Annotated in this window: 50 protein-coding genes (1 of these 50 running past the window's edge); 19 read left to right on the forward strand and 31 right to left on the reverse strand. The window is 73.0% G+C overall.

Going from position 1 to position 56870, the window contains the following annotated elements:
• The 3 genes from ABT232_RS30170 to ABT232_RS30180 form a co-directional block, all read right to left on the reverse strand.
• Positions 1 to 913, reverse strand: a 913-nt coding sequence (locus tag ABT232_RS30170; protein WP_351845623.1) for a phytoene/squalene synthase family protein, incomplete at its 3' end; no start/stop codon positions are given.
• The gene (locus tag ABT232_RS30175) at positions 910 to 2451 is read right to left on the reverse strand and encodes a phytoene desaturase (protein ID WP_351845625.1); all 1542 of its coding nucleotides are present in this window, start codon (positions 2449 to 2451) and stop codon (positions 910 to 912) included. The genes ABT232_RS30175 and ABT232_RS30170, both read right to left, overlap by 4 nt.
• Entirely contained in the window at positions 2448 to 3761 is a 1314-nt protein-coding gene (locus ABT232_RS30180; RefSeq protein WP_351845627.1) for a polyprenyl synthetase family protein, read from the reverse strand. The genes ABT232_RS30175 and ABT232_RS30180 overlap by 4 nt, the downstream gene beginning before the upstream one ends.
• Before the next feature lie 163 nt (positions 3762 to 3924).
• On the opposite strand from ABT232_RS30180, the gene ABT232_RS30185 reads away from it, so the two are divergent.
• From ABT232_RS30185 to ABT232_RS30200, 4 genes are all read left to right on the forward strand, one after another.
• Positions 3925 to 5112, forward strand: coding sequence for a lycopene cyclase family protein (locus ABT232_RS30185; RefSeq protein WP_351845629.1), 1188 nt, complete (start codon positions 3925 to 3927; stop codon positions 5110 to 5112).
• 53 nt (positions 5113 to 5165) lie between these two features.
• The gene (locus ABT232_RS30190) at positions 5166 to 5945 is read left to right on the forward strand and encodes a class I SAM-dependent methyltransferase (protein WP_351845631.1); all 780 of its coding nucleotides are present in this window, start codon (positions 5166 to 5168) and stop codon (positions 5943 to 5945) included.
• The gene (locus ABT232_RS30195) at positions 5942 to 7516 is read left to right on the forward strand and encodes an FAD-dependent oxidoreductase (protein WP_351845633.1); all 1575 of its coding nucleotides are present in this window, start codon (positions 5942 to 5944) and stop codon (positions 7514 to 7516) included. The genes ABT232_RS30190 and ABT232_RS30195 overlap by 4 nt, the downstream gene beginning before the upstream one ends.
• A gap of 89 nt (positions 7517 to 7605) precedes the next feature.
• On the forward strand, positions 7606 to 8493 hold the full coding sequence (locus ABT232_RS30200) for an oxygenase MpaB family protein (protein ID WP_351845635.1): 888 nt from the start codon (positions 7606 to 7608) through the stop codon (positions 8491 to 8493).
• Between the two features lie 17 nt (positions 8494 to 8510).
• On the opposite strand, the gene ABT232_RS30205 is transcribed toward ABT232_RS30200, so the two are convergent.
• Positions 8511 to 9515 carry an NADP-dependent oxidoreductase gene (locus ABT232_RS30205; RefSeq protein ID WP_351845637.1) on the reverse strand — a complete coding sequence of 335 codons (1005 nt, stop codon included), beginning with the start codon at positions 9513 to 9515 and terminating at the stop codon, positions 8511 to 8513.
• Between the two features lie 37 nt (positions 9516 to 9552).
• On the reverse strand, positions 9553 to 10272 hold the full coding sequence (locus ABT232_RS30210) for an SDR family oxidoreductase (protein WP_351845639.1): 720 nt from the start codon (positions 10270 to 10272) through the stop codon (positions 9553 to 9555).
• A 113-nt stretch (positions 10273 to 10385) separates the two neighbouring features.
• On the opposite strand from ABT232_RS30210, the gene ABT232_RS30215 reads away from it, so the two are divergent.
• Positions 10386 to 10946 (forward strand): TetR/AcrR family transcriptional regulator, encoded by a 561-nt coding sequence (locus ABT232_RS30215; protein ID WP_351845641.1) that lies wholly within the window; start codon positions 10386 to 10388, stop codon positions 10944 to 10946.
• Here ABT232_RS30215 and ABT232_RS30220 read toward each other — a convergent pair whose 3' ends face one another.
• From ABT232_RS30220 to ABT232_RS30230, 3 genes are read right to left on the reverse strand one after another with little or no spacing between them, the layout of a single operon-like run.
• The gene (locus ABT232_RS30220; protein ID WP_351845643.1) at positions 10947 to 11297 is read right to left on the reverse strand and encodes an STAS domain-containing protein; all 351 of its coding nucleotides are present in this window, start codon (positions 11295 to 11297) and stop codon (positions 10947 to 10949) included.
• Complete coding sequence (locus tag ABT232_RS30225) at positions 11294 to 12433, reverse strand: cobalamin B12-binding domain-containing protein (RefSeq protein ID WP_351845645.1); 1140 nt, start codon at positions 12431 to 12433, stop codon at positions 11294 to 11296. Before ABT232_RS30225 ends, ABT232_RS30220 begins: the two co-directional genes overlap by 4 nt.
• On the reverse strand, positions 12430 to 14184 hold the full coding sequence (locus tag ABT232_RS30230; RefSeq protein ID WP_450871599.1) for a PP2C family protein-serine/threonine phosphatase: 1755 nt from the start codon (positions 14182 to 14184) through the stop codon (positions 12430 to 12432). Before ABT232_RS30230 ends, ABT232_RS30225 begins: the two co-directional genes overlap by 4 nt.
• 193 nt (positions 14185 to 14377) lie before the next feature.
• Between ABT232_RS30230 and ABT232_RS30235 the strand changes: the two genes are divergently transcribed.
• Positions 14378 to 15637 (forward strand): NAD(P)/FAD-dependent oxidoreductase, encoded by a 1260-nt coding sequence (locus ABT232_RS30235; protein WP_351845649.1) that lies wholly within the window; start codon positions 14378 to 14380, stop codon positions 15635 to 15637.
• Positions 15638 to 15761: 124 nt separating this feature from the next.
• Here the strand turns inward: ABT232_RS30235 and ABT232_RS30240 are convergent, their stop codons facing one another.
• From ABT232_RS30240 to ABT232_RS30250, 3 genes are all read right to left on the reverse strand, one after another.
• Entirely contained in the window at positions 15762 to 16952 is a 1191-nt protein-coding gene (locus ABT232_RS30240; RefSeq protein ID WP_351845651.1) for a MerR family transcriptional regulator, read from the reverse strand.
• Between the two features lie 93 nt (positions 16953 to 17045).
• The gene (locus tag ABT232_RS30245) at positions 17046 to 17678 is read right to left on the reverse strand and encodes a sigma-70 family RNA polymerase sigma factor (protein ID WP_351845653.1); all 633 of its coding nucleotides are present in this window, start codon (positions 17676 to 17678) and stop codon (positions 17046 to 17048) included.
• Between the two features lie 153 nt (positions 17679 to 17831).
• Positions 17832 to 19898, reverse strand: a complete 2067-nt coding sequence (locus tag ABT232_RS30250) for a SpoIIE family protein phosphatase (protein ID WP_351845655.1) — start codon at positions 19896 to 19898, stop codon at positions 17832 to 17834.
• A 401-nt stretch (positions 19899 to 20299) separates the two neighbouring features.
• Here ABT232_RS30250 and ABT232_RS30255 point away from each other — a divergent pair, with 401 nt between their 5' ends.
• Positions 20300 to 22765, forward strand: coding sequence for a SpoIIE family protein phosphatase (locus ABT232_RS30255; protein WP_351845657.1), 2466 nt, complete (start codon positions 20300 to 20302; stop codon positions 22763 to 22765).
• Positions 22766 to 22780: 15 nt separating this feature from the next.
• Here the strand turns inward: ABT232_RS30255 and ABT232_RS30260 are convergent, their stop codons facing one another.
• The 13 genes from ABT232_RS30260 to ABT232_RS30320 form a co-directional block, all read right to left on the reverse strand.
• The gene (locus ABT232_RS30260; RefSeq protein ID WP_351845659.1) at positions 22781 to 23941 is read right to left on the reverse strand and encodes a HupE/UreJ family protein; all 1161 of its coding nucleotides are present in this window, start codon (positions 23939 to 23941) and stop codon (positions 22781 to 22783) included.
• A 222-nt stretch (positions 23942 to 24163) separates the two neighbouring features.
• Positions 24164 to 28177 carry a metallophosphoesterase gene (locus ABT232_RS30265; RefSeq protein ID WP_351845661.1) on the reverse strand — a complete coding sequence of 1338 codons (4014 nt, stop codon included), beginning with the start codon at positions 28175 to 28177 and terminating at the stop codon, positions 24164 to 24166.
• A 279-nt stretch (positions 28178 to 28456) separates the two neighbouring features.
• On the reverse strand, positions 28457 to 28630 hold the full coding sequence (locus ABT232_RS30270) for a CsbD family protein (RefSeq protein WP_351845663.1): 174 nt from the start codon (positions 28628 to 28630) through the stop codon (positions 28457 to 28459).
• 137 nt (positions 28631 to 28767) lie between these two features.
• Positions 28768 to 29127 (reverse strand): gas vesicle protein K, encoded by a 360-nt coding sequence (locus tag ABT232_RS30275; RefSeq protein WP_351845744.1) that lies wholly within the window; start codon positions 29125 to 29127, stop codon positions 28768 to 28770.
• A 115-nt stretch (positions 29128 to 29242) separates the two neighbouring features.
• On the reverse strand, positions 29243 to 29503 hold the full coding sequence (locus tag ABT232_RS30280) for a gas vesicle protein (RefSeq protein WP_351845665.1): 261 nt from the start codon (positions 29501 to 29503) through the stop codon (positions 29243 to 29245).
• Between the two features lie 13 nt (positions 29504 to 29516).
• Entirely contained in the window at positions 29517 to 30338 is an 822-nt protein-coding gene (locus ABT232_RS30285) for a GvpL/GvpF family gas vesicle protein (RefSeq protein ID WP_351845667.1), read from the reverse strand.
• 4 nt (positions 30339 to 30342) lie between these two features.
• The gene (gene gvpJ, locus ABT232_RS30290; RefSeq protein ID WP_450871600.1) at positions 30343 to 30831 is read right to left on the reverse strand and encodes a gas vesicle protein GvpJ; all 489 of its coding nucleotides are present in this window, start codon (positions 30829 to 30831) and stop codon (positions 30343 to 30345) included.
• Positions 30832 to 30879: 48 nt separating this feature from the next.
• The gene (locus ABT232_RS30295; protein WP_351845669.1) at positions 30880 to 32139 is read right to left on the reverse strand and encodes an SRPBCC family protein; all 1260 of its coding nucleotides are present in this window, start codon (positions 32137 to 32139) and stop codon (positions 30880 to 30882) included.
• Entirely contained in the window at positions 32132 to 32824 is a 693-nt protein-coding gene (locus ABT232_RS30300) for an ABC transporter substrate-binding protein (protein WP_351845671.1), read from the reverse strand. The genes ABT232_RS30295 and ABT232_RS30300 overlap by 8 nt, the downstream gene beginning before the upstream one ends.
• A gap of 64 nt (positions 32825 to 32888) precedes the next feature.
• Positions 32889 to 33152 carry a gas vesicle protein GvpG gene (locus ABT232_RS30305; protein ID WP_351845673.1) on the reverse strand — a complete coding sequence of 88 codons (264 nt, stop codon included), beginning with the start codon at positions 33150 to 33152 and terminating at the stop codon, positions 32889 to 32891.
• Positions 33153 to 33189: 37 nt separating this feature from the next.
• Positions 33190 to 33900: a GvpL/GvpF family gas vesicle protein gene (locus ABT232_RS30310; protein ID WP_351845675.1), complete on the reverse strand. Its 711-nt coding sequence runs from the start codon at positions 33898 to 33900 to the stop codon at positions 33190 to 33192.
• A 2-nt stretch (positions 33901 to 33902) separates the two neighbouring features.
• Positions 33903 to 34346 (reverse strand): gas vesicle protein GvpJ, encoded by a 444-nt coding sequence (gvpJ, locus tag ABT232_RS30315; protein WP_450871608.1) that lies wholly within the window; start codon positions 34344 to 34346, stop codon positions 33903 to 33905.
• A 64-nt stretch (positions 34347 to 34410) separates the two neighbouring features.
• Complete coding sequence (locus tag ABT232_RS30320; RefSeq protein WP_351845677.1) at positions 34411 to 34653, reverse strand: gas vesicle protein GvpO; 243 nt, start codon at positions 34651 to 34653, stop codon at positions 34411 to 34413.
• Positions 34654 to 35090: 437 nt separating this feature from the next.
• Here ABT232_RS30320 and ABT232_RS30325 point away from each other — a divergent pair, with 437 nt between their 5' ends.
• Positions 35091 to 36518, forward strand: coding sequence for a tetratricopeptide repeat protein (locus ABT232_RS30325; RefSeq protein WP_351845679.1), 1428 nt, complete (start codon positions 35091 to 35093; stop codon positions 36516 to 36518).
• Positions 36519 to 36549: 31 nt separating this feature from the next.
• Here ABT232_RS30325 and ABT232_RS30330 read toward each other — a convergent pair whose 3' ends face one another.
• Positions 36550 to 37548 carry an urea transporter gene (locus ABT232_RS30330; RefSeq protein ID WP_351845681.1) on the reverse strand — a complete coding sequence of 333 codons (999 nt, stop codon included), beginning with the start codon at positions 37546 to 37548 and terminating at the stop codon, positions 36550 to 36552.
• Positions 37549 to 37797: 249 nt separating this feature from the next.
• Here ABT232_RS30330 and ABT232_RS30335 point away from each other — a divergent pair, with 249 nt between their 5' ends.
• The 4 genes from ABT232_RS30335 to ABT232_RS30350 all read left to right on the forward strand — a co-directional run bounded on the left by ABT232_RS30335 (position 37798) and on the right by ABT232_RS30350 (position 41575).
• Positions 37798 to 38010, forward strand: coding sequence for a hypothetical protein (locus ABT232_RS30335; RefSeq protein ID WP_351845683.1), 213 nt, complete (start codon positions 37798 to 37800; stop codon positions 38008 to 38010).
• 204 nt (positions 38011 to 38214) lie between these two features.
• On the forward strand, positions 38215 to 39534 hold the full coding sequence (locus ABT232_RS30340; RefSeq protein ID WP_351845685.1) for an MAB_1171c family putative transporter: 1320 nt from the start codon (positions 38215 to 38217) through the stop codon (positions 39532 to 39534).
• Positions 39531 to 40142: a toxin gene (locus tag ABT232_RS30345; RefSeq protein WP_351845687.1), complete on the forward strand. Its 612-nt coding sequence runs from the start codon at positions 39531 to 39533 to the stop codon at positions 40140 to 40142. Before ABT232_RS30340 ends, ABT232_RS30345 begins: the two co-directional genes overlap by 4 nt.
• The gene (locus ABT232_RS30350; RefSeq protein WP_351845689.1) at positions 40139 to 41575 is read left to right on the forward strand and encodes an NAD(P)/FAD-dependent oxidoreductase; all 1437 of its coding nucleotides are present in this window, start codon (positions 40139 to 40141) and stop codon (positions 41573 to 41575) included. The genes ABT232_RS30345 and ABT232_RS30350 overlap by 4 nt, the downstream gene beginning before the upstream one ends.
• Before the next feature lie 470 nt (positions 41576 to 42045).
• Here ABT232_RS30350 and ABT232_RS30355 read toward each other — a convergent pair whose 3' ends face one another.
• Complete coding sequence (locus ABT232_RS30355; RefSeq protein WP_351845691.1) at positions 42046 to 42810, reverse strand: hypothetical protein; 765 nt, start codon at positions 42808 to 42810, stop codon at positions 42046 to 42048.
• A 314-nt stretch (positions 42811 to 43124) separates the two neighbouring features.
• Entirely contained in the window at positions 43125 to 43991 is an 867-nt protein-coding gene (locus ABT232_RS30360) for an SCO4651 family lipoprotein (RefSeq protein ID WP_351845693.1), read from the reverse strand.
• Between the two features lie 327 nt (positions 43992 to 44318).
• Here ABT232_RS30360 and ABT232_RS30365 point away from each other — a divergent pair, with 327 nt between their 5' ends.
• The gene (locus ABT232_RS30365; RefSeq protein WP_351845695.1) at positions 44319 to 45197 is read left to right on the forward strand and encodes an ANTAR domain-containing protein; all 879 of its coding nucleotides are present in this window, start codon (positions 44319 to 44321) and stop codon (positions 45195 to 45197) included.
• Between the two features lie 97 nt (positions 45198 to 45294).
• Complete coding sequence (locus ABT232_RS30370; RefSeq protein WP_351845697.1) at positions 45295 to 45537, forward strand: DUF6411 family protein; 243 nt, start codon at positions 45295 to 45297, stop codon at positions 45535 to 45537.
• A 168-nt stretch (positions 45538 to 45705) separates the two neighbouring features.
• Here the strand turns inward: ABT232_RS30370 and ABT232_RS30375 are convergent, their stop codons facing one another.
• The gene (locus ABT232_RS30375; RefSeq protein ID WP_351845750.1) at positions 45706 to 46290 is read right to left on the reverse strand and encodes a TetR family transcriptional regulator; all 585 of its coding nucleotides are present in this window, start codon (positions 46288 to 46290) and stop codon (positions 45706 to 45708) included.
• A 204-nt stretch (positions 46291 to 46494) separates the two neighbouring features.
• Here ABT232_RS30375 and ABT232_RS30380 point away from each other — a divergent pair, with 204 nt between their 5' ends.
• Together ABT232_RS30380 and ABT232_RS30385 are read left to right on the forward strand one after the other, a co-directional pair.
• Entirely contained in the window at positions 46495 to 49176 is a 2682-nt protein-coding gene (locus ABT232_RS30380; RefSeq protein ID WP_351845699.1) for a beta-glucosidase family protein, read from the forward strand.
• 126 nt (positions 49177 to 49302) lie between these two features.
• Positions 49303 to 51195 carry an RICIN domain-containing protein gene (locus ABT232_RS30385; protein ID WP_351845700.1) on the forward strand — a complete coding sequence of 631 codons (1893 nt, stop codon included), beginning with the start codon at positions 49303 to 49305 and terminating at the stop codon, positions 51193 to 51195.
• Here the strand turns inward: ABT232_RS30385 and ABT232_RS30390 are convergent.
• Positions 51166 to 51912: an N-acyl homoserine lactonase family protein gene (locus ABT232_RS30390; protein ID WP_351845702.1), complete on the reverse strand. Its 747-nt coding sequence runs from the start codon at positions 51910 to 51912 to the stop codon at positions 51166 to 51168. The two genes, ABT232_RS30385 and ABT232_RS30390, sit on opposite strands and share 30 nt — an antisense overlap.
• 98 nt (positions 51913 to 52010) lie before the next feature.
• On the opposite strand from ABT232_RS30390, the gene ABT232_RS30395 reads away from it, so the two are divergent.
• On the forward strand, positions 52011 to 52556 hold the full coding sequence (locus ABT232_RS30395) for a hypothetical protein (RefSeq protein WP_351845704.1): 546 nt from the start codon (positions 52011 to 52013) through the stop codon (positions 52554 to 52556).
• On the opposite strand, the gene ABT232_RS30400 is transcribed toward ABT232_RS30395, so the two are convergent.
• Both ABT232_RS30400 and ABT232_RS30405 read right to left on the reverse strand, forming a co-directional pair.
• The gene (locus ABT232_RS30400) at positions 52531 to 53793 is read right to left on the reverse strand and encodes an arginine deiminase (RefSeq protein ID WP_351845706.1); all 1263 of its coding nucleotides are present in this window, start codon (positions 53791 to 53793) and stop codon (positions 52531 to 52533) included. The genes ABT232_RS30395 and ABT232_RS30400 overlap by 26 nt on opposite strands.
• A gap of 36 nt (positions 53794 to 53829) precedes the next feature.
• Complete coding sequence (locus ABT232_RS30405) at positions 53830 to 55287, reverse strand: basic amino acid/polyamine antiporter (RefSeq protein ID WP_351845708.1); 1458 nt, start codon at positions 55285 to 55287, stop codon at positions 53830 to 53832.
• Positions 55288 to 55606: 319 nt separating this feature from the next.
• Here ABT232_RS30405 and ABT232_RS30410 point away from each other — a divergent pair, with 319 nt between their 5' ends.
• Entirely contained in the window at positions 55607 to 56251 is a 645-nt protein-coding gene (locus ABT232_RS30410; protein ID WP_351845710.1) for a hypothetical protein, read from the forward strand.
• A 144-nt stretch (positions 56252 to 56395) separates the two neighbouring features.
• Positions 56396 to 56870: the 5' portion of a carboxylate-amine ligase gene (locus ABT232_RS30415; protein WP_351845712.1), read on the forward strand. It continues 650 nt past the right edge of the window; only the first 475 of its 1125 coding nucleotides appear in the window; its start codon is at positions 56396 to 56398; its stop codon lies beyond the right edge, outside the window.

Here is a 56870-nt window from a genome sequence, read left to right on the forward strand (position 1 = left end):
CGACCACCCGGGTGAGCCCGTCGGCGGCGACCACCGCGCGGCGTCGGCGCGGGACGACCGCACGGCGGTGCAGCACCGCGTACCCGTCCCGGGCGACGGCGTCCAGGATGCCGCCGTACAGCACGTACGCGGTGCGGATGCACGGGCGTGCCACGGGATCGAGCAGGGCGAGCCCGGGGGCCGCCTCCCGGTAGACGCCGCGGGTCAGCGCCTCGAACTCGCGCAGCGCGGCGGTGATCCGCGGGTCGCGGCGGCCGGTGTCCCGGCTCCACCGCAGCCGGCCCCGGTCGACACCGTGCCCGGCGAGCAGGTCGGCGGGCAGGTAGATCCGCCCGCGGTCGAGGTCCTCGCCGACGTCCCGCAGGAAGTTGGTCAGCTGGAAGGCGACCCCCAGGGCCGCCGCGTGCGGCGCGGCCTCCTCGGCCGGGACCACCGTGCCCAGCACCGGCAGCATCTGGAGCCCGATCACCGCGGCGGAACCGTGCATGTACGCCCGCAGGTCGGCATAGGTCGGATAGTCGGTGACCACCAGGTCGGAGCTCATCGCGGCCATGAAGTCGGTGAAGTGGGCGTGCTCGATGCCGTAGCGGCGTGCCGTGTCGGCGACCGCCATGACCACCGGCTCCGCGCTGTGCCCGTCCCGCAGGCCCTTCTCCAGGCTCCGCCGCAGCTCCGCCAGCTCGGCGACGCGCCGCTCGGCGACCACGCCCGGATCGAGCGAGTCGACGATGTCGTCGGCCCAGCGCGCGAAGCCGTACAGGGCGTGCACGGCGGGCCTGCGCTCGACCGGCAGCAGCCGGGTGGCGAGGAAGTAGGTCTTGCCGTGCCGCGCGTTCAGGGTGCGGCAGTGGTGGTACGCCGCGCGCAGCGCCGGGTCGCCGATTCCCGCCGCGTCGAGTTCGCGGTCGGTCATGAGGAGGTCTCCTTCGTGGTGGCCGACGAGGTGCGCGTACGAGCGGGCGTCCGCCCCGGGACGCCGGTGATCCGTGCCGCGGCCAGCTTCCCCGACACCAGGACCGTCGGCACGCCGACGCCCGGTGTGGTGCCGCACCCGGCGAGGACGGCGTTCTCGGTGCCCCGCACCAGGTTGCGGGGCCGGAACGGACCGGTCTGGGCGAAGGTGTGGGACGCGGAGAACGGGGTGCCCGCGGCGTGCCCCTCGGCCTGCCAGTCGGCCGGGGTGACCAGGCACTCCTCCTCGATGGCGGCCTCGATGCCGTCCAGACCGCGCCGCTCCAGCTCGCGCAGCAGGGAGGCCCGGTAGCGCGGCGCCAGCTCCGTCCAGGCGGTGGCGCGCGGGCCGATGTCGGTGTTGGGGCAGGGGGCGAGGATGTAGTGCAGATGGCGGCCCGGCGGAGCGAGGCCGGGGTCGGTGGCGGTGGGCCGGGTGATGAGCAGCGAGGGGTCGCTCATCAGCCGGCCGGTGCGGGTGAGTTCGTCGAAGGTGCCGCGCCAGGCCGCGCCGAAGGACAGCGTGTGGTGGGCGAGGTGCGGCCAGGTGCGGTCCGTGCCCGCGTGCAGCACGACCGCGGACGGCGAGTGCCGCAGCCGCAGCGGCCTGTGGGGCCGCCGCCCGAGGAGCCGGTAGGCGACGGGCAGGTCGGGGGTGAGGACGACCGCGTCGCACGGGATGTGGTCCTGGTCGGTGACGACGGCGGTGATCCGGCCGCCGGACCGCTCCAGCCGGGTGACCCGCTGCCCGAACCGCAGCTCGCCGCCCGCGTCGGCGGCGGCGTCCGCCATGGCCTGCGGCAGGGCGTGCATGCCGCCGCGCGGGAAGTACACGCCGGCCACCGTGTCCATGTAGGCGATGACGGCGTACGCGGCGAGGGCGCGGGCCGGCGGGACCCCGGCGTACAGCGCCTGGAAGGAGAAGACGCGGCGCAGCCGTTCGTCCCGCAGGAAGCGGCCGATGCGGGCGTCCAGCCGGCCGAAGCCGCCGAGTGCGGCCAGCCGGGCGAGGTCCGCGTTCAGCAGGTTCAGCGGCGAGTCGAAGTTGGCGTCGATGAAACGGCCCATCTGGGCCCGGTAGAGCCGCTCCAGCCAGTCCCGCAACCGCCGGTAGCCCGCCGCCTCCCGCGCCCCGGCGAAACGCTCCACCTCGGCGGCCATCGCCTCGGCCCCGGTGTGCACGTCGAGGGTGCTGCCGTCCGCGAAGCAGGCCCGGTAGGCCGGGTGCAGGGGGATCAGCTCGACCCTCTTGTGGAGGCTGTCGCCGACGGCCGCGAAGGCCTCGTCGGCGAGGTCGGGCATGGTCAGCACGGTCGGCCCGGTGTCGGTGCGGTAGCCGGCGAGGTCGCGGCGCCCGGCCCGGCCTCCGGGCAGCGGCTCGCGCTCGACGACGGTGACCCGCCGTCCGGCACCCAGCAGATGCAGGGCGGCCGAGAGCCCGGCGAGCCCGGCTCCCACGACGACGACATGGTCGGTGCGTCCGGGCAGGGTTCGGGTCATCGCGCGGTCTCCGGTGCGCCGGCGGCCGTCAGAGACATCGCCTGGGCCGGATGAGGGGCGGGGTGCGGCCGGGAGCGGGGGCCGTCGGGCGGTGCCGCGTCGGCCGCCGTGCCCAGCAGCCGGCGCAGGCGGCCGCCGGCCTCCGGGTCGAGGCGGGCGGAGTCGAGATGGCGCAGCCCCTGCGTGACCAGCCGGCCGATCCTGGCCTCGACCGCGGCCCGGGCGCCCGTGGCGACCAGCACCTCCCGCACCTCGTCGAGGCCGTCCGGAGTCAGGTCGGCGTCTCCGAGCGAGCGTTCGAGCACGGCGAGGGCGCGGTGGTCGGCGGCCGCCTCGGCCCGCGCCCGCGCGAGAGCGACCAGACAGGTCGGCTTGCCCTCGCGGATGTCCCCGCCGTGCGGTTTGCCGGTCTGCCGGGGATCGCCGAAGACGTCGTTCAGGTCGTCCCGCAGCTGGAAGGCCAGGCCGACGCGGCGGCCGGCCGAGCACAGCGCCCGCAGGTTCGCGTCGTCCGCGCCCGCCAGCACGGCGCCCAGCGCGAGCGGCCGCTCGACCGAGTACAGGGCGCTCTTCAGACAGGCGGCGCGCAGCGCCCGCGGCAGCGAGTGAGCCGCCGTCAGCTGGCCCTGCACGTCCAGGTACTGACCGGCCACCATCTCCGTGCGCATGTCGCTCCACAGACGGCGCACCACGAGCGCGGTCCGAGGGGGCAGCGGGGTCTCCGCCACCAGGTCGTCGGCCCACGCCAGCGCGAGATCCCCGGCCAGCACGCCGGCCGCCTCCGCGAACCGGCCGATCCGCGCGGGCCGCGCCGAACCGGCGTACTGGGCATGGACGTCGGTGTGCAGCGCGGGCCGGCCGCGGCGCAGCTCCGCGCCGTCCATCACGTCGTCGTGCACCAGGGCACAGGTCTGGAGCAGTTCGAGTGCCGCGCCGATCCGCAGTGCCGCCGTGCCGTCGCCGCCGCAGGCGCGCAGCGACCACCAGACCAGCTGCGCACGGGTGCGCCGGCCGCCCGCCCGGGTGAACCGGGCGACCCGCCCGGCCAGGTCCGCCGCGAACAGCGAGTCCACGGCGCGGGCGCGGGCGAGCCGGTCGGACAGCACGTCGTCGAGGACCCGGCCGACCGCGGCGGGCACGTCCGCGTCGACGGCGCGTGCGTCGTCGACTCCCGGCGGGAGCACGGCCGTACCGTCCCGCGCGGTCCCACCGTCCGGCGGCACCCGGGCGGGTGAACCCGACAGGTGGACCAGCCGGGGCACGGGCGGTGGCGCGTCCGCAGGGTGATCCTTCGCCTGTGTGGGGCGCATCCCGGTTCCTCTCGTCGTGACGTGGGTCGCTCCTTCACCCAGCTCCTTCGGCACACGGACCCGATACGGATGCGGCAGGACCCGTGTCCTGCATCCGCCGGGGCCCGCGGGCCGGAAGAGCGGGGTGGAACGGACACCAGGACTCGGGATGGAGGGAGCCGCCGTGCTTCGAACGGACGTGGCCGTCGTGGGAGCGGGAGCAGCCGGGCTGTCCCTGGCCCATCGACTGGCCGGGGACGTTCCCGGCATGCGCACACCCTCCGTGGTCCTGGTGGACGCGCCGCCCGGACCGCTCCGACCGCCGCCCCGGACATGGTGCTTCTGGGAGTCGGGCCGCGGGCGGTTCGACGCGGCGATGACGGCCGATTGGCGGCATCTGCGGGTACGCCCTCCGGTGGGCGCCCCGATCGAGGGGGACATCGCCCCGCTGCGCTACAAGATGATCCGCTCGGGCGACTTCGAGTACCTGGTGGCGCGGGACCTCGCCCGCAGTGCGAACGTGCGGCGCCTGGAGGCGACCGTCGAGACGGTGGAGGACGTCCAGGGCGGTGCCCGGGTCCGGCTGCGGGACTCCGGTGGCGCACCGAGCGTCCTGAACGCCCGCTGGGTGTTCGACTCCCGGCCCCTCGGCAGTCTTCCGGCCGCCCGCACCACCCTGCTCCAGCACTTCCACGGCTGGTTCGTCCGCACCGCCCGCCCGGCCTTCGACCACGGCACCGTCGAACTGATGGACTTCCGCACCCCGCAGCCCGCCGACGGCCTGTCCTTCGGCTACGTCCTCCCCGTCGGCTCCCGCGAGGCACTGGTGGAGTACACCGAGTTCTCGCCCAAGGTCCTGACGGCCAGCGGCTACGAGTCGGCGGTGCGCCAGTATGCCGACGAGGTGCTGCGCCTCGGCGACACCGAGATCCTCGCCACCGAGACCGGCGTCATCCCCATGACGGACGCCCCGATGCCGAGCCGGGTCGGGACGTCGGTGTTCCGCATCGGTGCCGCCGGCGGCGCCACCCGGCCCTCCACCGGCTACACCTTCGCCGGGCTGCAACGCCAGACCCGGGCCGTCGCCAGGGCCCTGCGCCAAGGCCGCCGCCCCGTCCCGCCGGCCGCCCACTCCGGCCGCTCGCGCGCCATGGACGCGGTGCTGCTCCGCGCCCTGGACAGCGGCCGGGTCGACGGACCCGCCCTGTTCTGCGGCCTGTTCGCGCAGGTGCCGATGCGGCGCCTGCTCGGCTTCCTCGACGGCCGCACCCGGCTCCTCGAAGACCTCTCCATCGGCCTGCGCACCCCCGTCCGCCCGATGCTCCGCACCGCCGTGGAACTCCCCGGCCTGCCCCGCCGCCCCTTCGACTGACCCACCACGTCCCGACCGGCCCCCGCCCCGTTCCTTCTGCTCCTGGAGACCGCATGACCCTGCTGCGCGACGAGGACCTCGCCGCCGCGTTCGACCGCGCGTCCCGCGGTTACGACACCCTCGTGGCCGCCAACCCCGGCTACCACGCGCACCTGCGGCGCTCGGTGCGGCGGCTCGGACTGCCCGGCCGCGGGGAGGGACTGCGCCTGCTGGACCTCGGCTGCGGCACCGGCGCCTCAACCGCCGCGCTCCGCTCGGTCCTGCCGGGCGCCGACATCACGGCGGTGGACGCCTCCGCGGGGATGCTGGGACGGGCCGCCGCCAAGCCCTGGGCGCGCGGCGTGACCTTCGTGCACAGCCCGGCCGAACGCCTGGCGCAGGCCGGGGTCGGGGGACCGTTCGACGCGGTCTTCGCCGCCTACCTGCTGCGCAATGTGGCCGACCCCGACGCCGTACTCGCCACGGTGCGCGACCTGTTGCTGCCCGGTGGCCGGCTCGGCGTGCACGAGTACACGCTCAGCGGCCGCCGCGTCCACCGTGCGGTGTGGACCCTGGTGTGCCGGGGGATCGTGCAGCCGGCGGCGACGGCTCTCGGGGACGGCGAGCTGTACCGCCATCTGTGGCACAGCGTGGTGGAGTTCGACACCGCCGACCGGTTCGCCGGCCGGATCCGCGGGGCGGGCTTCGAGCGGGTCCGCGCCCTGGCCCTGCCGGGCTGGCAGACCGGGATCGCCCACACCTTCGTCGGCCGCCGACCGGACACCCAGCCGGACACCGGCCTGGACAGTGGCGCGGACAGTGGCGCGTACACCGAGGCGGAGGCCGGACGATGACCGCCGCGCACCGCCCGCACCACGAGCCCCACCCGCACCGCGCCCGGCGCGGGCGGGACCGCAAGGCCCGGCTGCTGCCCGCCACCCCCGGCACCCGCCGCGTGAACGGCCCCCGCCCCAGCACCGCTGTCATCGGCGGCGGCATCGCCGGACTGGCCGCCGCCACCGCACTGGCCGAACGCGGCGTCGCCGTGACGCTGTACGAGCGTCAGCCCTATCTCGGCGGACGCGTCGGCGGCTGGCCCACCACACTGCGGGACGGCACCACGGCCACCATGAGCCGGGGCTTCCACGCCTTCTTCCACCAGTACTACAACCTGCGCGGACTGCTGCGCCGCACCGATCCGGGCCTGGACCGGCTGACCGCGCTGCCGGACTATCCGCTGCTGCACGGCAGCGGACTGCGGGACGGCTTCCGGCACGTGCCGCGCACCCCGCCCTGGAGCGCGCTCGGCTTCGTCGCGCTCAGCCCCTCCTTCCGGCTGCGCGACCTGCGTGCCATGGACCCGGTCGCGGCACTGCCGCTGCTCGACGTCAGCGTCCCCGCGGTGTACGACCGCCTCGACGGCACCAGCGCCCAGGAGTTCCTGGACGCCGTCCGCTTCCCGGCCAGGGCCCGGCACCTGGCGTTCGAGGTGTTCTCCCGGAGCTTCTTCGCCGATCCCCGGCAGCTGTCGGCCGCCGAGATGGCACTGATGTTCCACATCTACTTCCTCGGCTCCTCCGAGGGCCTGCTGTTCGACGTGCCCGGTGCCCCCTTTCCCGCCGCCCTGTGGGAACCGCTCGCGGACTACGTCCGCGGGCACGGCGCCGACCTGCGCACCGCCACCGCCGTCGAGCACATCACGCCCCGCCCGGACGGCGGCTACGAGATCGCCACCGACGACGGCGAACGGCGCCACGACAGCGTCGTCCTCGCCCTGGACGCCGCCGGTCTGCGCGCCCTCGTCGCCCGCTCGCCGCTGCTCGGCGACGCCCCGTGGCGCGAGCGGATCGCCCATCTGCGCACCGCCCCGCCGTTCCTGGTCACCCGTCTGTGGCTGGACCGGCCCGTCGCGGCCGGCCGGCCCGGCTTCCTCGGCACCAGCGGGTTCGGCAGCCTCGACAACATCAGCGTGCTGGACCGCTGGGAGGACGAGGCCGCCCGCTGGGCCGCCCGCACCGGAGGCTCCGTCGTCGAGCTGCACGCGTACGCGGTGCCGCCGGAGGCACCCCGCGACGTCGAGGAGAAACGGCTCGTCGACCAGCTGTACCGCGTCTACCCGGAGACCCGCACGGCCACCGTCGTCGACGTCCGCCACGAATGGCGCGAGGACTGCCCGCTCTTCCCGGTCGGCGGCTACCGGGACCGGCCCACCGTCCGCACCCCGGACCCCGGCGTCATGATGGCCGGCGACCTGGTGCGCACCGACCTGCCCGTGGCCCTGATGGAACGCGCGGCCACCACCGGCTTCCTGGCGGCCAACGCCCTGCTGGAGCGGTGGGGAGTGAGGGGACAGCCGCTGTGGACGGTGCCGGACGGCGGCCGCGGACCCGTCCTGCGGGCGCTGGCCGGCCTGGCGAGGAACTGACCGGCCCGGCCGGGCGGGCGCCGGATCGGGCGGACGGAAGAAGGGGCGAGGCCGGCGTACGGGGAACTCGGGACGTAGGAGACGGCACCATGGGACTTCTTCCGGACAGCGTGGGCCCGGTCCGCGACCGGATCGGCGAGGCGATCTTCTCCCGTGTGGCGGGACCGGAGGGCGCCGACAACCGCGCCCGCATCCACGGCGCCCCCGGCCCGCGCTGGTTCGCCCCCGACCGGCCCGTGCGCAGGGTGCACGGCGACGCCTCGATGTTCATAGGCGGCCTGGCCGCCCTGCTCCTCCAGTCGCTGCACCCGCTGGCCATGGCCGCCGTCGCCGGACACTCCGGATTCCGCGGCGACCCCTGGGGGCGGCTCCAGCGGACCAGCACCTTCCTGGCCGTCACCACCTACGGCCCCGCCGACCGCGCCCAGGAGGCCTGCGACCGGGTCCGGGCCGTCCACGACCGGGTGCGCGGCACCGCCCCGGACGGCCGCGCCTATCACGCCGCCGACCCGCACCTGCTGTGCTGGGTGCACATCGCGGAGGTCGACAGCTTCCTCCGCGCCCACCAGCGCTACGGCGCCCATCCGCTGGACGCCGCGGGCTGCGACGGGTACGTCGCCGACATGGCGCGGATCGCCGCCGCGCTCGGTGTGCCCGACCCGCCGACCGACCGGGCCGCCCTCGACGCACGCCTGGCCGCCTACCGCGCCGAACTGCGCGGCACCCCCGAGGCCCGCAGCACGGCCCGCTACCTCCTGCTGCGTCCCCCGGTACCGCTGCCCGCCCGCCTGCCGTACGGGGTCGTCGCCGCCAACGCGGTCTCGCTCCTGCCGGTCTGGGCCTCGCGGGCCCTGTGGCTGCCCCGGGTCCGGATGGCCGAGGGCCTGTGCGTACGCCCGCTGGGCACCGCCGTCACCGCGGGCATCCGCTGGGCGATGACCCCGACCCGCGAGGCGGCACGGGGCGGCTCGGCCTGAGCGGCGGACGATCCGCCTCAGGTCATCGCGACGACGACCTTGCCGGCCCTCGCACGGCCCCGCTCGACGTACTCCATGGCCTGAAGGGTCTCGTCGAACGGGAAGACCCGGTCGACGACGGGTCGGATCCTCCCGGCCTCGATGAGCGGCGTCAGCTCGCGCAGCTGGTCGCCGTCGGCCTTCATGAACAGGAACGAGTACGTCACACCGAGGCGCTCGGCGCTGCGCCGGGTCCTGAAGCTCAGCGCGCTCATCGCCAGGCGCAGGACCGGGTTCGCGCCGAGTTCGCGGGCGAAGGCCGCGTCGGGCGGGCCCGCGACGCTGATGGCCGTGCCGCCGGGCCTGAGCACCCGCAGGGATCTGGCGAGGTTCTCGCCGCCGAGGCTGTCGAGGACGACGTCGTAGCCGTCGAGGACCTCCTCGAAGTCCTGGGTGCGGTAGTCGACGACGACGTCCGCGCCCAGCTCCTCGACCAGGCCGACCTTGGCGGTGCTGGCGGTGGCGGCCACGTGCGCGCCGAGCGCCTTGGCCAGTTGGACGGCGATGGAGCCGAGGCCGCCGGCACCCGCGTGGACGAGGACCTTCTGGCCCGGCCGCACCCGGGCCCGCTCGACCAGTGCCTGCCATGCGGTCAGGGCGACCAGGGGGAGGGAGGCGGCATCCGTCATGGTGAGGGTGGCGGGTTTGGGTGCCAGGTCGTCCTGGTGGACGGATATGAGTTCGGCGAAGGTGCCGATGCGGTCCTTGCGGGGCCGGGCGTAGACCTCGTCGCCCACCGCGAAGCGGGTGACGGATGACCCGACCCGGATCACCTCTCCGGCGAGGTCGTGGCCCAGGACCAGTGGGAGACGGTAGGGCATGAACGCCTTGAAGTCGCCGTTGCGGATCCTCAGGTCCAGCGGGTTGACGCCCGCCGCGTGGATCTTGACCAGCACGTCGTCGGCGCCCACCCGCGGGTCGGGTGTCTCGGCGGCGCGCGTCCCGGCCCGGTCGCCGTACTTCTCGACCACGAAGGCCTTCATCGTCGTCTCCGTTCCGTGGTGCGGATGGCCCGTGCGTTCACTTGGCCGCGGCGCGGGCGTCTGCCTGGCGGCGGTCGGCGCCGGGCGAGGCGGCCAGGCTCTGCCGGACCTGTCGGGTGAGCTCGTCGGCGAGGATCTCGGGCAGGCCGGTCTCGATGCCGTCCAGGGCCTGTGCGGCGACATCGGCGGGGTCCGCCTTCTGGTCGGCGGGAACGGCCGCGGCCATGTCGGTGTCCATGTATCCGACGTGCAGTGCCGAGACGGTGATGCCGCGGGGCGCCAGTTCCTCGCGGGCCGCGTTCGTCAGCGCCCACGCGGCGGCCTTGGCGGCGGCGTAGGACCCGAGGCCGGCCGGGTGCAGCCAGGACAGCACGGACAGGACGTTGAGCACCGCGCCGCCGCCGTTGCCCTCGATGACGGGGGCGAACGCCCGCGTGACGGAGAGCGGACCGTAGAAGTTCGTCTCCAGCTCCAGGCGTACCGCGTCCAGGGGGCCCGAGATCAGCGGGGTGGCGGTGGAGATGCCGGCGTTGTTCACCAGCAGCGTCGCGTCGGACGCGATGCGGGCCGCGGCCCGGACCGACTCCTCGTCCGTCACGTCCAGCCGCAGCGGGGTGACGCCGGGCAGGTCCACGGTCTCGGGGCGGCGGGCCGCCGCGTACACCTTCGCGCCGCGCTCCACGAGCTGGGCGGCCAGATGCCGCCCCAGCCCCCGGTTGGCGCCCGAGACCACCGCGACCGCGTTCTTCAGTTCCATGCCCACTCCCAGGGGTCGGACGGGCGACAAGCGGCCCGCCAGATAGATTATGACTGCAATCTAAAGCACACCCTAGAATAGATTGCAATCAACATCCAAGCGGGAGGTGGCTCATGGGCCGCGTATCACAGGCGCAAGCGGAGGAGAACCGCCGACGGGTCGTGGAGACCGCCTCCCGGCTCTTCCGGGAACAGGGCACCCACATCAGCGTCGCCGACCTCATGAAGGCGGCCGGACTCACGCACGGCGGCTTCTACAAGCAGTTCGCCTCCAAGGAGGCACTCGTCGACGAAGCCACCGCCCACGCCTTCGACGAACTCGCCCGGCGGCACAGGGACGGCGTCGAGCGCCACGCCGGGCGGCGCGACGCGGCGCAGCGGGCGCTGATCGACGCCTACCTCTCCGTCGAGCACCGCGACAGCGCGGCGGACGGCTGCCCGGTGGCCGCACTCGCCGGCGACATCGCGCGCGACGCCGGAGGCCGCGAGGCCCGTCGCGTCTACACCGAGGGAGTCGGTGACTTCGCCGCCGTCCTCGCCACCGACGACGAGGACGGCCTCGCACGGCTGTGCACCATGTTCGGCGCACTCGTCCTCGCCCGGGCCACCAAGGGCTCCCCGCTCTCCGAGGAGATCCTCACCGCCGCGCGCACCGCCTTGACGGAGAGCGGCTGATCAGGGGTGCGGCGCGGCCGGGCCGACGGCGCCGGTCAGATGCGTGAGGACGTTGGTCTGGCGGAGCACGCGTTCCAGGGCGGCGGGCCGGTGGTCCAGGTGCAGGGCGGCGCCCGCGGCGCTGGTGCGGCGGTGGACCATCAGCAGGGCCGACAGGCCCAGGGAGTCGATGTGACCGAGCGCGTGGAAGTCGAGGCGTACGTCGCGTACGCCGGGGGTCAGGTGGTCGGAGACGGCGTCGACCAGCTCCGGGCCGGTGTCGTGGTCGAGGTCGCCGCTGATCCGCACGGTGAGCGTGGCGGGCTCTTCGCGGACGGTCAGCCGGAAGGCGTGGAGAGGATGCTCGGTCATGCGGGTGTGTCATGCCCTGGGACGGAGGAGACGGGGACGGAGGAGACGGGGACTGAGGTGACGGGGGCGATGGAGGCGGTGGGCGGATGGTCGCGCAGGGCCGCGGCGCCCTCCTCCAGCAGCCGCAGACTGCGCGGGAAGTCGCGCAGCTGACCGGCGAGGATGTCCAGCGCCGTCAGCAGCGACCGCGGGGGGACCCGCCGGGCGGTGAGGATGCCCGCCGTCCAGGTCAGGAACGAGGTGAAGACCTCGGAGTCGTCCACGTACAGGGCGGTCGCCAGGAAGTCGACGATGTGGGCGATGTCCTCGGCGGTGCGTTCCCGCTGGGCGTCGCCGTAGCCGCGCATGGCCGGGAAACGGTCCTCCAGGTCGGTCAGCGTCTGTTTGACCAGCCGGCCGCGGGACCGGACGGTCATCGTGTACTCCTGGTCGGCCAGGTGCGGCAGATCGTCCACACTCTGCCGGGACGCCGTCGGGGCGGGCCGCGGCAGCCCGGCCTCCAGCACGGCCGCCGCACCGCGGGCGTCCGCCGCCCAGCGGTCGGCGCCCAGGGCGAGCGCGAAGCGGCCGTCCGCTCCGAAGGCACGGCCACCGGCCAGCACGGGGACGCCGATGGCCTGGCAGGCGGTGATGGCGGCGTGGGCGGTCGGCAGACGGGTGGGGAGCGAGCAGGACAGCAGTACCGCGTGGGGGTCGGTGTCGTGCAGGTGGGCGACCAGGTGCGGGGTGGGTGTCTGCGCCCCCAAATAGTCGACGCGCCAGCCGCGCAGCCGCAGCACCTCGGCGACCAGCCTTGCCGGGAAGGCGTGCCACTCGCCGTCGACACAGCTGACGGTCACCCGGCCGCGCGGCGGGCCCGGCCGGTCCGCGGTGGACCGGTGGACGAGGGCGGCGACCACCCGGTCGTTGATCGCGGTGGCGGCGTGCTCCTGGGCGACCGTGATCCGGTCGGCGGCCCATTCCACGCCCACCTTCGCCTGCACGGCGGCGACGACGTCGAGCAGCAGGCCCTCCTCGTCCCAGCCCGCTTCCAGGCCGGCGCGCGTCACGTCGATCGCGGCGTGCTCGCTGCCGTCCGTCACCGCCTGCCAGAGCAGGTCGCGCAGCACGGCGGCCGATGTACGTGTGTCGCTCACCCGGTCCTCCCGGTGGTCTCGGCGTCGATGCGGTCCCCGGTCCGCCCGTCGGCGGCGGCCTGCCGCCGGGGCCTGGGCGCGCTGATGGCCACGGCGGCCATGTCGTCGTGGCCGCCGGAGCCCAGCCACTGCGTCGCCAGCATCTGCACCCGCTCGACGATCGCCTCACCGGGCAGGCCACCGCACTCGGTCAGGGCCTGCCGCAGCCGGTGCTCCCCGAACAGCTCGTCGCCCAGCGGGCCGCCGCGGGCCTCGGTGATGCCGTCGGTGTACAGCAGACAGGTCTCACCGGGTGCCAGTTCCGTCTCGGCCGTGTGCGTCGTCACGGTCGGCAGCGCGCCGACCAGGGTGCCGTGCGTGGTCGCCTCCTCCACCGTCCCGTCCGCGCGGACGATGAGCGGCGGCAGGTGGCCGGCGCTGGTGAGCCGCAGCCGGACGCGGTCGTCGCGGCGCCGCACCGAGGCCAGGACCATGGTGGCGAACCGGGTGTGGTGCGAGGTGAGCAGAGCGCCGTTGAGCAGGTCGAGCACCCGCCCGTGGTCCCCGGCCAGCGGCAGCAGGGCCTGGAGCGTGTTGCGGATCTTCCCGGTCAGCACCGCCGCCTCCAGGCCCTTGCCCGCGACGTCACCGAGGACGACCAGGGTCTCCTGCGAGGCGTCCGCGCCGGGGTGGACGTCGTAGAAGTCGCCGCCGACCCGCTCGTGGTCCTTGGCCGGCCGGTAGCCGCCGGCGTACTCCACGCCGTGGATGCCGCGCAGCGTGGGCGGCAGCAGCTCCCGCATGAGGGTGGCGGTGATCGAGGTCTGCTCGCTGTAGAGGCGGGCGGCGGACAGGGCGGCCCCGGCGCGGGCGGCGAACAGCCGGGCGAAGACCTCCTCGCCCTCGGTGAAGCCCTGCTCGGTGCTGGACCGCAGCAGGATCAGCGCGCCCGCCGGCACCCCGTGCCCCGGCAGCGGAGCCACGATCACGGAGCCCACCGGGCCGGCGAAGCCCGGCGGCGTCACCCAGCCGGGGAGGTCGGCGGGGTTGATCCAGCGGGCCGGCACCGGCGGAAACCCCTGCAACGCCTCGGCGAGCCCGGGCACGGTCCGCGGGTCGATCTGCTGCGAATCCCGCACGACCGGGCCGCCGCGCCGGGCGTGGGTCAGCGCATGACGCCGGCCCTGCGAGGGGGCCACCAGCAGCGCGGCGTCGGCGAGGTGCTCGGCGGCCATCCGGGCGGCCACCTCGCTGCACCGGGGCACGTTCAGCGACGCGAGCAGTGTGCTGGAGATCTCGGCGAGGACCGCGGAGCGTTCCTGGGCCGCGCGCAGCGCCGTCCGAGCCACCTGGTGGTCGGTGTCGTCGAGCAGCCACCACACCACGTGGCCGTCCTCGGCCGGCGTGGGATGGGCGGCGTAGCGGCGGCCGCCGAACGGGCCGGTGGGCGGGCCGCCGGCGTCGTCGTACACACCGTCGACGGCCCGGCGGTGTGCCTCGGTCAGCCAGTCCGGCAGCCGGTGCGGGCCGGAACCGGCCGGGTCGGGCAGTGTCGCGCGCCCGGCGCGGCTGACGCCGCGGACGGTGCCGTCCCGGTCGGCGACCAAGACGGGACAGGGGGCATCAACCCAGGTCACGCCGACGTCTAGGACGCCGGTGGCACACGGGTCGGTGGATGAGCTGCGGGAAGGAACCACAAGCGGAGGCACGCATGGTGCGCACCCCACCACCTCTCGGCTGGGAAACAGATCGCTCAGGCAACCGTCGCCCATCGGTGCTGCCGAACGCAACCCACCAGGACCACGCCGACCGCGCGGGACCCCCCTCGAGTGCCCGCGAACCGGCTGTTCACACCGCATCCGTCCGGTCGGGTCACCCGGAAGAGTGGGTACCCAGTACCGCACCGGTCACCGGGACCGCACCGCGTCATCGGAACCGCACCGCATCATCGGGAGAGGTGATCTCGTGTCCGCATCTCCAGCCGCCCCGCAGGACCGGCCGGACGTGCTGATCGTCGGAGCCGGCGTCGCCGGACTGGCCTGCGCCCGCGACCTGCTCACCGCCGGCCTGTCCGTGCGGGTGCTGGAGGCCTCCGACGAGGTCGGCGGCCGGATGCGCGCCGACCGCACCGACGGATTCGTCATCGACCGCGGATTCCAGGTGTTCAACACCTCCTACCCGCAGGTCCGGCGCCGGCTGTCGCTGCGCGAGCTGAGGCTGCGGCCCTTCACCCCCGGCGTCCTCATCGACACCCCGTCCGGACGGCTCCGCTTCAGCGACCCCACCCGCCGCCCCCGCACCCTGCCCGACCTGCTCCCCGGACGCCTCGCCGGCCCCCGTGACCTCGTCGCCCTCGGCGTCCTGTCCGCCAGGGACATGCTCGGCCCGCCCCGACGGCAGCGGCCCGCCTCGGAGACCACCACCCGCACCGCGCTCGCGGAGGCCGGGATCTCGGACGCGTTCGTCGAGCGGTTCTTCCGCCCGTTCCTGTCCGGGGTGTTCCTGGAGGACGAACTGGCCACCTCCAGCCGCGTCTTCCACCTGGTGTGGCGCAGCATGCTGCGCGGCACCCTCTGCCTGCCGACGACGGGCATCGGAGCGGTCCCGCGCGCGCTGGCGGCGGCCCTGCCGCACGGAACCCTGTCCCTGGAGACGCCCGTGGCGTGCCTGACGGACGACGGCGTGCTCCTGGGCACCGGCCGCGCCACCTCCGCCCGCGCGGTGGTGGTCGCCACCGGACCCCGTCCGGCCGCCGCGCTGCTGCCCGAAGTCGCCCTGCCCGCCTACCGGGTGGTGACCACCTACTACCACGTCGCCCCGCGCTCCCCGCTGGGCGAGCCCACGCTGCTGGTGGAGACCCGGCGCCGCTTCCTCAACACCTGCGTGCTGAGCGACGTCGTACCCGAGTACGCGCCGCCCGGCCACGCGCTGATCGCCACCTCCGTGCTCGGCCACGACACCGAGGGCCGGGAGCGCCAGGTGCGCGCGGCGCTCGGCGAGGGCTACGGCACCGGCACCGAGTCCTGGGACCTGCTGACGGTCCGTACGATCGAGGACGCGCTGCCCGCCATGGCCCCGCCGCAGCCGCTCAGCCGGACGACCCGAGTGGCGGCGGGCCGGTACGTGTGCGGCGACCACCGGGCCACCGGCTCGGTACAGGGAGCGATGGCCTCGGGGGCGCGTGCGGCGCGGGAGGTGCTGCGCGATCTGAGCGGGGCGCGGTGAGGTGCTGTGTGGTGACGCGGGCGTGCCAGTGGTGACGTGCCATGTGGTGACGTGCCACGTGCAGGGACGGACGGGACGGAGGACGACCGCGCGGTGAGGAGCGGGCCGCTGACAGGCCGTCAGGTCATCGCGCGTCGTCGCCGGGATCACGCTCGTCGCGCTCGTCGCGCTGATCGCGCTGACCGCGCGGCGGACCCGTTGCCGGTCCACCGGGCAGCCGGTCCGTCACCATGCCGAGCGCCTCGTGCAGCCCGCGCGGACGCATCAGTCCCGGCTCGGTACGGACGCCCCAGCCGGGGCCGCTGAGCAGGACCCGGCAGTGCGTCCGGGCACCGCGCACCCCCCACCGGGCGGCCGCTGTATGACGGGCCAGCGGCAGGTCGGCGGTGGACCGGGACTGGGACCACAACACCACGGCGGCGGGCCCGGTGCGCCGTACGGTGGCCAGCAACGCCTCGGCCGGGACCGCGCCGCCCAGCATCAGCGCCGGCAGACCGCGCTCCGCCAGCACGGCGCTCAACGCCTCCAGCGGCAGGGTGTGCTGTTCGCCGGGGAGGCAGGACAGCAGCACGGGCGGGGTGTCCGCCGCCCGGCACCGCAGGGTCGAGCCGACGTAGGAGTGGCGCAGGGCCGCGGAGATGTGCCAGGACAGCAGGTGTTCGACCTCCACGTAACGGTCCCCGGTCGACTCCCACTTGCGCCCCACCGCGCGCAGCGTGGGTGTCAGCACCGCCTCCCAGGCGCCGATCAGGCCGTGCGCGGCGATGGCGGCGGCGACCTGCTCCTGCACGGCCGGCGAGTCCATCCTCACGGCGGCGCGCGCCAGGCCCCGGCACTCCCGGCGGACGTCGCCGAGCGGCAGACCGCTGCCCGAGTGGGAGGCGCGGACCGGCGGTGCGGGCGGTTCGCGGCGGACCACGGACCGCTCCAGCCCTTCGAACGCGGACCCGGCCGCGTACGCGGATGTCGCCACCGGCGCCGGTGAGGAGCCGGTGGCGGTGGCCCGGCTCGCGGCGTGCTCCCGTGCGGCGCGGGCCGCCTCGGCCGGGGGCACGCCCGCGGCGGTGAGCCGGCACATCTCCTGCATCATCGCCACGTCGTCGGGGGTCCAGCGCCGGTGGCGTCCCTCGGCGCGGGTGGCCGGTCCGAGTCCGTAGCGACGGTCCCAGGAGCGCAGGGTGGTGGGGGAGACGCCGAGTTTGCGGGCGAGGAAACCGGTCGTCACTCCCACCTCGGGGGAGGAGTCCAGCGCCCGGGACCGGTACCGGTCAGGGCCGGTCGGGGGCGCGACGGGGTCGGCGGGCAATCGGGGCATACCCCTACTTCGCCGCGAGGCGGGGCGACGGATGCGGCGGGCGCTGATCACCAGCCGTCCCGATCACCAGCCGCTCCCCGGCCCCGCCCCCGTTCACGCGCCCGGCGGTGCGGCTCCCGTCTGCTGGAGGCAGCGGCCCAGTTCGTGCAGTCCTCGCCGGGCATGGCTCTTCACCGTGCCGAGCGGCCAGCCGGTCACCCGGGAGATCTGCGTCTGGGTCAGATCGTCGTAGTAGGCGAGCCGGATGACCCTGCGCTGGGCCTCGGGCAGTGCGGCGATCGCCTGGCCGATGAGCACGCGGTCGAGCACCACCTGGGGCTCGGACGGCTGCCGTCGCGCGTCGAGCATCAGCACCGACCCGGCGGCGGCCACCAGTTCACCGCGGCGCGTGCGGGCGGACAGCGCGTCGGCCACCTTGCGGCGGGTGATGCCCATCAGCCAGGCGGACAGCGAGCCGCGCTCCGGATGGAAGCCGGCGCGGCCGCGCCAGGCGGCTATGAAGACGATCTGGGTGACGTCCTCGGCCTCCCCGGCGTCGCCGAGGCTGCGGCGGGCGACCGTGTGGACCAGTGAGCCCCATGCCCGGTACACGTCGGCCAGGGCGCCCTCGTCCCCGGCGACGAAGCGGGCGGCCAGTTCCTCGGCGGCACGGGCCTCCTCGGTCGGCCGGGCCGGCGCGGTCGGCGCGCCGCTGGGCTCGGTGCGGACTGTCTGCCGTGCGGCCATGTCGACCACTCCCGGTTCGAGCGAACGTGTGTCCGCGCGAGGCGCGGTTTCGGCGACCGCCGTGGGGCGCGTCGTCCTGTTCACCGTCGCTCGAATCGATGCAGTGGAACAACTTGCATCGACCTTGCATCGTTACTGGGAAATGGTGGCGCGTTACAGCGCCCGTGCGATGAGGAGGGCCACGTCGTCGTGGTCGTCCGGGTGGCGCAGGCCGTAGAGGAGGAGATCGCAGGTCTCCTCCAGGGACCGGTCGGGCTCGTCCAGGAAACCGAGGAGAGCGGCGAGACGGTCGTCGATGGCATGCTGCCGGGTCTCGACGAGGCCGTCGGTGTACAGGACGAGCAGATCCCCGGGACCGAGTTCGGTCGTGGTGCTCTCGAACGAGACACCGCCTACGCCGAGCGGCGCCCCGGCCGGCAGGTCGAGCAGGACGGGGGCGCGGCCGGCGCGGACCAGGGCGGGCGGCATGTGCCCCGCGTTGGCGATCCGGCACTGCCGGGTGTGCGGGTCGAAGACGGCGTAGAGGCAGGTGACGATGTAGTGCTCCAGATCGCAGGTGATCTTGTCCAGGTGCTGGAGCACCTCGCGCGGTTCGAGGTCCAGGTCCGCGTAGGCGCAGGTGGCGGTGCGCAGCCGGCCCATGGTGGCGGCGGCGTCGATGCCGTTGCCCATGACGTCGCCGACGACCAGGGCGGTCTTGTCGCCGGTGAGCGGGATGACGTCGTACCAGTCGCCGCCGACCTCGCTGGTGGCCTGCGCGGGCTGGTAGCGGGAGGCGAGTTCCAGGCCGTCGTGGTGCGGCGGGTGGTCGGGCAGCAGGCTGCGCTGGAGGGTGAGGGCGGTGTTGCGCACGCTCTGGAACCAGCGGGCGTTGTCGATGGCCACCGCGGCCCGGCTGGCCAGCTCGCCGGCCAGGATGACGTCGTCCTCGTCGAACGGAGCGGGATTGCGGGTGCGTTTGAGGTCGAGGGCGCCGAGCACCTCGCCGTGCGCGATCAGCGGCACGGCCAGGTACGAGTGGACGCCGGCGCGCGCCAGGAGCGCGGAGGCCTCGGCGTCCCGGGCGATCCTCGGCAGATCGCGTTCCTCGACGTGCCGCACCAGCACCGGCCGGCCGGTGTGGACGCACAGGGTGACCAGCCGGTCGCCCTCGTAGGAGGCGAGGTCGCCGGGGGAGTCGGCGGCGCGCAGTGCCGGGGTGGGATGGGCGGCCTTGAGGGCGAGCGCGCGGAAGAGTTCCGGGCCGTTGTCGGGTGAGCGCATACGGCGGCAGGCGAGGGCGGAGTCGAGTACGTCGACGGCGACGATGTCGGCGAGTTCGGGGCTGGCGATCTCGGCCAGCTCGCGGGCGGTGTGCTCGACCTCCAGGGTGGTGCCGACCCGGGTGGAGGCCTCGGCGATGAGCGCGAGGCGCCGCCGGGCCCGGTCGGCCTCGGCCGCCACGCGGTGCCGTTCGGTGACGTCGACGACCGAGGTGGCCGCGCCGAGCACCCGCCCGCCGGGGTCCTCCAGGCGGTAGAAGGAGAGCGACCAGGCCCGCTCGTGCTCGGGGTCGTTGCGGGGCCGGCCCACGTGGTACTGGTCGAGCAGCGGGGTGCCGGTGGTGAGCACCTGGCGCAGCGCGGACTCGATGGTGTCGACGTCGGGGAAGGGCAGGGTGTCGCGCAGATGGCGGCCGATGTGTTCCTCGGCGGGAATGCCGTCGATGCGCTCCAGAGCCGGGTTGACCAGCAGATACCGCAGTTCGGGGTCCATGAGGGCGAGACCGATCGGGGACTGGTTGATCAGCCGCTCGCACAGCGCCAGGTCGGTCTCGACGCGCTGGAGGAGGGTGTGGTCGGCCGCCAGGCCCAGGGCGTAGACGTCGCCGAGGTCGTCGAGGAGCCGCATGTTGCGGAACTCCATCAGGCGCATGGTGCCGTCCTTGTGCCGGATGGGGAAGGCGCCTGCCCAGCTCCGCCCGGTCTCCAGCACCTCCGCGAACAGTTTGACGACCGCTTGCATGTGCTCCGGGTGGATGATCATCCGGGCCGCGGGTCTGCCGAGCACCTCGTCCGCGGTGTAGCCGAAGAGATCCTCGGCCTGCGGGGTCCAGAAAACGATGCGCCCCTCGGCGTCGAGGACCAGTGCGGCCACACTGAGCACATCCAGCAGACTGGTCTGCCGGGGCGGCTCGGAGTTGTACGCGGCACCGTCGGGCGGGAAGGTTTCGGCTGTCATCCCTGAGCCTCCTGACCGGCCGGCGGCTCGCGCCGGCCTCGCCGGCGGCGCCGTACGGCTGTGACCACCGACCCTTCCATGCTGCCTCCGCCACCCGGCGGCGGCCAGGCCCGGCCGCCGCCGCCCGCCTGCCGGCACGCCGCTCGGTCGGCTCCCGGCACGCCGCTCGGCCGCCTGCCGGCACGCCGCTCGCGCCGCTCGGTCGGCGCTCCGGCGGGCCCCGCGCCGTGCGGGCCGTGTGGATCGGGGCCGTACGGATCAGGCGGGCCGTAGGGGTCAGGCGGGCCGTACGGATCAGGCGGGCCGTAGGGGTCAGGCGGGCCGTACGGACCGCTCGCACAGTGCGGGCCGTGCGGATCCGGCGGACTAGCAGGAACATGGTCGTGTGAAGGACGGGACCCATGGATTCAGTGCGAAGGGCTTCTGACCCGCCCGCCTCCGCGGCGCCGCGCGATCTCCTCGACGCGTCCACCGACGCGGCCGCCGTGCTGTCCGCCCGGGGCGCCGTGGTCGGCTGGACCCGGGGTGCCGAGGAACTGCTCGGCCACTCCGCCTCCGAGGTCGTCGGCGGCTCCGCCGCGCGGCTGGTGGCGATGCCCGGCGATCCCGTGCGGGTGAGCAGGATCGCCGAACGGTGCCGGCAGGGCATGGGATGGAACGGCCAGATCCCCGTGCGGCACCGGGACGGCCGCTGCGTCGAGGTGGACCTGCGGGTGTCCGCGTCCTTCCGGATCGGCGACGAGGAGTGCTTCCTGGTGTCGGCGCGGGAGCGGGACCGGCAGTGGAGCGGCGTGGGCCGGTCCGTCCTCGACGGGTTCCTGACCCGCTCGCCCGTCGGCATGGCGGTGATGGACCGGCAACTGCGCTACGTATGGCTGAACGACACCCTGGAGCGGCTGGGCGGGGTGCCCCGTGAGCAGCGGCTCGGGCGCCGGCTGAGCGAACTGCTGCCCGGCCTCCAGACGGACGCCATCGAAGGGCTGATGCGCAAGGTCGTGGAGACCGGCGTGCCCGTCAGCGACTACGAGTACGTGGGCTGGAGCTGGGCCGACCCGCACCGCCAGCACGCCTACTCCACCTCGTTCTTCCCGCTGGTGAACGAGGACGACGAGGTCACCGGTGTCTGCTACATGGTCCTGGACGTCACCGAGCGGTGGAACACCCGCCAGCTGCTGTCGCTGGTCAACGAGGCCGGGACCTGCATCGGACGGACCCTGGACGTGATGCGCACCGCGCAGGAGGTCGCCGAGTTCTCCGTGCCCCGCTTCGCCGACTTCGTCGTCGTCGACCTCCTGGAGCCGGTGCTGAGCACCGCGGGGCACGGCACGTGGCTGACCGACGCGGGACCGGCGTCCGCGGCGCCGGTGATGCGCCGCGCCGGGATGAGCTCGGTGCGGGAGGGCTGCCCGGAGGCCGTGGCGCGGATCGGGGACCGGGTGGAGTTCTTCCTGCCCCTGCCACAGGACACGCGCATGCTCCTCAGCGGCGAGCCGGTGCTGATACCGGTGCTCGACCCCTATGACGAACCGTGGGCCACCGAACAGCCCGAGCGGGCGGCCCGCATGCGTGAGTTCGGACTGCACTCGCTCATCTCCGTGCCGATGCGCGCCCGCAACACCGTCCTCGGGCTGACCACCTTCGTGCGGTCGCTCAACCCCGCCTCCTTCCAGCCCGACGACGTCCTGGTGGCCCGCGAACTCGTCGCACGGGCGGCGCTCTGCGTCGACAACGCCCGCCGCTACACCCGCGAGCACACGGCGGCGGTCACCCTCCAGCGCAGCCTGCTGCCCCACGCGCTCAGCGGCGGCACCGCACTGGAGGTGGCCTCCCACTACCTGCCCGCGGACGCGACGGGCGGGGTCGGCGGCGACTGGTTCGACGTGATCCCGCTGTCCGGCGCCCGCGTGGGCCTCGTGGTCGGCGACGTGGTCGGCCACGGCATCACCGCGGCGGCCGCCATGGGCCGGCTGCGCACCGCGGTCCAGACCCTCGCCGACATGGAGATGCCGCCCGACGACCTGCTGGCCCATCTCGACGACCTGGTGCTCCGGCTGAGCGAGGAGAAGAGCACCGACGAGGCGGCCGACAGCGCGGCCTCCTTCCTCGGTGCGACCTGCCTGTACGCCGTCTACGACCCGGTCGGCGGGCGCTGTGTCATGGCCCGCGCCGGTCACCCGCCGCCCGTCGTCGTCACACCGGACGGCCGTGTCGACTTCCCCGCGCCGCCCGCCGGACCTCCGCTCGGCCTGGGAGGCATCGGCTTCGAGACCGGTGAGATCGAACTGCCCGCGAACAGCCTGCTCGGTCTCTACACCGACGGCCTGATCGTGGGCGCCGACCGCGACATGGAACAGGGCATGGCCCGCCTCGGCGAGATCCTCGCGCGGACCGGAGCCGATCTCGACCTGCTGTGCGAGTCCGCGGTGCGCCGGCTCGTACCCGTGCCCCGGTCCGACGACATCGCCCTCCTGCTGGCACGCACCCATGTCCTGGGCGACGACGAGGTCGTGTCGTGGGACGTGCCCGCGGAGCCCGCCGCCGTCGGTGAGGTGCGCGCCCTGGCGGCCCGCCAGGTGGCGGCCTGGGGCTTCGAGGAGCTGGCCATGACGACGGAACTCCTCGTCAGCGAACTCGTCACCAACGCCATCCGCTACGCCGAACCGCCCATCCGCCTACGACTGCTCCGCGACGTCCGCCTGACCTGCGAGGTCTTCGACGGCAGCAGCACCGCCCCACGGCTGCGGCACGCCCGCAGCACGGACGAGGGCGGCCGGGGCCTCTTCCTGGTGGCCCAGCTCGCCCACCGCTGGGGAGCCCGCTACACCCCCGAGGGAAAGATCATCTGGGCGGAGCAGGAGATCCCGTGAGCGGGGTGGCCGGTGTCACGCCGCGAGGGCGACCCGGTCCCAGAACCAGTACAGGCTGACGGCCACCACGGGCGCGGTCAGCACCGGCAGCGCCCAGCGGTGCGCGGGCGTCCGGCGGACCAGCGCCAGCAGCGGGTACACCACGGCGACGACGCCCAACTGAGCCGCCTCGACACCCACGTTGAAGCTGAGCAGCGACAGCAGCAGCTCCCAGGACCAGCCCTCGTCGATGCCGAGCGCACCGGCGAAGCCGAGTCCATGGACGAGCCCGAACACGAACACGACCGCTACCGTCAGCCACCGGCGGCCGGTGTCCTCGCGGTTCCGCGGCAGCACACCGGCCACGGCCACGACGGCGATGGAGGCCGCGATCACCGGCTCCACCACCGCGCCCGGCACGGTCACCACACCCGTCGCCGCGAGCAGGAAGGTCACGCTGTGCGCGGCGGTGAAGGCGGTCACCGTCAGCACCACGTCGCGCAGCCGCCGGGCGGCGATCAGCAGCGACAGCAGGAACAGGACATGGTCCAGGCCGAACAGCAGATGCTCCCCGCCGAGCACGAAGAACTCCGCCATCTGCCGGGCCTCCTGATGCCCACCGGTCTCCAGGGTGGGTTCGGCGACGGTCAGCACCTGGGAGCCGCGGTGTCCGCCGAGGTCGTAGTGGACGATCGTGCGGGTGCCGTGCACGAAGGTCTCGGCGTCGGGGAACAGCGCGCTGGAGACGGTGTACGTGCCGCCGCCGTCCCCCGTGCCCGGACAGTCGTAGCCGATCGTGAGGACGGCGTACGACCGGGAGCCACGGGCGCGGACGTCGGCGTCACCGGTGCCGCGGCGGGGGGTGCAGGGCGTGCCGTCGAGGGTGACGGCGAACCGGTCGGTGACGTAGTCGTGCACCGCTTCCGCGTTGGCCGCGAGCTGGCGCAACTGCTCGGCGCGCCCCTTCGCGTCGTAGGCCTCGGCGTACAGCCAGGCCGACTTCATCAGCAGGTCGTACTCGAGGTCGAGGGTCGCCCGGACGTCGTCGCCGGTGCCGGTGACCTCGGCGTACGCGGTGGAGGTGGCGTCGTGCGCGGCGGCCGGTGACGACAGGGCGAGCGGGGAGAGCAGCAGAGCGGCGAGCGCGGTAAGGAGCGCGGCGCACCACCTCGGCACCCGGGCGGGCAGCAGGGACATGGAGGGCTCTCGGTCGGGAGGACGGGGGAGAGGCTTCGAGGACGGCCGACGGCCCGCCGCCCCGGTCGGGGAACCGGGGCGGCGGGCACGGTGTGCCGGTCGTGCGACGTTGCAGTCGTGCAGTCGTGCAGTCGTGCAGTCGTGCAGTCGTGCAGTCGTGCGGTGGTGCGACGTTGCAGTCGTGCGGTGGTGCGGTGGTTCAGGCGGGTGTCGCCCGCGCTGTCACCGTCCGGTGGACGCGAACCACTCGTAGCCGGGTGTGTCCGGGTCCAAGGTGCCGGGCCGGCCGTGGGCGTCCTTGGTGACGAAGACGCTCGGCTCCGAGGCGGTCACCCCGCCGCCCGCCGAGCGCGCGGTGACGAACCACGCGTGCGTCGAGCCGGGCCGGAGGCCCTTCCACGTCACCGAGGCGACCTCGCCGGAGCCGACCGTGGTGCGGCCGATGACGGCCACGGAGTTGTAGAGCGCCAGCGAGTCGGTCTCCAGGGTGGTGGTGCGGGTGTCGAGGTCGACCGGCAGGATCATGTTGTCCTCGGTACCGTCGTAGCGGTGGTCTGTGTCGTACTCGGTGGCGCCGAACTCGTCGAGCAGCGGCGAGTAGGTGTCGACGATCAGCTCGGAGCGGTCCACGTCGAACTGGAGCATCCTGAAGAAGCTGGCGCCGAACCGGAGTCGGTCGTCGGGCTGGTAGCCGCCGATCTCGGTGAGTCCGAGGCGGTCCGCCGACACCGTGTAGAACTGGTAGTCCGCGAGCAGTTCGACCACGTCGTGCTCGATCTCGCCGACCCTCGGCTTCACGTTGGTGCCCACGCCGTGCTCATGACCGGCGAGGATCAGGAACACGTTCGGGTTGTCCTGGACCACTGTCTTGTACAGCATCGACCCGTCGGGTGCGGAGAATCCGGCGCCGCGTCCGTCGGGGCTGCCGCTCGGCGCGAGGTAGTCGTGCGAGAGCAGGATGCCGTTGCGGTCGGGGAAGCGCTCGAACACCGAGTCGGCCCACTCGGCCTCCTCGCGTGTCACCCCGTACGACAGGCCGACCACCACGAAGTCCGTACCGCCCGCGGAGAACAGGTCGTAGTGGTTCTGGTTGTCTCCCTCGCGCCACGGCCCGCCGTACTCGGCGTGCTCCCAGCCCTCGGACAGCGCCGCGTAACGGTCCGGCCCGTAGTACTGGTTGTAGAGCGCGTCGGGGCCGTTCTCGGTGCCGGACTGGTTGTCGTGGTTGCCGGCGATGACACCGTTCGGCACGCCCGCCTCGTCCAGGATCCGCTGCTGCGCGGAGGACAGCTCCATCTCGCCCACGATCTGCTGCCGGGTGGCCTCGTCGGCGGGCTTGCGGATGTTGTTCTCGATGATGTCGCCGGTGTGCGCGACATAGGCGATCTTCCGCTCGTCCTTGTGGTCGGCGACCCAGCGGGTGATGTCGCCGTACGCCTTCGCCCAGACCGCTCGTTCGGCGGCGGTCTCCTGCTCCACCGCGCCCTCGGTGAGGTACTGCGTGTCGGTGAAGTGGACCATCGAGAAGTCGTAGGAGCCGGGGTCGGCGAAGGAGTCCGGGTCCCCGGCGTCGATGTCGTCGGCGAACGGGTCCTCACCGGTCACCATGACGTGGACCTGCTGGCGGTCGATGTAGCCGCGGTCCAGGACCGTGGTCAGCACCGTCTCGCCCTCGGCGGCGCCGCGGGCGCTGGTGACGACGTCCCACTGGTCGGTGCGCTTGTTCCACACCCGCAGCGAGGCCAGCCGCTCGGGGTCGATGACACCCTCCCAGCGCAGCACCGGCGCGTCGACATGACCCTTCACCTGGACATCGAAGCGCTGGAAGGTGACATCGGCGGAGGCGGGCGCGGCGAGCGTCCGGCCGTCGGCGGGGGCCAGACCGGCGGCCTTGACCTTCTTCTCGCCCTTCACCTTGAGCGTGGTCGGGACGGCCGTGGCCGTGCCCTGGTACACCTGGCCCGGGGTGAGGATCTCGGCCTCGGAGAACGTGGCGGTCACCTTGCCGCCGTCGGGCTCGGCGACCTTCGCCGACAGCCGGACGTCGCGGCCGGCGTCGGTGGTGCCGGACGCGGGCGTCAACTGGGCGGGGGTGTCGGGGATGCCGGCGGAGGTGAACTCGATCCGGCGGGTACCGGTGTTGCCGAGACCGTCGGTGGCGGTCACGGACAAGGTGTGCGGACCGGCGGACAGGCCCGGACCGACCGGTGTGCCGGCCTCCACCGCCTTGCCGTCGAGCTCGATGTCCGGGCCGCTCACCACCCCGGACGGGTCCTCCGTGCGCACGCCGAGCACGACCGAGGCGGTGAGCCGCTGACCGGGCTCGGGTGTGCTGCTCGCCACCGCGGGCGCCGAGTTGTCGGTGACCAGGACACGGGTCGCGGTCCGGCCGGACGTCGACGTGGCGGCCAGCGTGTGCCGGCCGTCCGCGATCTTCGTGGTGTCGAGGTCGGCGCGGACGCCCTCGGCCTCACCGGTCACGAAGAACTCCAGGTCGACCTCGGTCAGCGGGTTCACGTTGTCCCCGCAGTTGCCGTCGCCGAAGCTGTAGGAGCCCTTGACCATGCGCGGCTCGGCGGTGGCACCGGCGGACGTCAGCGTGATCCCGGACAGCGCGAAGTCGTCCCGGTTGTCGCCGCAGGAGCCGGCCAGGGTGCCGGTGACGACGTCGAGGGTGTTCCAGCCGGGCACCAGCCACTCGTTGGGGAAGGTCAGGTCGACGTGCTGACTGACGTAGTCCGTCTCCAGCTCGACCGGCCGGCCGTTCACCAGGACGTGGTTCTGGTAGCGCGCCTCGATCGAGTTGCCGCCCACGGTGAAGCCGAGGGTGGCGGTGCCGGAGCCGAGGGTGTCGGTGACCGCGACGGCCGGTGCGTCGATCGTGTAGCGCAGTTCGGCCTCGGGCAGCCGGTTCCCGTCGTTGCCGCAGGCGCCGTCGCCCATCGCGTAGGAGTCGGCGATGTCCTTGCCGGTGACCGTGGCGCCGTCGAGCGCGAGGGTGAGGCGGGCGAGGTCGAAGTCGTCGCGGTTGTTGCCGCAGCTCTCCTTGTACGGGCCGGCCACCACCTCGATGGTGTTGTCGCCGGGCACCAGATACCGCGCGGGCACCGCGATGTCGACCCGCTGGCTCACCCAGGTGCCGCCCAGGTCGATCCGCTTGCCGTTGACCAGCAGATGACTGTCGTACTTGTCGTCCAGCGAGTTCGCGCCGACATCGAAGGAGAACGTGGCCGCGCCGTTGCCCAACTGCGGCAGCGTGACCGGCTTCTCGCCGTCCACGGTCAGTGCGTCCACCTCGCCGTCGGAGCCCACCGGGAAACCGGCGAACACCGGCTGCGGTCCCTTCACCAGCGTGCCGTCCTGCGGCAGCAGCCGGGGCGCGCCCGCCGGGGCGTTGTTCACCGTCACCTTGTTGGTGACGGTCTTGCCCGACCTGGTGGTCGCCGTGAGGGTGTGCTCGCCGTTGGACAGTTTCGTGGTGTCCAGATCGGTCCGCAGACCGGTGGTGCCCTGCGGCTCCCCGAGGACGAAGAAGCTCAGCGTCGCCTCTGTCAGCAGCGAGGGGTTGGAGCCGCAGCTGCCGTCGCCGAAGGAGTACGTGTACGCGTTCTCCTCGCCGTCCGCGACCTCGCCGAGCAGGGACAGCTCGATGTCGGACAGCACGAAGTCGTCGTAGTTGGTGCCGCACGAGGACTCGACCGTGCCGGCGAGGATCTCGATCGTGTTCTCGCCCTTCACCAGGTACTGGTTGGGGATCTCGATCGTCGCCCGCTGGTTGACCAGGTCACCGAGGTCGACCCGGTACTCGCCGTTGACCCGGATGTGGTTGCGGTAGCGGGCCTCGGTCGAGTTCGACCCGACATCGAAGCTGAGCCGGGACACGCCGACGGTCCGCTCCGCGGCGACGCTCTTCCCGTCGACCGCGAGCCGGGTCACGGAGTCACCGGCGAGCGTCGGCGTCGCCTCGACCGGGCGCGTCCCCTCCAGGTAGGTGCCGTCCGCGGGAGTGAGCGTCGGCAGACTGGTGGCTCCGGCCGCGTCGCCCCGTTCCTGGTCGTCGCCGGCCGCGTAGGCCTCGGTGATGTTCCCGCCGACCAGGAGCAGCGCCGCGAGGGCCGCCCCGACGAGCCTGCGCCCGCCTCCTGTGCCACGTATGCCACCTGTGACACCAGTGGCACCGCCGCCACCTTCGCCACCTGTGCCACCTGGCCGTCTTCGCCGCGCTGCTGGCCGCATGGGCAGCCGTCCTTCCCGAGTCGTCGCCGTGATGAGGGCACGTGCCGGAACACGGAACGACATGCCCATGGCAGATCTCGGGCAACCGGTGTGAACGCAGGTGAATCACACGTGAACGATGGGCTGCGCGGGGGGAGTTGGCGGCGTACGTGGCCAATCGGGTCGCGGACGTGCGTACTTGGTGCCATGCGGCCGGCGGCTGCGGGGCGGGCGCGGGCGCACGAGTAAGGCGCCTGACGCGGGTCTCGCCCGGCAGGCGCCTTGCTCGGTCTCAGTGACTCAGTGCTTCAGTGTGTCCTTCGCCTTCCGCCCGGTCTGCTTGGCATCGCCCTTGACCTGCTCCGCGCGACCCTTCATCTCCAGGCTCTCGTTGCCCGTGGCCCTGCCCATGGTCTCCTTGACCTTGCCCTTGACGGTCTGCCCGGTGTTCTTGGCTTTCTTCCCGCCGGCCATGTGACGCCTCCCGGTCGGTACGACGGCGCGGCAGCACGACCGCGACCGCGCGGTGATCTCTCACTCATGCGATTTCCCCCGATTACGTAAATTACGCACGAAATGCCGCGAAAGTCGCCGCGAGCGATCGATGCCGGTCAGGGCGGCGGCAGCAGTGGGCCTAGCGGGCCGAGGTCGAGATTGAGGTCCTCCATGGTGAGGTCGTACCGCTCGCACAGCTCGGTCATCCGGTCGTGCAGGATCATCAGCGTCAGCCCCAGCCGCTCCTCCTGGTCCTCCGAGAGGTCGCCCTTGTCGACCCGGTGCAGGGCCTGCCGTTCCATGAGCTGCCGCAGCAGTTCGACGATGGTGAGGACCAGCCGCACCAGATCGCGCTCGACCGTCTCCGGGTCCGCGTGGAGACGCCGGGCGGCACTCTGGGGCCGCTCGGCGAGAGGAGCCACGTCGTCGGCGCGGGCCGGGAGCAGCGACAGCGCTCGGCGCGCCGCCTCGGCCACCTCCCGGCGGCGATCGGCGTTCGCGGAGCCGGAGCCGGAGCCGGAGCCGGAGCCGGAGCCGGAGCCGGAGCCGAAGCCGGTGCCGGTGCCGGAGTCGGAGCCGTGGCCGCGTGGGTCAGGCCGGTCCGTCTGGCCGCTCACCGTGGTGGTCCTCCCGCTCGGGGGCGCTCTCCTGCGGCAGCACGCTGAGAGCCCACTGTTCTCCTTCGACGGCGACGATGACAGCGCGCAGGGAGACCCGCACCAGATCGATGTCGGCGATGGACAGGACGAGGTCGCCGGTCAGGACCACGCCTCCGCTCAGCAGCCGGTCCAGCAGATCGATCAGCGCCACCTGCCGCTGGGCCAGTGGGGTCTCCTCCCGCCGTGCGCTCACCGCCGCCACCCGCTCACCGGTCGTCGGCCCCGGCGGGTGCCGGGAGCACCGCGAAGGAGTACGGCGCCCAGGGCCCCGTGATCTCCACGCGTACGCCCTCCAGCCCCGCGGCCGACCGCCGCACGCGCTCCTGGAACTCTTCGGCCCGCTCCAACGGCACCAGGTAGGCGTCGTTGGCCACGTTCTCGCCCGGTACCCCTTCCACGTCGGCCAGCCGGCCCTGCTGGGGACGGTGACGTGCGCGGTCCAGGGCCAGCGCGCCCGCCTCGGCGTCGATCCGCCGTACCGCTTCGGTGGCGGCCGCCCAGGTGACCTCACGCGACGAACGCTCCCGGCGCCGGCTCCGCAGATAGGACCGGCCGGGATCGAGCGCTTCCACCGCATCGCCCCGCACCGCGGTCTCTGCCGGCGCGACGGGCGGCTGGGCGTAGACCTTCACCCCCCACTCCACCGCCCCGGTCAACCGCTCCAGGGCCGCCGTGAACGCCTCCTCGCCGCGCCGCAGCACCTCGCGGACGCGGTCGTCGTCGAGATAGACGGTCGCCAGACGCAGCGGAAGCACCGTGGTGTGCGCGGCGACGGCCTCGACGACGGCGTGGTGCGCGCGGGCCACACCTTCGAGCCAGTCCAGGTCCTCCAGGTGCGCCTTGAGCGCCGTCTCGCCGAAGTCGGCCTCGGCCACGGAGCTGACGACGGCGGCGACCCGGCCGGCGGACACCGAACGCACGGCTCCGCCGGCCACCCCGCTCACTCCGCTCACGGTGGCCGACCAGGGCGGATCCGGCGGGTCGGAGGCGCGCACCACGGCGTAGGCGTAGCTCAGCTGCGGTTCCATGGCGTCAGCTCCGCGGTTCCTCGTCCGAATCCTCCGCGGGCGGCCGCCGCTTCCGCGGCCTCGGCTCGCCGGACGCCGTACGCCGCTTCGGCTCAGGAGCCGACTCGGCGGGGCGCCGCCGCTTGGCCGGAGCGCTCTCCGGCAGCTCCGACCGCGAGCGCTCGCTGGAGAGCGCCCGCAGCTCCGCGACCTCCTCCCGCAGCCGCCGGTTCTCGTCCTCCAGCACTTCATGGGTGCCGGCCCGTGAGGACAGGTCCGGGTCGTGCTCCCACCAGTCGATCCCGATCTCCCTGGCCTTGTCGACCGAGGCGACCAGCAGCCGGAGCTTGATGGTGAGGAGTTCGATGTCGAGGAGGTTGATCCGGATGTCACCGACGATGACGATGCCCTTGTCGAGGACCCGCTCCAGGATGTCGGCGAGGTTGGCGCCCTGCGTCTGGCCGTACGGGGTCAGCCCCCGGCCGGGCGAGGAACCGGATTCGGATGGGGTCACGGCGAGATCGACCTCGTTCCGTTGCGCTCAGCGCTCAGCGCTCGACGCTCAGCGCTTGCGGGAGCGGCGGCGGGCGGGGGCAGGCTCCTCGTCGTCCGCGGTGTCCGCGGCGTCCTCGGTGTCCTCCTCCTCGTCCTCCTCCTGCTCTTCGTCGTCGTAGCGGTCCTCGGGGGCGGCCTCGTCGTCCTCGTACTCGTCCTCGTCCGTGTCGGCCTCGTCCTCGTCGGTGTCGGCCTCACCCTCGTCCTCGTCCTCGTACTCGTCCTCCGCCTGGTCCTCGTCGGCCGCGCCCTCCTGGTCCGTGCCTTCCTGGTCCGTGCCTTCCTGGTCCGTGCCTTCCTGTTCCGTGTCCTCCTGGTCCGCGCCCTCCTTGTCCTTGGGCTCCTCGCCCTCTTCGCGGGCTTCCTTCTCGGGTTCCTCCTCGTCCGGGCCGCGGGTGACCTTGGCCTCGTGGATCTCGCCGCGCCAGCTGCCGGTCGCCTCGCCGCGCATCATGACGAACGTCCGGAACGCCTTGAGGTCCAGCCGGGCGCGCCGGCCCTGGGCACGCCAGATGTTGCCCGTCTTCTCGACGAGCCCCTTGGGGAAGTACTGGAGGACGAGGAGCACCTTGGTCAGGTTGTCCCCGAGCGGGTGGAAGGTGACCACGCCCTTGGTGGTGCCCTTGGCCCCCTCGGACGTCCAGGCGATCTTCTTGTCCGGTACCTGCTCGGTGACGGTCGCCTCGAAGGCGCGGGTCGCCTTGGCGATCTTCACCTCCCAGTGGGTGGACGTGTCGTCCTTCCGGTCCACGTTGATGACGCCCTTGGCGAACCGGCTGAACTCCTGGAACTGGGTCCACTGGTCGTAGGCGACACGCACCGGGACGCCGACGTCGACGTCCTCGATGATCGCCATGCTCTTGGGTCCGCCGCTGGTTCCGCCGTGCGCCTTAAACGAGCGCTTCGCGGCACCCTTCACCGTGTCCTTCAGCGTGTCCTTCGCGTGCGAGGCGGTGCCCGACAGCCGTGAGGTGATCGCCGAGCTGAGCGCCGAGGCACCCAGGCGGCCGGTCAGGCTCTTGCCGCCCTTGCCCATGGCGTGCGCCAGGGCGCCGGGCCCGAGATGGGCGGCGCCGAGTTTGCCGGCGGCCGACCCCATCCGCTCGCCCACACCGGAGACCATCTTCTCGACCTTGGCCTCCACATAGCCTTGCAGCTCCTCCGCCAGCCGGCTGCCCGCGGGACTCTGCAACACCTGCTCACGCGTCTTCGACGCCGCGTCGCGGACCGCCGCCGAACCGCGTCCCGTGGCCTTGTCGTCAGCCATCTTCCGCCCTCCTCGAACGCTTCGACCCCGCGGGGGAAGCCTTGAGCGCCGACGACGCCAGTGACGCCGAGGTGCCCTGTGCTGCCGCCGTGCGCTTCCCGGGCGACTTCGCCTTCTTGAGCGCCTGCTCGGCGGACCGGCCGGAGGAAGTCGCGCGGCGCGGCGAGGCCTTGCGCTTCCCGCCGTCCCGGCTCGTCTCCGCTTCCTTGCCGCGGCGCCCCGTCCTGGTGTCCTCGCCGGTCTTGGTCTCCTCGTCCGCCTCGCTCTCCTCGTCGGCCTCGGCCTCGGTGTCGGTGTCGGTGTCGGGCTCGGCCTCCTCGTCGGCCTCGGTCTCCTCCTCCGTGCTCTCGGCGCTCTCCGGACGGTCCTCGTCCTCCCCTTCGTCCTCGGGGGCGCCTTCGCGCATGCGCACGGTGCGGTCGTGCAGGGCGTCGGCCAGGCGGTCGGCCTTGGCGGTCAGCACCGTCGTCGCGGCCGCCTTTCCGGCGTTGACCAGCTCGCCGCGTACCTGGTCGTTGACGTTGCTCACCAAGGGCGAGGAGGCGAGGGACTTCGCCAGTTGCCCGGGGTTGACCCGCTTTCCCGCGAGTGCCATGGCGAGCCCGACGGCGAACTTGCCCTTCTTCGTACGGCCCAGCAGATAGCCGCCGACCAGGGCTGTGCCGATCTTGGCGTTGGTCATCATGCCGTTCTCTCCTCGCCCGCCGGTCCGCTCCGCACCCTCGAGCGGGGCTGGGGAGCCGGCCGGCTCACTGTCCGCCGGTCCCGGCGTTGTTCAGCTGGTAGGCCCGGATCTCCTCGAGGCGAGCCAGCAACTGATCCTCCCGCCGGGAGAACTCTTCCTCTTCGATGTCGCCCGCGTCGCGGGCCCGTTGCAGCTTCACCAACTCCTCCTGCACGGGGGCAGGGTCGTAGTACTCCTGCTCGGCGGCCTGGACGACCTTGCCGAGCACCCAGCCGATGCCCCGGAGCGGAGCGGCGGGAAGCGCGACGATCTCTACGAGCAGTCCCACGATGCCTCCCTGCACAATGCCGACCTGCCGAAGGCCCTCAGGCGAAGCTGTACGGCGGCAGCGGACCCCGCACGCGGAGCTCGGTGCCCTCCGTCCAGCCCTCCGTCAGTTCCTCGGCGGCCTTGGTGAACTCCTCACCTCGGTCCTTGTCGACCAGGTAGGAAGCGCTGATGAAGTACTGCTGGGACGGTTCCGAGAGGCGCTCGGCGGCGGCGTGCGGCCGCAGCGCCACGGCGACGGTCTCGGCCAGGGCGGCCTGCCGTGCCTGCACCTCCTCGGCCAGCAGTTGGCCGAGTTCCAGCCGTTCCTCGTAGGTGCCACCGCCACCCCGGGTCGCCTCGTTCAACCGCCGGACGGGCTCGGACTCGGTGGCGATCTGCCGGAGCAGGGCCTCCTCGTCCTGGATTCCCTTCACGTTGAACTCCACCCGGTCGGTCAGCTCGTCCAGGCGCTGGGCGAACTGCTCGGCGCTCTCACCGATGACCGTGCGGACCGCGTCCTCGTCCGGGGCGAGGAATCCGAAGCCCAGGGGCAGGATGACGCCGTCGGCGTAGAGCCGTTCCTGTACGTCGTAGTGGGCCTGGAGTGCTTCGCGCTTCATGGAGAGCTGTTCCGGCGCCTCGCTGACGACGGCGCAGAGTGAACCCTCGCGTACCGGCCTGACCTCCGAGACCTCACCGATGCCCTGCATGCCGTCCAGGTCGAGCGGATGCGAGGCTTTGGTGATGGCGTAGACGTAGAGTGCCATCGCTAGTCCCTGTCCTCCTGCGCCGCCCGCCGCGACCGGCCGCCCTCGCCATGGGCGGTGTCCTTGCGGCGAGGCCTCTTCTCCCGTTCCTCCTCGCGTCCGCCGGTGAAGGAGTCGGTGAACGCCTCGACGGCTCCGGTCAGGGCTCCTTTGCTCTTGCCCTTGGCGCCGCTCTCGACGGTGTCGGACACGATGTCCGTCAGTTGTGTGGGGGCCTTGCGGCCGCTCTCCAGGTCGAGGCGGTTGCACGCCTCGGCGAAGCGGAGATAGGTGTCCACGCTGGCCACCACGACCCGCGCGTCGATCTTGGCGATCTCGATTCCGACCAGGCTCACCCGGACGAACGCGTCGATGACCAGGCCCCGGTCCAGGACCAGCTCCAGCACGTCGTAAAGATTTCCCGAGCCTCCGCCCGAGGCGGGCGCGCCACCGCCCTGTGGCATCACCGTCACGATCTTGTTCCCTTCGAAGAAGGGGCGGACGCCAGCCTCACGGGCGGACGCCGTCCTGCTAGCGGTCGCTACGGTCGATCTGGGCGCGCGTGTAGCGCTTCCTGCGCTCGTATCCCAGCAGTTCACCGCCGGGACCGAGCACGACCTCGTAACTGGCCATCACACTGCTGGTCTCGGGAACCCGCTCCAGCTCCATGACCTCGACCTTCGCCGTCCAGCCGTTCTCGTTGGGCTGGAGCGAGGACACGGACTCGGGGCGCCTGCCCAGCATCTCGGCGAGCTGATCGCTCGCGCGGCGCATGGCCTGCGTGGCCGAGACCCGCTTCGGCGCCGGCTCGTCCTCCGCCTCGTCGTCGTACTCGTCCTCGGTGTCGTCGGCCTCGGGGTCTTCCGACTCTTCCGACTCTTCCGGCTCGAGGTCTTCGGCCTCGTCAGGCTCGTCGTTCAGCTCAGGGTCGTCACGCGTGGCGATTCACCCCTTCAGTCCGATAAGGCGCGATTCCTCCGCTATTCCACCGTATCCCGAGGGGTCATCTTTGGCCATGAACAGTGATCGCCCGAGCTGGACCACTACGCACGGCGGGCACATGATCACGCGACGTCAGGGCGCGTGCGTGCGCATCACCTGTTCAGGGCATGTGCCCGGACGTAGCGCAACTGGCTTGATGGGACCGGGCGTCGGCGCACACGGCACCGCCCGCGTCCGGACGACGGCGTACGAGGACAAGGGGACCAGAGATGGTGACTGACCGGAACGGCCACGCCCTGTACCAGGGCACCGCGGAGGGCGTGGCCCACCTGGACCGGGCGATGGAGGCGCTGCTGTTCTTCGACCCCGCGGTGACCCCGGCCCTCGACGCCGCCCTCACGGCCGACCCCGGCTCGCCCGTCGCCCGGGCGTTCGCCGCCTACCTGGGTGTGCTCGGCACCGAGGCGTCGGACGCCGCCGCCGCCCGGCTGCGCTTCGAGGCCTTCGCCGCCGGTCTGGATCACTCGGCGCTGCCCCCGCGCGAGCGGATGCACACGGCCGCCGCCGCGGCGCTGCTCGCGGGCGATCTGCGCGAGGCGGCGAGCATCCTGGAGGAGGCGGCCCTGGCGCATCCCCGGGACACCCTCGCCCTCTTCGTCGGCCACCAGCTCGACTTCCTCACCGGTGACGCCGTGCGCCTGCGCGACAGGATCGGCGGCGCCCTGTCCGCGTGGGACCCGGCGGACCCCCACCACGGACCGCTCCTCGGGATGTACGCCTTCGGCCTGGAGGAGTCGGGACACTACCGCCGCGCCGAGGAGGCGGGCCTGGCGGCGGTCCGGCAGAACCCGAGGGACGTCTGGGCGATCCACGCCGTGGTGCACACCCGCGAGATGGAGGGCCGCTTCGCCGAGGGCGTCGCCTTCCTCGACGCGCGGACCGACGACTGGACCGGCGACAACTTCCTCACCGTGCACAACTGGTGGCACTACGCGCTGTTCGCCCTGGAAGCCGGCGACCACGACACCGCGCTGCGCGTCTACGACGCCGCCCTGCACAACGAGGCGTCCCCCGGCCTCGCCATGGAACTCCTGGACGCGGCGGCCCTGTTGTGGCGCTTCCACCTCGCCGGTATCGAGCAGGCCGACCGCTGGGACGCGCTGGCCGACGCCTGGGCCGCGCGCGAGGACCCGCCGTTCTACGTCTTCAACGACGTGCACGCCGTCATGGCGTACGCCGGAGCCGGGCGGCTCGCGCAGGCGGAGCGCCTCATCGCCGACCGGCGGCGCTGGCTGGCCCGGGCCGACGCGCGCGTCCTCACCAACCACGCGATGACCGCCGAGATCGGCCTGCCCGTCTGCGCGGCCCTTGTGGCCCAAGCGCGAGCGGACCACGCCGCCGTCGTGGAACTGCTGTGGCCGCTGCGGCGCCGGCTCCACGAGTACGGCGGGAGTCACGCCCAGCGCGACGCCGTGCAGAAGACCCTCCTGGAGTCCGCGCTGGCCGCCGGCCGGTACGACCTGGCCCGTGCCCTGATCAGCGAGCGGACCGCGGTGCGCCCGCAGAGCCCGTACAACTGGCTCGCCCAGGCCCGCCTCGCCGACGCCCTGGGTGAGGCCGCGCGGGCCGCCGTGGCCCGAGAGCGCGCCGGACGGCTGGGATGGGGCCGGGCACGGGAGACCGCCGCCCGTACCTGACCGTGTCCGTGTCGCGCGGCGCGCGGACCGGTCAGCAGGCGGTGGTGAGCGCGCCGCGCGCGACGGTCCGCGCGGCCGGCCGCTTCCCCGTCAGCCGCGGGAAGGACCGGGCGGCGAGCAGGAACCCGAGGGTCGTCAGGACGAACGGCCAGGTGAACGCGCGGCCCCCGGACGGGGCGAGCAGCGCGGCGACGGCCGGTGTCAGCGCGGTCGCCGTCGCCGCGCCCAGCAGCGCGTACAGCAGCGTGGCGGGGGTCGCCGCCAGGAACACCCCGCACAGCGCGAGCGCGACCAGGACCGCGTTGCAGCCCATCGTGCCGTCCGCGATCCGCGCGGCCGGCGCCCCGAGCGCCCAGGCGGTCAGCACGCCCGTCGCGCTGCCGCAGCAGACCACCAGCCCCGCCCGGACTCCGGCGAGGAAGACCCCGGCGAGGAGCAGCGCGCCCAGGTGCCACTGATCGAGGAAGAAGACCTGGGAGACGTTGCGGAAGAACGCCTGCCCCACCTCGGCCGGGCTGAGGGCGGTGGTGCCGGAGGCGGCGCGGGGGAGGGCCGCGAGGGTGTCGCCGTGCGGCCGGATCCGCTGGAACGCGGGCGCCGCGACGATCACCGCGCTCGCCAGCAGGCAGTACGGCAGGGTGAGTGCGGGCAGGTCCCACACGCCCAGCATCCGGGTCAGCGCCGCCGTGATCACCGTGATCACGACGCAAGCCGCGGCGGCGAGCAGTGCCGTGGACAGGCGGCCCGCTCCGAGGAACAGCGCGCAGCACAGGGCGATCAGGCAGGAGTTGAAGCCTTCGAGCCCCGGCTCCACCCGGTCCCTCGCCACCCCCAGCCACCGCGCGGTGCCGGTGCCCAGCGCGGCGCCTCCCAGGGCGTACACGCCGTACCGCCAGTCGGCGGCGAACAGCGCCAGACAGACGACCGAGCCCGCCCAGGCGTTGCCCAGGAACATCACCTGCCCGGTGCCGCGCAGCACCTGCCGCCCGAAACGCGGACCGCTCCACCCGACATCCCCGGACCGTCGCACGCCCCGCCCCCTCGCCAGACGCGTATCAGTGACACCGACCGCTCTTTGAGATTCCGCTATGTGGAAGTAAGTTTCCGTTTTATGGTAGCAGTCGCCGGAGGTGGTGGCAGGGGCGGATCGGCCATCGCATCGGCGCGCGGCCGAAAGACGCCGACGGTACGGTTGACCTGTGGTCGGACACTGACCGGCTCAGGCTTCGCCGACGGCCGAAGCGAGCTTTCCGCCTGTTCTCTCACCTAGGAGACGAACATGCCTTCCGTCACCATCCTCAGACCAGGGAGCAGGGGAGTCGACGAGGCGTCGGGACAGTTCCGGTGGACGTTCAACGCCGAAGTCGACGGACGCGTCGGGCTCATCTCGGTCTTCTCCGCGTCCCCCGTCCCCGAGAGCACCGCTGCCGAGAACGCGAAGATGTTCCTCGAGGCCGATCCCCGCAACCTCGGCGGCATCGTCTCCACCTGAGTGTTTTCGGCGATCGATTTCGGCTGGTAAACGATCGTTGAAAGGCGCAAGCGAAGCGTAGGGTGGCAGCGCGCCAGATCGCGAACCGGAGTTCCCAGGGAGCAGCTTGGTGGAGGCGTCCACTCGACTCGCCCACACGCCGAGGCGATTAGCCCCCCTCGTCGAGGCGGTGGCGGTGCTGCCCGGGAAGGGGAGCGCCGGCCGGTGAGCACCCGAGCGATCAGTCACCTGCCCTACGCCCTCCCCACCGTCCTGCTGCTGGCCGGGCTCGGAGCCAAGCTCCCCACCTTCCTGCGGTCCTGGCGCAACCCCGATGTGCGCGCGACCTGGTTCGTGCTGCTGTGGGCCTCGGGAGTCTTCCTGTCCGTGGCACCGTCGAGCATCCACCGGATCAACGCGGTGACAGGCGTGCCGAACATCGCGGCTCCCTGGATCTACTCGCTGCTCGCCGGGTTCTGCGGCGCCTGCCTCGCCATGATCATCACCTGGCGGGAAGAGCCGTCCGACCGGCGGCGCCGGCGGATCCGCTGGGTGTGGCTGATCCACGCGGGCATCATCACCGCCCTGTGGGTCACCTTCCTCCTCGCCGAGGTGCCCGAGGAGCGGATCTACGACCTGGACACCTACTACGCCACCACACCCTGGATGCGCGAGCACATCCTGCTCTACCTGCTGGAGTACCTGACCTCCACGGTCGTCTCGGCCTGGATGATCTGGACGTGGATCTCCCAGGTCGGCGCCCGCTGGCTGAAGACCGGGCTGGTCTTCCTCCAGGCCGGGTACGCCTTCGGAGTCGTCTTCGCCGTCGCCAAGCTGACCGCCGTCGGAGCCCGCTGGACGGGCCGGGACTGGGACACACTCAGCGTCGACGTCGCCCCGCCCTTCGCGATCCTCGGCGCCACCCTCGTCGCCGTCGGCTTCCTGCTGCCGCTGGTCGGACCCTTCCTCCAGACGTGGCCGCGGGAGCAGAACTGCCACTGGGCCCTGCGGCCCCTGGCCCGGCTCATGGACGCCGTCGGGCCGTCGGCCGCCCGCGCTCGCGTCGGCCGCTTCGCCCCGCTGGACCTGCGCCTCATGCAACGCCGGCAGCACATCCACGACGGGCTGCTGCGCCTCGCCCCGTACGTCGACCACGACCTGTACCGGCGGGCCCACCAGGAGGCGGCGGCCCGCCACGGCACGGTGCGAGCCCGCGGCCTCGCCGGAGCCGTCACGATCCAGGCGGCCGTCGGCTCCTTCGGCGAGGGCGCCCGGCGCGAGAGCGCTCACCGCGAGGACGCCCGGCGCGACACCCGTGCACAGCCCCCACAGATCGGTACCGACATCACCGACCACATCGAGTCCATCTCCCGCGCCCTCCGCCACCCCCGCGCCGTCGAGGACCTCCGCCGACGGGTGTCGCCGCACCGCGCGGGCGGTGAGGACCCCGCGTCACGCGAACCCGGGTCATGTGCTCCCGAGTCACATGAGCCCGGGTCACGTCGTCCAGTCCGCCTGCCCCTGTCCGGAGGGAGCGACCGATGAGTTCCAAGGCGATGAAGGCACTCCTCGCCGCCCTGACCGCCGAAGCCGCCGGGAACATCGAGCGGCCGGCCGATCACCGAGTCGTCATGCGGGCCTTCTGCGCGGCCATGAGCGCCCGCGCCGGACGGCCCGTCCAACTCGTCTTCCGCGCCTTCCCGCAGGACATCCCCGTCTCCGGCCTGCGCCTGGACTGCGGTGACCGGTCCATCGTCGTCGTCGAGGAACGCGCGGTCCCCGAGTCCCAGCTCGTCATCCTCGGCCACGAACTGTGGCACGAGGAGCAGGGCGACGGCGGACACCACATCGCCGGCCTCACGGCCTCCGCGCGCTCCCTGGGCCCCGAGGAGTCACCCGACGCCGTACGCCGTGCCGCGGAACAGATCCTGGCCGCGCACGAGGTCCCCCGCGAGGCGCTGCTCACCCTCGCCGCCCGCGCCGACTCCGCCGACGAGCACGAAGTGGACGCCGAGACCTTCGGTCTGCTCTTCGGCCGCGAAGTACGCACCTGGGTGACCGGGCGCTACGCCCAGGGCCCGGTCAGCGCGAACACCGTCGAGGGACGCATCAACCTCACCCTCACCCACCGGGCCGGTGGCCTGCCGGGATGAACCGCCCGAAGCGAGGGTGCGCGCACCCGGCGAACGGATCCACCACCCGTCGCCCCACCGCGATCGTGATCGGCGCGAGCGCCACCGGGCTCTTCGCGGCGGCGGTGCTCGCCGAGTTCGCCGACGTCACCGTCGTCGAACGCGATGAGCTCCCGGACGCGCCGGAACCCCGCCGCGGCGTGCCGCAGTCCCGGCACGCCCACCTCGTGTGGAGCGGCGGCGTGAAGGCCTTCGACGAACTGCTGCCCGGCGTCGTCGACGAGATCGTCGACCGCGGCGCGCGGCTCGTGCCCGTCATGCGCGACATGGTCTCGCGCGCCCCCAACGAGGTGTGGTTCCGGCGCTTCACCGCCGGCCGCCACCACAGCCTCGTCTGCTCCCGGCCGCTCCTCGACGCCGCGCTCACCGCCCGCGTCCTCGGCGACGAGCGGATCACCCTCCTGCCGCGCACGCACGCACACGGACTGCTCGGCACCGCCACCCGCGTCACCGGCGTCCGGGTCGGGTCCGGCGACGGCGACGACGAACGCGACCTGCCTGCCGACCTGGTCGTCGACGCGTCCGGACGCGGCTCCCGGGCGCCCCAGTGGCTCGCCGCGCTGGGCCTGCCGCCGGTGACCGAGCGGGAGGTCGACGCCGGGGTCGCGTACGCCACCCGCCTCTACCGGGCGCCCGGCACCACGGCGGGCACCGGCTTCCCGATGGTCAACGTGCAGCCCAACCCCGCCGAGGCTCCGGGCCGCGGCGGCGTCATCCTGCCCGTCGAGGACGGCCGTTGGATCGTCACCCTGTCCGGCACCCGGGGCGGCGAACCCGGCGGTGACCCGGACGCCTTCATCGACTTCGCCCTCGGCCTCGGCGACCCCGTCATCGGAGAACTGCTCAAGACCGCCGAGCCGATCGGCGGCGTCGCCACCACCCGCAGCACCGCCAACCGGCGCCGCTACTACGAGAAGGCGGCCCACTGGCCCGACGGCTTCACCGTGCTCGGCGACGCCGTCGCCGGCTACAACCCCGTCTACGGCCATGGACTCACCGTCGCCGCACAGAGCGCCCTCGCCGTCCGCGCGGTGCTGAGGGCCACCGGCCTCACCGCGCCGGGCACGGCCCGCCGGCTCCAGCGCGCGGCCGCCCGTCCCGTCACCGCGGCCTGGGACCTGGCCGTCGGGCAGGACGCCTTCTATCCCGGCGCGACCGACACACCGCCCACCACCGTCGAACGGCTGCTCGCCGCCTACGTCGACCGCTGTGTGGTGACCGGTGCGAGCAACCCGCGCGCCCTCGCCGCCCTGCTGGACGTCATGAGCCTGGAGAGGCCCGCCCGTCGCCTCTTCTCACCCGACCTGCTTGTCCCCATGATCCTCGGCCCGAGAAAACCCCTCCTGCGATGCCCGCCCCTGACCGAACGGGAACGACGAGCCGCACTGGACTGACATGCCCGCCCCGCTGACCTGGCGGCCTCGGGCGGGCGCCGGCCGCTCGGATGCCGTCCGGGGCGGGACGTGGTGTGCTTCCTCGGTCTCTCGGACGCAGAAGATCTCCACCCCGCCGCCGGTGGGCACACACGCGTGGGCCACACAGCCGTCGAAGATCCCGGGTGTCTCCCGGAGCTTGGCACTGAAGGCGTCGTACTGGCAGCGGCTGCATGCCTTCGCCGAGAAGATGATGCCGGTCGCCGCCGCCCAGGGCTGGCCGATGAGCGAGGACCGCCCCTGGGTCGTGCGGGTGCACAACTACTGGGTTCCCGGCGTCGGAGGCCGGCCGGACGGCGCGGCGCGCGCACGCCGGGCACAGGACGCGCCCAGCCCTGCCGGTGCGCGTGCAGCGGCAGGGCGAGTGGTGCCGGTGGCCGCCGGGCGAGTGGTGCCGATGGGCCCGCCGGACGGTGACAGGACGGCTCGCGTCAGCTGTCGGCCTTCTCCTCCTCGGCCTGGGGCTTCGCCTCCTGCGCCGGGTCCGGCTCCGGTGCCTCCGAGGCGGTGTAGTAGACCGAGCTGCCCTGCTTGCTGCGCTGGGCCTGGTTCTTGGCGACGAGACCTTCGAGCGTGGTGCGGACGACGGTGCTCTTGATGGCGCGCTCGGGGTGGATCTCGGAGAGCGCGGTGGCGATCTCCGCCGCCGAGCGCGGCTCCTTCTGCTCGGTGAGGTGTCCGCGGACCAGTTCCACCAGCGTGGGCTGGGCCTGCTGGGCCGGTGACGCCTTCTTCGGTGCCTTCTTCGCGGCCGTCTTCCTCGCCGCGGCGGGCTTCGCCGATGCCTGCTTGGCCGATGCCTGCGTCGCCGCCGCGGGCTTCGCCGCGGGGGACTTGGCCGCCGCGGACTTGGCGGTGGCGGGCTTCGCCGTCGCGGGCTTCGCCGTGGCGGTGGTCTTCTTCGCCTTCGCCGTCCTGCCCGCGCCCGACGCGCTGCTGCTCCGCTTGCGCGGAGTGGGCACGGTGGGGGTCTCCGGCCCGGCGGTCTGCGGCGCGGGCAGCGAGGCGTTGCCGAGGGCCTGCTGCACACTCACCAGCAGTTCGTGGTCACGCTTGAGCGCGGTCAGCTGCTGCTGAAGAGCGTCGATCTCGGCGGTGAGGCGTTCCTGTTCCTTGGTATTGCGTTCCAGGTCGCTGGTCACCTGAGCGATGTACTGCGACGACAATTCGGTGGCGTGGACCGTGTTCTCGGACATGGTTGCCGACTCTCCTCGATTCGCGACCGTGACTCGGACGTCTCTGACGGCAGCCGCACACCATGAAGGCCATGCCCCGTCGACGGGCGGGGCGATGCGCAACTTCTGCAAAGGCTGCTGATGAAGAGATAGCACGGAAGAGCGGCGCCTGTGTCCATCTCGTACGGTTCCATGGGCCGTGGAGTGGTGATGGACATCATCTGACGAGTACTCAGTTGGCTTTGTCCGACGCGTAATTCACCGGCATCGAAGAGTTCTCGAGGAGTGTCGGAAATTCCCGTCCGACGGGGGAGTGCTGAGGGCGGGGTGACGCGTCAGCTCTGCGTTCCGCCCTGTTCAAGGGCCTCGTCGGTCATGTCGGTCACCTGTCGCGCCGGAGGGGTGTCCGCGTCCACCTCGGTGCCGAAGTCGGTGAACTCCAGGACCGTGCGCACCGTCGCCCGTCGCGGTGCGGACGAGGCCTTGGTGGAGGTGTCGTCCTTGGTGGTGGGTGTCGCCTTGACGGTCATGTCCACCTGTTGACGGCGGATGCGCCCCTGTTCGTCGAGCCACAGGTCCATCGGCAGTGTGGGGCCGAGCTGTTCGGCGAGGGTGTCGCCGTCGGGCAGCTTGGCGACATCGACCGTCACGCGGTACCGCGTGGTGTCGACCCCGTCGATCGTCGCGGTGCCCTTCTTCGTCACGTCCTTGTCGTCGATCGCCTTGGCGAAGGCGGCCGACTGGGCCGGATCACTCATGGATTGACTGCCGGCCCCCTGCTGGGCGGCGACCTTCTCCAGGTCGATCCTGATCCACGGCTTGCCGTCGGGTGCCTGCCCCTCGGGCAGCTTCTGATAGAGCACCTGGTCGATCACACGCTGCTCCATCCGCTGCCCCTGCGCGGTGACCGCCATGACACTGTCACCGTCCTCCAGATCGACGGTGCCCTCACCGTTCGCGGTCACCGACTCACCCCCGGCCGAGGACCGCACCTTCAGGGACACCCGCGCCGTGTCCTCCTCGGCCGTCCGGTCGTAGGCGGAGCGCACCGCCCGCGTGCCCTGCTCCTGGGTGTCGGCGGCGGGCGACTCCTTCGCGGCTCCGGCCGTGCCGTCGTCGTTCCCGCAGCCGGCCAGTACGGTGCCGGCGAGAACTCCGGCGACGGATAACGCCCCGATCCTCCTGCCGCGACTGCCTGACATGGCCATAACGATGCTCCTCTCAGCCGTTCCGGCGGCCGGATCGATGCGACCCGGGCCGTGTCCGATGCCCCAAGTGCCCGTGTATGGCGTGAACACACCTCATGCATGGGCCAGTTGGGAGATCCGCAGGTCGCCATGGGTGCGCCGGGTGACGGCCGCGGGCGACGACCAGCTTGGCGGCGGCCCGGCGGCGCGGTCCGGCCCGCGTGCGACGGCGGGGGTTTGACCTCGGACGAGGCGGTTAGGTTCGCCAGGAGTGCTTGGGAGTCAGGCGCTGTCCGCGGCCGGACTCTCCGTGCCGCAGGCGACCTCGGAGGGAGCACTCGTATGGACCAGCCGCCGCGGCACACGGCCGCAGCAGGCGACCCGGACACGCCGCCCGCCCTCGACGCCGGCCCGGTCCGTGAAGCGCCGCACCGGTCGTCCGAGGAGCTGGACCGGCGCAACCGCCTGCTCGCCCGGGAACGGGTGTCCCGCGCCCAGGAGGTGCTGCGCGGCCGGTACCGCATCGCCTCGCACGAGGAGGCGTTCGCACTGCTGAAGGGTGCCTCGCAGCAGTTCAACATCAAACTGCACACCCTGGCCGACGCGGTGGTGCGCACCCCCGCCCCCGACGCCGGCGCCGACACCTGGTTCCCCGGCCGGCCCCGCCACCGTGCACCGATGGTGCCCGGTCTGGCGGTGAACACCGGTGAGCCGGGCAGTCAGGGAGCCGTCCTCAAGGCGGCGCTCCAGCGGGTCCTGGCCATCACCCAGACGTCCATGGGCAACGTGCAGTTGATGGAGGGCGGACGGCTGCACATGACCCGGCACACCGGACTGAACAAGTACTTCACCGACTTCTTCACCTTCGTCGACGCGCCGACCACGGCCTGCTCGCAGGCGGCCGAGGAGCGGCGGCAGGTCACCGTGCGGGACGTGGCGACCGCGGACGTCTTCGACGAGCCGTCACGGCACGCGATCCTCCAGGCCGGCAGCAGGGCGGCACACAGCCTGCCGCTGGGGAGCCCGGCCGGCGCGGTGCTCGGCATGATCTCCTCCCACCACGACAGGCCGCTCCCGGGGTTCACACGGGCGCAGCTGGCGGCACTGGAACGCACCGGCGCGGACGTCGGCCGCTGGCTGTCCTGGCACCGCCACACCGTGGTGCGCGACGCCCTTGAGCATCTGCACCGCAGTGCGGGCGCACGCCCGGCAGCGCGCTGACGCCCCTGGCTCCGGTGCGTGTTCACGGCGCGACGGGGCACGCGCAAGCCACGGACCGCCCGGTCCGGCCCCCGCAGTCGAACCTGAGGAGCCCGTCATGATGATCGCCGGAATCATAGTGCTGTGCGTGGTGCTCGCCCTGCTCGCCTTCCTCCTGCCGCGGCTGTCCCGGCACCCGCAGAACGGTGCGCAACGCACTCTCGGTGCCGGATCCCGCGCCGGTTCCAAGGCGCCCGGCTTCCTTGGCCGGCTGCTCAGCAAGCCGTTCAGCTCCAGCTCCCGGGCCGTCGGCCGCAGCGGTTCGGCGGGCCGCCGGGCGCGGTGGCGGATGCCGTTCTGACCGGGCCTAGGGGGCGTCTCGCCGATCACGCCGGGCTCCCGGCGTCTGGCACCGCGCCTCGCCGCGTTGTCGTCGGTTGCCGTGGCTCCGCCATGCCGCCCTCCTCCGCCTTGCGATGCACGGCACCAGACGCCGCTCGCTGATCCGGCCTGATCGACGAGACACCCCCTAGGTGAGCCCGGCCACCAGTGCCGACACCGCCCGGTCCGTGGAGGCCGCCATGTCCACGCGGTCGGGCGCCAGCAGCCACTGCACCTGCAGGCCGTCCATCACGGCGATGATCGCGTTGGCGGTGTCCTCGACGGCCGTATCGCCTCGGACCTCGCCCAGCTCGCACGCCTCCCGCAGCGCCTCGGCGACCAGCGCGCGCAGACCCTCGTACCGTCCGCGGAAGTACTCCTGGGCGGGGTGCCCGTCGGTGACGCTCTCCGCGGACAGCACGGCGTACAGCCGCACGATGCCCTCGCGTTCGGCGTTGCGCGCCGCGGTGTCGACGAGGTGCCGCAGGAACGCGAGCCCGCGCGGGCGTTCGGTGCCCAGCTGTTCGATGTCGTCGTCGTCGCGCAGCTCCAGCACGCTGGTCAGCAGGTTGGCCTTGGAGCGGAAGTGGTGCAGCACGCCGGCCTGGGTGAGCCCGGCGCGGTCGGCGATCTCGGCGAGTGAGGCGTTGTTGTAGCCGCGGGCGGCGAAGGTGTCCATGGCGATGCGCAGGATGTCCCGCTGCCGCTGCTGCGCCTCCGGGCTGCGCGGTATGCGGGGCTTGGGCTTGCGGGCCGGTTTGCCGACCGACTGGTTGCTCACGCGCCACAGCTTAGGTGCGGCGGGTCGCCCCGCGTCGAGGTCAGGAGCCCGCGTCGCAGACGTGTGACCCAGACCACTTACTAAGTGTTTAGTAAGTGTGCTTTCATGTCGCCGTCACGTCGACGGAACGCCGTCGTCAAGGCTGGAAGGACTCCCATGTCCCCGCTCTCGCCCCCGACCGCCACCGCGGCCGCCACCGCTCCGGCCACCTCACCGCCGGCCGACGAGAGCCGCTGGGCCGCCCGGATCGGCGCCCTGGACCTGGAGTCGAAGGTGCGGCTGCTGACCGGCGCCTCGCTCTGGGAACTGCCGGCGGAGCCCCGCCTCGGACTGCATCCGGTGGTCACGTCCGACGGGCCGCAAGGCGTACGGGGCACGGGCGCGACGCCCGGCGAGAAGGGACTGCTGGCCCCCGCGCCCAGCGCGACCGGCGCCACCTGGGACCCGGAGCTGGCCGAGCGGCTCGGCGGGCTGTTCGCCGCGGAGGCCCGCCGCAAGGGCGTCGACGTGGTCCTCGCACCCCTGGTCAACCTCCAGCGCACCCCGGTCGCCGGCCGGCACTTCGAGTACCTGTCCGAGGACCCGCTGCTGACCGGCGCCCTCGGCACCGCACTCGTACGAGGCCTCCAGAACGCCAAAGTGGCCGCCTGCCTCAAGCACTACGTCGCCAACGACTCCGAGACGGACCGCACCCGCTACCGCTCACGGATCGACCCACGGACCCTCCGCGAGGTCTACCTCGCCCCGTTCGAGAGGGCCCTCGCCGACGCCTCCCCCTGGAGCGTCATGGGCGCCTACTCGGGCGTCGACGACGGCATCGAGTCGGCCCCGATGCTGGAACACCGCGGGCTGCTGCGCGGCGTGCTCAAGGGACAGTGGGCCTACGACGGAGCCGTGATCAGCGACTGGGCCGCCACCCGTTCCACCGCGGCCTCCGCCGACGCGGGCCTGGACCTCGTCATGCCCGGCCCCGAAGGCCCCTGGGGAGCGGCCCTCGTCGACGCGGTCCGCCGGGGCGAGGTGGACGAGCACGTCATCGACGACAAGGTGCTGCGCCTGATGCGCCTGGCCGCCCGCGTCGGCAAGCTCACCGAGCCCTGGGCCCCGGACGCACGGCCCCCGCGCCCCGCCGGCCCGCCCGCCCCCGGCCCGGTGGGCGAGGCGGACTTCGCGCTGCTGCGGGCGGTGGCCGCGCGCGGCACCGTGCTGCTGCGCGACGAGCCGCACCTGCTGCCCCTCGACACCGCCCGGCTGACCGGCCTCGCGCTGATCGGACCGAACGCCGTCCAGCCCTACCTCCAGGGCGGCGGCAGCGCCTACGTGCCCGCCGTCCGCACCGTCACCATCGAGGACGGACTGCGCGCCGCCCTGCCCGAGCACATCGCACTGAGCGTCCACCGCGGCGGATCCTCCCGGCGCCACGCCCCGTTCATCGACCCCGCGCACCTCCCCGACGGCATGCACGCGGTCTGCCTGGACCGGAACGGCGACACGCTCAGCTGCACCAGGCGCCACACCGGCGACTGGGGCGGCTTCGACGACCTCCCGGACGCCACCCACCGGGTCGTGCTCAGCGGCCGTGTCACCCTGTCCGAACCGGGCGCGCATCTGCTGGAGTTCGGCTGCGCCGGCCGTTTCACCGTGGCACTCGACGGCGAGACCATCCACTCGGGCGACGACGACCGCGGGGTCGAACTCGTCCTGGAGTCCAGCCACAGCCACCCCGTCACCCACCGCCGCACCGTGCCGGTCGGTGACACGCCCGTCCACCTGGACCTGCGGATCGACCTGCACGTCGTCGACGCCGACGGCTACGGCCGGTTCGTCGCCGCGCACGTGCGGCACCTGCCTCCGGGGCCGTCCGTGGACGACGAGATCGCCGAGGCCGTCGCCGCCGCGCGGGCCGCGGACGTCGCGGTGGTGGTCGTGGGGACGAACGAGGAGGTCGAGTCCGAGGGCTGGGACCGCCCGGACCTGGAACTGACCGAGCAGCAGCACCGGCTGGTGCGCCAGGTCGTCGCCGCCAACCCGCGCACCGTCGTCGTGGTCAACGCCGGCGCGCCCGTCCTGCTGCCGTGGGCCGCGCAGGTGCCGACCCTGCTGTGGGCGTGGCTGCCCGGGCAGGAGGCCGGCCACGCCCTCGCCGACGTACTGCTCGGCCACGCCGAACCGGCCGGCCGGCTGCCGTGGACGCTGCCGGCCCGCGCGGCGGACGTCCCGGTGCCCGACGCGCTGCCGTCGGACGGCGTCGTCGACTACACCGAGGCCCTGCACATCGGCCACCGCGGCTACGACCGCGCGGGGCTCGAACCGGCCTTCCCCTTCGGCCACGGACTGGGCTGGACCACCTGGTCCTACGACCACGCCGAGATCCACGAGACGTCCGTCTCCGCCCACCCGAGCCGCCCCGCCGGCGGAGACGGACCCCATCTCACCGTCACCCTCACCAACACCGGACCGCGAGCCGGACGGGAGGTCGTCCAGGTGTACCTGGACTCACCGGACGACGGCACCGACCGGCCCGTGCGCGTCCTGGCGGGCTTCACCAGCCTGCCGGTCCCGGCGGGCGCCACCGCCACGGCCACGGTGACCCTGCCCGCGCGCGTGTTCCAGACCTGGGACGAGCGGGCCGCCGTATGGCGCACCCGCACCGGCCGCCACCGGCTGCGCATCGGCCGCTCCAGCCGCGACCTGCGCCTCGACATCGCCGTGGACGTCGAGGCCGCAGCCCACGGCTCGGACGGAGCGCAGGGCGAAAGCGGAGCGCAGGGCGAGGGCGGCACCGCCGACGGCCGCATCACCGTACGTCCGGGAGACGCCGCCACCGGCCGCGAGTGACACCCAGGCCGTGAGGCCCGCGAGCACCACCCTTCGAGCCCCGGCCACGGGCCGCGCCCACGCGTGGGACAGGTGCGGCCCGGCCGGCGCACCACCCCGTCAGGTCATCGACGAAGGAGCCGCATCGTGTCGCACAGACGTCCCCTCCGCCCTCGATCGCGTGCCGCGGGCATCGCGCTCGCCCTGGCCGTCACCGGGTTCGGTCTCGGCCTCTCCTCGACCGGCACCGCGCAGGCCGCCGACCCGGTGGCACAGGTCTGGGTCACCACCCCGGACGGCGCCAGGAAGCTGACCCCCGAGGGCAGCGTGCCGTTCACCAGCACACCCCAGTCCATCGACATCCGCGTCGACGCGAGCAGCACCGGACAGCGGTTCACCGGCGCCGGAGCCTCCGTCACCGAGGCGTCCGCCCACCTGATCCGCGGACTGCCGCAAGGCACCCGCGACGCGCTGATGAACTCGCTGTTCTCCACCGCCGGGGACGGCATCGGCCTGAACTACCTGCGCCAGCCGCTCGGCAGCACCGACTTCGACACCGACACCGCCTTCTCCACCTACGAGGACACCCGCGGCTCCTTCTCCATCGACCGCGACCGGCCGGAGATCCTGCCCGTCCTCGAACAGGCCACCGCCATCAACCCGCGGATCCGCTTCATGGGCTCACCGTGGTCACCTCCCGCCTGGATGAAGACCGGCGGCTCCCTGGCTGGCGGCAGCCTCAAGAGCGAGCACTACCAGGACTACGCCGACTACCTGGTCAAGGCCGTCAAGGCGTACCGACAGGAGGGCATCGAGCTCACCGACCTGACCGTCCAGAACGAGCCCGAGTTCCCGACGACCTACCCCTCGATGTCCATGACCTCGGCCGAACAGGCCAGGTTCGTCAAAGTCCTCGACACCACCCTCACCGCCGCCGGCCTGCCCACCAACCTCCTGGCCTACGACCACAACTGGGACCACCCCGACTACCCGCTGGAGGTGTTCGCCGCCACCAGCGGCGTGGGCCGGCTCATAGGCGCCGCCTTCCACTGCTACGGCGGAGCCCCCGAGGCCCAGCAGCGGATCGCCGCCACCGGCAAGCGCGTCTTCTTCACCGAGTGCTCCGGCACCGACAGCGGCGACGGCACCGCCACGTTCGCCGACACCCTGCGCTGGCACGCCGAGAACCTCGTCGTCCGCAACATGCGCAACGGCGGCGAGACCGTCGTCAACTGGAACCTCGCCCTGGACCGGAACGGCGGCCCCCACCAAGGACACTGCCAGACCCGCTGCAACGGCATCGTCGAGATCGCGAACGGAACCGTCACCCGCGGCGCCGAGTACTACGTCCTCGGCCATGTGACCAAGTTCGTCAAGCCCGGCGCCACCCGCATCGGCTCCACCAGCCAGGGCGCCGGCGGCGTCCAGAACGTCGCCTTCCGCAACCCCGACGGCTCCCGGGCCGTCTACGCGGTCAACACCGCCGCCTCCGCACAGACCTTCTCGATCACCGACAGCGGCCGCTCGCTGCGTCACACCCTGCCCGCCGGAGCCGTGGCGACCTTCACCTGGCCCGACCCCCAGCCGCCCACCGGCAACGGCATCGACCCCGCCCGCTGGTACCGGGTCGCCAACACCACCAGCGGACGCTGCCTGGACGCGGCCGACTGGGGCACCGCCGACGGCACCCTCCTCCAGCAGTGGGCCTGCGGCACCGCACAGGCCAACCAGTCCTGGCAGTTCACCCCGACCGGCGACGGCCACTACCGCGTCGTCAACCAGCACAACTCCAGGGCCTGGGACGTCGACGGCGGCTCCGGCGCCACCGCCGACGGCACCAAGGTCCACCTGTGGGCCTACGTCGGCGGCACCAACCAGCAGTGGCGCCCGGAACCGGCCGCCGTCTCCGGCACGTACCGCTTCGTCGCCCGGCACAGCGGCAAGTGCCTCACCGTCGACGGCTCCTCCACCGCGGACGGCGCCAAGCTCTCCCAGCGCACCTGCGACGGATCAGGAGCACAGACCTTCCGCCTGAGCTGAGCCCCGCTGGAAGTCGTCGGTCGCCGGTTCCCAGACCGAGCAGTCGTGGGCGAAGAGCACCCGCCGCGGGTCGAAGTCGGCCAGCCGCTCCAGCCAGTGCGGGTAGGGCGGGAGCGGCTGGTCCTCACCTTCGAGCGTGGCGTGGCGGGCCAGTTGGGCGGAGGCGAACTGGGACGCGAAGTCGTGCGCCTGGCCGGCGAGCACCACACCGCCGTCGCTCCGCCGCAGGACGAGCGACTGGTGTCCGGCCGTGTGGCCCGGCGTCGGGACGATCCACACGCCCGGCCACACCTCGGCCTCGCCGGAGAGCTCTTCGTAGGTGGCGCCGGAGAAGTCGACGAGTTCGTCGACGGTGTGGCCGCCGCGGCGGGCGGTGGCCAGTTCGACGTCCTGGACCAGGATGGGCTTGCCCGCCATCAGCGGATTGCCGCCGCAGTGGTCGAAGTGCAGATGGCAGTTGACGACCAGCGAGATGTCGTCGGGGCTCACTCCGGCCGCCGCCAGGGCGTCCCGCAGCGGGCGGCGCCGGGGCCGGTAGTGGGCCTCGGTGTCCGGGTCCGCCTCGCCGATGCCGGTGTCGAAGAGGAGCAGGCCGCGGTCGTGCCGGACCAGGTGGGCCAGCACGGGCTCGACCCGCGGATGCGGCCCGCCCGTCTCCGCCGCGGGCCGGACGAAGTGTCCCAAGTCGAGGCGCCGTACGCCCGGTTCGTTGCCCATGACCACATCCTGGCAGGTCCTGCCGACCCGTCGGGGCATCGGCGGGCGAGGTACGTTCGGCGCATGGCGTACGGCACGAGACCCGAGCGGGGGTCCCGATGAGCGGCTGGTGGACCTACCTGGACGAGCGGACCCGCCAGGAGGTCGACGCCGAGGTGCTCGGCGACCGCCGCCTGATGGCGGTGAGAGCCGTGTGGGAGGCGCTGCACCCGCTGGGCCTGGGGCTGATCGACGCGGAGCGGGTGGTGCACACCCGCTACGAGGCACTGGGCGACCGCGTGCGGCGCAGGCCGCCCGACCCGCTCGACGTCGACTCGCTCGCGGCCCGGGCCGCCGCCCTTCCCGGCCGGGTGGCGGCGATCGAGGCCCTCTGGGACGGCGACACCGTCCACGGCTGGTTCGTGCTCCTGGTCGCCGTCCTCGACGGACCGGCCGAGGAGGGATGTCTGGCGACCGTCCGTCACCGCCCGGGCGCGACCGCGCAGGCCGCCGCCGCGGAGGCGGGACGGGCCCTGGCCGGCCGGCTCGGGGTGCCGTTCCACTTCGCTTCCCCCGACGTCCCCGACGACGAGGCCCCGCGCCGGCGAGAGGCCCGGCGGGCGGAGCCGCCCACGCCGATCAGAAGTCGACCGGCTCACGGATGAGCGGACACGTCATGCAGTGCCCGCCCCCGCGCCCGCGCCCCAGTTCCGCCCCGACGATGGTGACGACCTCCACGCCCGCGTTCCGCAGCAGCGCGTTGGTGTGGGTGTTGCGGTCGTAGGTGAACACCACGCCCGGTTCCACGGCGACGGCGTTGTTGCCGCTGTCCCACTGCTGGCGCTCGGAGGCGTACACGTCACCGCCGGTCTCGACGACCCGCAGCCGCGGCAGCCGCAGGGCCTTGGCGACCACGTCGGTGAACGGCCGTGAGCCCTCGTCGGTGATGTCGAGGCCGGGGGCCTTGTCGGAGGGCCGCAGGGAGAAGGCGTGGACGGCGTCCATGATGCGCGGGTAGAGCGTGACCAGGTCACGGTCGGCGAAGGTGAACACGGTGTCCAGGTGCATCGCCGAGCGCAGCTTCGGCATGCCGGCGACGATGACGTGCTCGGCGGCCCCCGCCGCGAAGAGGGCCGCCGCGACCTGGGTGATCGCCTGCCGGGAGGTGCGCTCGCTCATGCCCATCAGCACCACGCCGTTGCCGACCGGCATGATGTCCCCGCCCTCGAAGGTGGCCTCGCCCCAGTCCCGTTCGGGGTCGCCCCACCACACGGTGGCGTTCCTGAAGTCGGGGTGGAAGGTGTAGACGGCCTTCATCAGCAGGGTCTCGTCGTGCCGGGCGGGCCAGTACAGCGGGTTCAGGGTGACACCGCCGTAGAGCCAGCAGGTGGTGTCCCGGGTGTACAGCGTGTTCGGCAGCGGCGGCATCAGATACTCGCGGGCGCCGGTCGACTCCCGCGCCAGCGCGATGTAACCGGAGCGGAAGTCGTCGGGCAGATCGGCCACGGCCAGGCCACCGACGAGATGTTCGGCGAGGCGGCGTGGCTCCAGGGTCTCCAGGAAGGAACGGGTGTCGTCGATCAGGCCGAGGCCCACCTGATTGGCGGTGATCTTGCGGTCCAGCAGCCAGGCGCGGGCCTCGGGGATCGCCATGGTCTCGGCGAGCAGGTCGTGCAGCTCGACGACCTCGACACCCCGCTCGCGCAGCCGGCCCACGAAGTCGGCGTGGTCGCGCTGGGCGTTCTCCACCCACATGACGTCGTCGAAGAGCAGTTCGTCGGAGTTGGTCGGGGTGAGCCTGCGGTGCGCGAGGCCCGGCGCGCACACCAGCACCTTGTGCAGCCGGCCGACCTCGGAGTGGACCCCGTGCGAGGGCTTCGGTCCGTTGTCCCGCACTGTCATGTCGTGCCCTTTCTGACAACCGGTCGCGGTGGGACGTCACAGTTCGATCCAGCCCGCCGCCAGCGCGACGAGGCCCAGTACCGCCCCCGCGGCCGAGACGAGGAGGATGACCAGTTCGCGCCGGGAGAACAGGCGTCTGCCCAGCTCGCGGCGCGTCTTGACGAACAGGAAGGTGGCCGGGGCGTAGACGATGAAGGACACCAGGACGAACTTGGGTCCGGCCGCGTACAGCAGGAAGGCCGTGTACACGGTGGCCGCCACACCGACCACGAGTTCCCGGGTGCGCGGGTCCCGGCCCCGGTCGGCCGACCGCCGCCACCGCCAGGCCATCTTCGCGGCGAAGGCCGCCGCGAGCAGATACGGGATCAGGGACAGCACGCTGGTCAGGTTGAGCGCGAAGTTGAAGGCGTCGTCGGAGAACAGCGTCACGACGAGCACCAGTTGGGACAGCAGGGTCGTCATCAGCAGGGCCGGCAGCGGTACGTCGCCGGCAGTCGACCGGCGCAGGAAGCGCGGCATGTCGTCGTCCTTCGCGGCGACGAACAGCACCTCCGCGGCCATCAGGGTCCAGGCCAGATAGGCGCCCAGCACCGACACGATCAGGCCGACGCTCACGAAGACCTGACCCCAGGTGCCGACCGCGTGTTCCAGCACGCCCGCCATGGACGGCTGGCGCAGCTCGGCGATCTCGGCCATGGGCATGATGCCGTACGACACGATGGTCACCGAGGCGAAGACGGCGAAGACGCTGAGGAAGCCGAGGATCGTCGCCCGGCCCACGTCCTCGCGGCGCTTGGCGTGCCGTGAGTAGACGCTGGCACCCTCCACGCCGAGGAACACGAACACGGTGGCGAGCATGGTCCCGCGGATCTGGCTGAACAGCGAGCCGGCGTAGTCGGCGCCACCGAAGTTGTCGGCGAACACGGAGGCGTCGAAGTAGAACAGCGCGAGCACGATGAAGACGAGAATGGGCACGATCTTCGCGACCGTCACGATCCTGTTGATCGACGCGGCTTCCTTCACCCCGCGCAGGATCAGCCAGAAGAACCCCCACAGCCCGACCGAGGACAGTGCCGCCGCGAGCACCGTGTCCCCCTCACCGAGTGCGGGCGCCACCGACCCGATGGTCGACATGATCAGCACCCAGTACGTCACATTGCCGACGCAGGCGCTCGCCCAGTAGCCGAAGGCGGAGAAGAAGCCCAGGTACTCGCCGAAACCCGCCTTGGCGTAGGCGTACACACCGGCGTCCAGGTCGGGCCGGCGGATCGCCACCGTCTGGAAGACCAGGGCGAGCATCAGCATGCCGGTGCCCGCGATGACCCAGGCGACGAGCGCCCCCGCGACACCGGTCTCCTCCGCGAAGCGGCGGGGCAGCGAGAACACCCCGGCGCCCACCATGGAACCCACGACCATGGCGGTCAGGGTGGGGAACGTCAGTTTGGCGGTGCGGGACTCGGCGGGGGAGTCGTCCGTGGCCTCCGTACGGGTCATGCGTCACCTCACCTGTGCGGCTCGCCCGCCGGTCGTCGAACGGATCCAGGCCGTCGGAAGGAACGGCACCAGCCTTTGACGAACGGAACGCGCACCGCATCTTTTGTTACGGCTCTTCGGTGGCGCCCTCGGACGGGGCGGGCACGTTCCGGGGGCGCCTCCGGGGTCGCCTGCGGGGGACGCCTGGGATGCGGAGGCCGGGCCGGTGGCCGATGGTGGAGGCGAGCACCGGTGGTCCACGCCGGCCGGGCGAACGGGCACGGTGCGGAGCGGCCGCTCAGGAGCCCGCACACCACAGCGAGGGAAAGGACCTCACCGTATGGGATCCCGCGTGTCGACGGCGAAGAGGTCACCTCGGCGGCGCCGGGCCGCGACCTCTCTCGCCGGTGTCGTCCTGGCCGCCGTGAGCGCGGTCTCACTCGTCTCCTGCGGTGCGGACGACGACAGCGACAGCGGGGCCTCGTTCAGCCCCACCCCGACGGCGCCCGACACCGCGTCGTTCTCCGGCACTCCGCCGTCCGCCCTGGCGTCCGTCGGCGAGTCCGTCAAGGAGTCCGCCCGCGCCGCGGCCTCGGCCGCCGCCTCCTCCGCCTCCGCACGCGCCTCCGAGTTCGAGGCGTCGGTGTCCGCGGAGGTCGAGCGCGCCAACCAGGCCGCCGAGCGGGAACTGAAGGACGTCGACGGGCGGGGCAACGCCACCTCCGACGTGTCGCTCACCGGCAAGCCGAGGTCCGAGACGGGCGGTCTGCTCGCCGTCGTCGTCAGCATCACCAACCGCTCCGACGAGACCGCCTCCTACGCGGTCCAGGTCGACTTCCGCGATCCCGACGGGAACGTGGCCGAGACCCGGTACGTCGGCGCGGAGGACCTGGAGCCGGGGGAGCGGGCCCAGCCGCTCGCCATCAGCCGCAAGCCTCCCGAGCCACAGCTGACCGCCGAGATCGCCAAGGCACAGCAGTACTGACGCACAGCAGTACTGACGGGCAGAGGTACTGACGCGCGGTGGTACCTACGCCCGGCGCGGTCGTGTGCCGCGCCTCGGCCCCGGCCGCGAAACCGCCGGTTCCGGCCCTGCGCCCCCGCTCCCGTTCATGGCACCCTGGCCGCTATGGACACCGAGAGGGCGTCGCAGCCGTTGACGGTCGGGGTGGAGGAGGAGTACCTGCTGGTCGATCCGGTGACCCGGCAGGTGAGCCCACAGGCGCAGAAGGTGCTGGAACAGGCCGCCTCGGCCGGGCTGGGCGACCGGGTCGGACCCGAACTGACCGCCTATCAGGTCGAGGCGCGCACCGACCCGCACACCCGGATGGACGACCTCGGCGAACAGATCCGGTCGATGCGGGCCATCGTCGCCGGCGCCGCCGCCAGACAGGGCTTACGCATCATCTCCAGCGGCACCCCCGTCCTCGGCCAGTCACACCCCACGCCCCTCTCCGAGGGCGCCCGGTACGCGAACAGCGTGGCCGTCTTCCGCGCCCTGGACGACGAGCAGACCGCCTGCGCCTGCCACATCCACGTCGGTGTGGAGGACCGGCGGCTCGCCCTGCGCATCAGCAACCACCTGCGCCCCTGGATCCCGGCCC

The organism is Streptomyces sp. NPDC001532 (genome assembly GCF_040298625.1).
GTDB lineage: Bacteria > Actinomycetota > Actinomycetes > Streptomycetales > Streptomycetaceae > Streptomyces.

Coding starts and splice junctions, on each gene's coding strand:
- ABT232_RS30175 (WP_351845625.1), bottom strand. CDS start 2,451: ATGACCCGAACCCTGCCCGGACGCACCGACCATGTCGTCGTCGTGGGA.
- ABT232_RS30180 (WP_351845627.1), bottom strand. CDS start 3,761: ATGCGCCCCACACAGGCGAAGGATCACCCTGCGGACGCGCCACCGCCC.
- ABT232_RS30190 (WP_351845631.1), top strand. CDS start 5,166: ATGACCCTGCTGCGCGACGAGGACCTCGCCGCCGCGTTCGACCGCGCG.
- ABT232_RS30195 (WP_351845633.1), top strand. CDS start 5,942: ATGACCGCCGCGCACCGCCCGCACCACGAGCCCCACCCGCACCGCGCC.
- ABT232_RS30200 (WP_351845635.1), top strand. CDS start 7,606: ATGGGACTTCTTCCGGACAGCGTGGGCCCGGTCCGCGACCGGATCGGC.
- ABT232_RS30205 (WP_351845637.1), bottom strand. CDS start 9,515: ATGAAGGCCTTCGTGGTCGAGAAGTACGGCGACCGGGCCGGGACGCGC.
- ABT232_RS30210 (WP_351845639.1), bottom strand. CDS start 10,272: ATGGAACTGAAGAACGCGGTCGCGGTGGTCTCGGGCGCCAACCGGGGG.
- ABT232_RS30215 (WP_351845641.1), top strand. CDS start 10,386: ATGGGCCGCGTATCACAGGCGCAAGCGGAGGAGAACCGCCGACGGGTC.
- ABT232_RS30220 (WP_351845643.1), bottom strand. CDS start 11,297: ATGACCGAGCATCCTCTCCACGCCTTCCGGCTGACCGTCCGCGAAGAG.
- ABT232_RS30230 (WP_450871599.1), bottom strand. CDS start 14,184: ATGGGCGACGGTTGCCTGAGCGATCTGTTTCCCAGCCGAGAGGTGGTG.
- ABT232_RS30240 (WP_351845651.1), bottom strand. CDS start 16,952: ATGCCCCGATTGCCCGCCGACCCCGTCGCGCCCCCGACCGGCCCTGAC.
- ABT232_RS30245 (WP_351845653.1), bottom strand. CDS start 17,678: ATGGCCGCACGGCAGACAGTCCGCACCGAGCCCAGCGGCGCGCCGACC.
- ABT232_RS30250 (WP_351845655.1), bottom strand. CDS start 19,898: ATGACAGCCGAAACCTTCCCGCCCGACGGTGCCGCGTACAACTCCGAG.
- ABT232_RS30255 (WP_351845657.1), top strand. CDS start 20,300: ATGGATTCAGTGCGAAGGGCTTCTGACCCGCCCGCCTCCGCGGCGCCG.
- ABT232_RS30260 (WP_351845659.1), bottom strand. CDS start 23,941: ATGTCCCTGCTGCCCGCCCGGGTGCCGAGGTGGTGCGCCGCGCTCCTT.
- ABT232_RS30265 (WP_351845661.1), bottom strand. CDS start 28,177: ATGCGGCCAGCAGCGCGGCGAAGACGGCCAGGTGGCACAGGTGGCGAA.
- ABT232_RS30270 (WP_351845663.1), bottom strand. CDS start 28,630: ATGGCCGGCGGGAAGAAAGCCAAGAACACCGGGCAGACCGTCAAGGGC.
- ABT232_RS30285 (WP_351845667.1), bottom strand. CDS start 30,338: ATGGAACCGCAGCTGAGCTACGCCTACGCCGTGGTGCGCGCCTCCGAC.
- ABT232_RS30295 (WP_351845669.1), bottom strand. CDS start 32,139: ATGGCTGACGACAAGGCCACGGGACGCGGTTCGGCGGCGGTCCGCGAC.
- ABT232_RS30300 (WP_351845671.1), bottom strand. CDS start 32,824: ATGATGACCAACGCCAAGATCGGCACAGCCCTGGTCGGCGGCTATCTG.
- ABT232_RS30310 (WP_351845675.1), bottom strand. CDS start 33,900: ATGGCACTCTACGTCTACGCCATCACCAAAGCCTCGCATCCGCTCGAC.
- ABT232_RS30320 (WP_351845677.1), bottom strand. CDS start 34,653: ATGCGCCGCGCGAGCGATCAGCTCGCCGAGATGCTGGGCAGGCGCCCC.
- ABT232_RS30325 (WP_351845679.1), top strand. CDS start 35,091: ATGGTGACTGACCGGAACGGCCACGCCCTGTACCAGGGCACCGCGGAG.
- ABT232_RS30335 (WP_351845683.1), top strand. CDS start 37,798: ATGCCTTCCGTCACCATCCTCAGACCAGGGAGCAGGGGAGTCGACGAG.
- ABT232_RS30345 (WP_351845687.1), top strand. CDS start 39,531: ATGAGTTCCAAGGCGATGAAGGCACTCCTCGCCGCCCTGACCGCCGAA.
- ABT232_RS30350 (WP_351845689.1), top strand. CDS start 40,139: ATGAACCGCCCGAAGCGAGGGTGCGCGCACCCGGCGAACGGATCCACC.
- ABT232_RS30355 (WP_351845691.1), bottom strand. CDS start 42,810: ATGTCCGAGAACACGGTCCACGCCACCGAATTGTCGTCGCAGTACATC.
- ABT232_RS30360 (WP_351845693.1), bottom strand. CDS start 43,991: ATGTCAGGCAGTCGCGGCAGGAGGATCGGGGCGTTATCCGTCGCCGGA.
- ABT232_RS30365 (WP_351845695.1), top strand. CDS start 44,319: ATGGACCAGCCGCCGCGGCACACGGCCGCAGCAGGCGACCCGGACACG.
- ABT232_RS30370 (WP_351845697.1), top strand. CDS start 45,295: ATGATGATCGCCGGAATCATAGTGCTGTGCGTGGTGCTCGCCCTGCTC.
- ABT232_RS30380 (WP_351845699.1), top strand. CDS start 46,495: ATGTCCCCGCTCTCGCCCCCGACCGCCACCGCGGCCGCCACCGCTCCG.
- ABT232_RS30390 (WP_351845702.1), bottom strand. CDS start 51,912: ATGGGCAACGAACCGGGCGTACGGCGCCTCGACTTGGGACACTTCGTC.
- ABT232_RS30395 (WP_351845704.1), top strand. CDS start 52,011: ATGAGCGGCTGGTGGACCTACCTGGACGAGCGGACCCGCCAGGAGGTC.
- ABT232_RS30400 (WP_351845706.1), bottom strand. CDS start 53,793: ATGACAGTGCGGGACAACGGACCGAAGCCCTCGCACGGGGTCCACTCC.
- ABT232_RS30405 (WP_351845708.1), bottom strand. CDS start 55,287: ATGACCCGTACGGAGGCCACGGACGACTCCCCCGCCGAGTCCCGCACC.
- ABT232_RS30410 (WP_351845710.1), top strand. CDS start 55,607: ATGGGATCCCGCGTGTCGACGGCGAAGAGGTCACCTCGGCGGCGCCGG.